This window comes from Streptomyces sp. NPDC036813, assembly GCF_055609245.1.
Genome location: NZ_JBVJPV010000005.1, coordinates 110544 through 166441 on the forward strand (window position 1 = coordinate 110544; position 55898 = coordinate 166441).

At 73.7% G+C, this 55898-nt stretch carries 50 protein-coding genes, 2 pseudogenes and 1 riboswitch (2 of these 53 cut by a window edge); of the genes and pseudogenes, 28 read left to right on the forward strand and 24 right to left on the reverse strand.

Features of this window, described 5'->3' with window-relative positions; translation table 11 throughout:
* On the reverse strand, positions 1-12 hold the 5' portion of the coding sequence (locus tag ACZ67Q_RS12995) for an SAM-dependent methyltransferase (RefSeq protein ID WP_471180380.1). Its footprint begins 807 nt before the window's first position; 12 of the gene's 819 nt are visible here — the first part of the coding sequence; its start codon is at positions 10-12; its stop codon lies beyond the left edge, outside the window.
* Positions 13-302: 290 nt separating this feature from the next.
* On the opposite strand from ACZ67Q_RS12995, the gene ACZ67Q_RS13000 reads away from it, so the two are divergent.
* Positions 303-530, forward strand: coding sequence for a hypothetical protein (locus ACZ67Q_RS13000; RefSeq protein ID WP_471180383.1), 228 nt, complete (start codon positions 303-305; stop codon positions 528-530).
* A gap of 171 nt (positions 531-701) precedes the next feature.
* Positions 702-1601, forward strand: a complete 900-nt coding sequence (locus tag ACZ67Q_RS13005) for a Gfo/Idh/MocA family protein (protein ID WP_471180384.1) — start codon at positions 702-704, stop codon at positions 1599-1601.
* Here the strand turns inward: ACZ67Q_RS13005 and ACZ67Q_RS13010 are convergent.
* Positions 1598-1963: a hypothetical protein gene (locus ACZ67Q_RS13010; protein ID WP_471180387.1), complete on the reverse strand. Its 366-nt coding sequence runs from the start codon at positions 1961-1963 to the stop codon at positions 1598-1600. The two genes, ACZ67Q_RS13005 and ACZ67Q_RS13010, sit on opposite strands and share 4 nt — an antisense overlap.
* A gap of 140 nt (positions 1964-2103) precedes the next feature.
* Between ACZ67Q_RS13010 and ACZ67Q_RS13015 the strand changes: the two genes are divergently transcribed.
* Positions 2104-3204, forward strand: a complete 1101-nt coding sequence (locus ACZ67Q_RS13015) for a PP2C family protein-serine/threonine phosphatase (RefSeq protein WP_471181075.1) — start codon at positions 2104-2106, stop codon at positions 3202-3204.
* Here the strand turns inward: ACZ67Q_RS13015 and ACZ67Q_RS13020 are convergent.
* Complete coding sequence (locus ACZ67Q_RS13020; RefSeq protein WP_471180389.1) at positions 3161-5476, reverse strand: MMPL family transporter; 2316 nt, start codon at positions 5474-5476, stop codon at positions 3161-3163. The genes ACZ67Q_RS13015 and ACZ67Q_RS13020 overlap by 44 nt on opposite strands.
* Before the next feature lie 278 nt (positions 5477-5754).
* Between ACZ67Q_RS13020 and ACZ67Q_RS13025 the strand changes: the two genes are divergently transcribed.
* Complete coding sequence (locus ACZ67Q_RS13025) at positions 5755-5961, forward strand: hypothetical protein (protein WP_363268192.1); 207 nt, start codon at positions 5755-5757, stop codon at positions 5959-5961.
* A 96-nt stretch (positions 5962-6057) separates the two neighbouring features.
* On the opposite strand, the gene ACZ67Q_RS13030 is transcribed toward ACZ67Q_RS13025, so the two are convergent.
* On the reverse strand, positions 6058-6534 hold the full coding sequence (locus ACZ67Q_RS13030; protein ID WP_471180392.1) for a DUF5709 domain-containing protein: 477 nt from the start codon (positions 6532-6534) through the stop codon (positions 6058-6060).
* Between the two features lie 325 nt (positions 6535-6859).
* Between ACZ67Q_RS13030 and ACZ67Q_RS13035 the strand changes: the two genes are divergently transcribed.
* Both ACZ67Q_RS13035 and ACZ67Q_RS13040 read left to right on the forward strand, forming a co-directional pair.
* A complete protein-coding gene (locus ACZ67Q_RS13035) occupies positions 6860-8332 on the forward strand; it encodes an APC family permease (RefSeq protein WP_471180395.1) in 1473 nt (490 codons plus the stop codon).
* 15 nt (positions 8333-8347) lie between these two features.
* A complete protein-coding gene (locus ACZ67Q_RS13040) occupies positions 8348-9319 on the forward strand; it encodes a hypothetical protein (RefSeq protein ID WP_471180398.1) in 972 nt (323 codons plus the stop codon).
* Here ACZ67Q_RS13040 and ACZ67Q_RS13045 read toward each other — a convergent pair.
* From ACZ67Q_RS13045 to ACZ67Q_RS13055, 3 genes and pseudogenes are all read right to left on the reverse strand, one after another.
* Positions 9307-10779, reverse strand: a pseudogene (locus ACZ67Q_RS13045) (hypothetical protein); the annotation flags it as partial. The gene ACZ67Q_RS13040 and the pseudogene ACZ67Q_RS13045 overlap by 13 nt on opposite strands.
* A gap of 245 nt (positions 10780-11024) precedes the next feature.
* On the reverse strand, positions 11025-13367 hold the full coding sequence (locus ACZ67Q_RS13050) for a glycoside hydrolase family 65 protein (RefSeq protein WP_471180400.1): 2343 nt from the start codon (positions 13365-13367) through the stop codon (positions 11025-11027).
* A complete protein-coding gene (locus tag ACZ67Q_RS13055; protein WP_471180402.1) occupies positions 13364-14104 on the reverse strand; it encodes an HAD family hydrolase in 741 nt (246 codons plus the stop codon). The genes ACZ67Q_RS13050 and ACZ67Q_RS13055 overlap by 4 nt, the downstream gene beginning before the upstream one ends.
* An 85-nt stretch (positions 14105-14189) precedes the next feature.
* On the opposite strand from ACZ67Q_RS13055, the gene ACZ67Q_RS13060 reads away from it, so the two are divergent.
* Both ACZ67Q_RS13060 and ACZ67Q_RS13065 read left to right on the forward strand, forming a co-directional pair.
* Positions 14190-14834 carry a nucleoside/nucleotide kinase family protein gene (locus tag ACZ67Q_RS13060; RefSeq protein WP_471180405.1) on the forward strand — a complete coding sequence of 215 codons (645 nt, stop codon included), beginning with the start codon at positions 14190-14192 and terminating at the stop codon, positions 14832-14834.
* Positions 14835-14923: 89 nt separating this feature from the next.
* Positions 14924-16576, forward strand: a complete 1653-nt coding sequence (locus tag ACZ67Q_RS13065) for an ArnT family glycosyltransferase (protein ID WP_471180407.1) — start codon at positions 14924-14926, stop codon at positions 16574-16576.
* Between the two features lie 129 nt (positions 16577-16705).
* On the opposite strand, the gene ACZ67Q_RS13070 is transcribed toward ACZ67Q_RS13065, so the two are convergent.
* The gene (locus tag ACZ67Q_RS13070; RefSeq protein WP_471180410.1) at positions 16706-17104 is read right to left on the reverse strand and encodes a DUF3662 domain-containing protein; all 399 of its coding nucleotides are present in this window, start codon (positions 17102-17104) and stop codon (positions 16706-16708) included.
* A 13-nt stretch (positions 17105-17117) separates the two neighbouring features.
* The gene (locus ACZ67Q_RS13075; RefSeq protein ID WP_471180413.1) at positions 17118-17312 is read right to left on the reverse strand and encodes a hypothetical protein; all 195 of its coding nucleotides are present in this window, start codon (positions 17310-17312) and stop codon (positions 17118-17120) included.
* 138 nt (positions 17313-17450) lie between these two features.
* Here ACZ67Q_RS13075 and ACZ67Q_RS13080 point away from each other — a divergent pair, with 138 nt between their 5' ends.
* The 7 genes from ACZ67Q_RS13080 (at position 17451) to ACZ67Q_RS13110 (ending at position 27618) form a co-directional block, all read left to right on the forward strand.
* The gene (locus tag ACZ67Q_RS13080; protein WP_471180415.1) at positions 17451-18368 is read left to right on the forward strand and encodes a MurR/RpiR family transcriptional regulator; all 918 of its coding nucleotides are present in this window, start codon (positions 17451-17453) and stop codon (positions 18366-18368) included.
* A 293-nt stretch (positions 18369-18661) separates the two neighbouring features.
* Complete coding sequence (locus tag ACZ67Q_RS13085) at positions 18662-19027, forward strand: hypothetical protein (RefSeq protein ID WP_471180418.1); 366 nt, start codon at positions 18662-18664, stop codon at positions 19025-19027.
* A 1082-nt stretch (positions 19028-20109) separates the two neighbouring features.
* The gene (locus tag ACZ67Q_RS13090; protein ID WP_471180420.1) at positions 20110-20679 is read left to right on the forward strand and encodes an antibiotic biosynthesis monooxygenase; all 570 of its coding nucleotides are present in this window, start codon (positions 20110-20112) and stop codon (positions 20677-20679) included.
* A gap of 59 nt (positions 20680-20738) precedes the next feature.
* The gene (locus tag ACZ67Q_RS13095) at positions 20739-23123 is read left to right on the forward strand and encodes a SpoIIE family protein phosphatase (RefSeq protein WP_471180423.1); all 2385 of its coding nucleotides are present in this window, start codon (positions 20739-20741) and stop codon (positions 23121-23123) included.
* An 83-nt stretch (positions 23124-23206) separates the two neighbouring features.
* The gene (locus ACZ67Q_RS13100) at positions 23207-23983 is read left to right on the forward strand and encodes a TetR family transcriptional regulator (protein WP_471180426.1); all 777 of its coding nucleotides are present in this window, start codon (positions 23207-23209) and stop codon (positions 23981-23983) included.
* 159 nt (positions 23984-24142) lie between these two features.
* Positions 24143-24574 carry a Zn-ribbon domain-containing OB-fold protein gene (locus ACZ67Q_RS13105; protein WP_471180429.1) on the forward strand — a complete coding sequence of 144 codons (432 nt, stop codon included), beginning with the start codon at positions 24143-24145 and terminating at the stop codon, positions 24572-24574.
* Between the two features lie 305 nt (positions 24575-24879).
* Positions 24880-27618: a hypothetical protein gene (locus ACZ67Q_RS13110; protein ID WP_471181077.1), complete on the forward strand. Its 2739-nt coding sequence runs from the start codon at positions 24880-24882 to the stop codon at positions 27616-27618.
* A gap of 87 nt (positions 27619-27705) precedes the next feature.
* On the opposite strand, the gene ACZ67Q_RS13115 is transcribed toward ACZ67Q_RS13110, so the two are convergent.
* Both ACZ67Q_RS13115 and ACZ67Q_RS13120 read right to left on the reverse strand, forming a co-directional pair.
* Entirely contained in the window at positions 27706-28095 is a 390-nt protein-coding gene (locus ACZ67Q_RS13115; protein WP_471180432.1) for a PPOX class F420-dependent oxidoreductase, read from the reverse strand.
* Positions 28096-28154: 59 nt separating this feature from the next.
* A complete protein-coding gene (locus ACZ67Q_RS13120) occupies positions 28155-28529 on the reverse strand; it encodes an alpha/beta hydrolase (RefSeq protein ID WP_471180435.1) in 375 nt (124 codons plus the stop codon).
* 430 nt (positions 28530-28959) lie between these two features.
* Between ACZ67Q_RS13120 and ACZ67Q_RS13125 the strand changes: the two genes are divergently transcribed.
* Both ACZ67Q_RS13125 and ACZ67Q_RS13130 read left to right on the forward strand, forming a co-directional pair.
* Complete coding sequence (locus ACZ67Q_RS13125) at positions 28960-29760, forward strand: SAM-dependent methyltransferase (RefSeq protein ID WP_471180437.1); 801 nt, start codon at positions 28960-28962, stop codon at positions 29758-29760.
* Positions 29761-29859: 99 nt separating this feature from the next.
* Positions 29860-31218: a S1 family peptidase gene (locus tag ACZ67Q_RS13130; protein ID WP_471180440.1), complete on the forward strand. Its 1359-nt coding sequence runs from the start codon at positions 29860-29862 to the stop codon at positions 31216-31218.
* A gap of 35 nt (positions 31219-31253) precedes the next feature.
* Here the strand turns inward: ACZ67Q_RS13130 and ACZ67Q_RS13135 are convergent, their stop codons facing one another.
* From ACZ67Q_RS13135 to ACZ67Q_RS13150, 4 genes are all read right to left on the reverse strand, one after another.
* On the reverse strand, positions 31254-32072 hold the full coding sequence (locus tag ACZ67Q_RS13135; protein WP_471180442.1) for an EamA family transporter: 819 nt from the start codon (positions 32070-32072) through the stop codon (positions 31254-31256).
* Between the two features lie 66 nt (positions 32073-32138).
* Positions 32139-32324 carry a hypothetical protein gene (locus tag ACZ67Q_RS13140; protein ID WP_471180445.1) on the reverse strand — a complete coding sequence of 62 codons (186 nt, stop codon included), beginning with the start codon at positions 32322-32324 and terminating at the stop codon, positions 32139-32141.
* 129 nt (positions 32325-32453) lie between these two features.
* Positions 32454-33152, reverse strand: a complete 699-nt coding sequence (locus tag ACZ67Q_RS13145) for a L,D-transpeptidase family protein (protein ID WP_471180447.1) — start codon at positions 33150-33152, stop codon at positions 32454-32456.
* Positions 33153-33229: 77 nt separating this feature from the next.
* On the reverse strand, positions 33230-33850 hold the full coding sequence (locus tag ACZ67Q_RS13150; protein WP_471180450.1) for a maleylpyruvate isomerase family mycothiol-dependent enzyme: 621 nt from the start codon (positions 33848-33850) through the stop codon (positions 33230-33232).
* A gap of 70 nt (positions 33851-33920) precedes the next feature.
* Between ACZ67Q_RS13150 and ACZ67Q_RS13155 the strand changes: the two genes are divergently transcribed.
* Positions 33921-34844 (forward strand): LysR substrate-binding domain-containing protein, encoded by a 924-nt coding sequence (locus tag ACZ67Q_RS13155; protein ID WP_471180453.1) that lies wholly within the window; start codon positions 33921-33923, stop codon positions 34842-34844.
* 72 nt (positions 34845-34916) lie between these two features.
* Complete coding sequence (locus ACZ67Q_RS13160) at positions 34917-35459, forward strand: hypothetical protein (protein WP_471180455.1); 543 nt, start codon at positions 34917-34919, stop codon at positions 35457-35459.
* 96 nt (positions 35460-35555) lie between these two features.
* Here the strand turns inward: ACZ67Q_RS13160 and ACZ67Q_RS13165 are convergent, their stop codons facing one another.
* The 4 genes from ACZ67Q_RS13165 to ACZ67Q_RS13180 all read right to left on the reverse strand — a co-directional run bounded on the left by ACZ67Q_RS13165 (position 35556) and on the right by ACZ67Q_RS13180 (position 38772).
* Positions 35556-36470 (reverse strand): SDR family oxidoreductase, encoded by a 915-nt coding sequence (locus ACZ67Q_RS13165; RefSeq protein WP_471180457.1) that lies wholly within the window; start codon positions 36468-36470, stop codon positions 35556-35558.
* A 108-nt stretch (positions 36471-36578) separates the two neighbouring features.
* The gene (locus tag ACZ67Q_RS13170) at positions 36579-37211 is read right to left on the reverse strand and encodes an MBL fold metallo-hydrolase (RefSeq protein ID WP_471180460.1); all 633 of its coding nucleotides are present in this window, start codon (positions 37209-37211) and stop codon (positions 36579-36581) included.
* Positions 37208-38296 carry an S-(hydroxymethyl)mycothiol dehydrogenase gene (locus ACZ67Q_RS13175; protein WP_471180462.1) on the reverse strand — a complete coding sequence of 363 codons (1089 nt, stop codon included), beginning with the start codon at positions 38294-38296 and terminating at the stop codon, positions 37208-37210. The genes ACZ67Q_RS13170 and ACZ67Q_RS13175 overlap by 4 nt, the downstream gene beginning before the upstream one ends.
* 185 nt (positions 38297-38481) lie before the next feature.
* A complete protein-coding gene (locus ACZ67Q_RS13180) occupies positions 38482-38772 on the reverse strand; it encodes a hypothetical protein (protein WP_471180464.1) in 291 nt (96 codons plus the stop codon).
* Between the two features lie 176 nt (positions 38773-38948).
* On the opposite strand from ACZ67Q_RS13180, the gene ACZ67Q_RS13185 reads away from it, so the two are divergent.
* From ACZ67Q_RS13185 to ACZ67Q_RS13200, 4 genes and pseudogenes are all read left to right on the forward strand, one after another.
* Positions 38949-39314: a nuclear transport factor 2 family protein gene (locus ACZ67Q_RS13185; RefSeq protein WP_471180467.1), complete on the forward strand. Its 366-nt coding sequence runs from the start codon at positions 38949-38951 to the stop codon at positions 39312-39314.
* A gap of 94 nt (positions 39315-39408) precedes the next feature.
* A riboswitch (ZMP/ZTP riboswitch) is annotated at positions 39409-39492 on the forward strand.
* Between the two features lie 21 nt (positions 39493-39513).
* Positions 39514-40368, forward strand: coding sequence for a bifunctional 5,10-methylenetetrahydrofolate dehydrogenase/5,10-methenyltetrahydrofolate cyclohydrolase (locus tag ACZ67Q_RS13190; protein ID WP_471180469.1), 855 nt, complete (start codon positions 39514-39516; stop codon positions 40366-40368).
* A gap of 89 nt (positions 40369-40457) precedes the next feature.
* Positions 40458-41681 (forward strand): annotated as a pseudogene (locus ACZ67Q_RS13195) (glycosyltransferase).
* A gap of 102 nt (positions 41682-41783) precedes the next feature.
* Complete coding sequence (locus ACZ67Q_RS13200) at positions 41784-43025, forward strand: YncE family protein (protein WP_471180471.1); 1242 nt, start codon at positions 41784-41786, stop codon at positions 43023-43025.
* A gap of 495 nt (positions 43026-43520) precedes the next feature.
* On the opposite strand, the gene ACZ67Q_RS13205 is transcribed toward ACZ67Q_RS13200, so the two are convergent.
* Complete coding sequence (locus ACZ67Q_RS13205) at positions 43521-44021, reverse strand: metallophosphoesterase family protein (RefSeq protein ID WP_471180474.1); 501 nt, start codon at positions 44019-44021, stop codon at positions 43521-43523.
* Between the two features lie 141 nt (positions 44022-44162).
* Here ACZ67Q_RS13205 and ACZ67Q_RS13210 point away from each other — a divergent pair, with 141 nt between their 5' ends.
* Both ACZ67Q_RS13210 and ACZ67Q_RS13215 read left to right on the forward strand, forming a co-directional pair.
* Positions 44163-44618 carry a MarR family transcriptional regulator gene (locus ACZ67Q_RS13210; protein ID WP_471180476.1) on the forward strand — a complete coding sequence of 152 codons (456 nt, stop codon included), beginning with the start codon at positions 44163-44165 and terminating at the stop codon, positions 44616-44618.
* Between the two features lie 87 nt (positions 44619-44705).
* Complete coding sequence (locus tag ACZ67Q_RS13215) at positions 44706-45290, forward strand: hydrolase (protein ID WP_471180479.1); 585 nt, start codon at positions 44706-44708, stop codon at positions 45288-45290.
* Positions 45291-45370: 80 nt separating this feature from the next.
* Here ACZ67Q_RS13215 and ACZ67Q_RS13220 read toward each other — a convergent pair whose 3' ends face one another.
* Entirely contained in the window at positions 45371-45553 is a 183-nt protein-coding gene (locus tag ACZ67Q_RS13220) for a hypothetical protein (protein ID WP_471180481.1), read from the reverse strand.
* Positions 45554-45762: 209 nt separating this feature from the next.
* Between ACZ67Q_RS13220 and ctaD the strand changes: the two genes are divergently transcribed.
* Together ctaD and ctaF are read left to right on the forward strand one after the other, a co-directional pair.
* Positions 45763-47436, forward strand: a complete 1674-nt coding sequence (gene ctaD, locus ACZ67Q_RS13225; protein WP_471180484.1) for an aa3-type cytochrome oxidase subunit I — start codon at positions 45763-45765, stop codon at positions 47434-47436.
* Positions 47433-47831: an aa3-type cytochrome oxidase subunit IV gene (gene ctaF, locus ACZ67Q_RS13230; protein ID WP_471180486.1), complete on the forward strand. Its 399-nt coding sequence runs from the start codon at positions 47433-47435 to the stop codon at positions 47829-47831. The genes ctaD and ctaF overlap by 4 nt, the downstream gene beginning before the upstream one ends.
* On the opposite strand, the gene qcrB is transcribed toward ctaF, so the two are convergent.
* The 3 genes from qcrB to ACZ67Q_RS13245 form a co-directional block, all read right to left on the reverse strand.
* Positions 47752-49257 carry a cytochrome bc1 complex cytochrome b subunit gene (gene qcrB / locus ACZ67Q_RS13235; protein ID WP_471181080.1) on the reverse strand — a complete coding sequence of 502 codons (1506 nt, stop codon included), beginning with the start codon at positions 49255-49257 and terminating at the stop codon, positions 47752-47754. The genes ctaF and qcrB overlap by 80 nt on opposite strands.
* Positions 49258-50427: 1170 nt before the next feature.
* Positions 50428-50847 carry a CBS domain-containing protein gene (locus ACZ67Q_RS13240; RefSeq protein WP_471180489.1) on the reverse strand — a complete coding sequence of 140 codons (420 nt, stop codon included), beginning with the start codon at positions 50845-50847 and terminating at the stop codon, positions 50428-50430.
* Between the two features lie 69 nt (positions 50848-50916).
* Positions 50917-53358, reverse strand: coding sequence for a SpoIIE family protein phosphatase (locus tag ACZ67Q_RS13245; RefSeq protein WP_471180492.1), 2442 nt, complete (start codon positions 53356-53358; stop codon positions 50917-50919).
* Positions 53359-53551: 193 nt separating this feature from the next.
* On the opposite strand from ACZ67Q_RS13245, the gene lanKC reads away from it, so the two are divergent.
* A protein-coding gene (gene lanKC / locus ACZ67Q_RS13250) for a class III lanthionine synthetase LanKC (RefSeq protein ID WP_471180494.1) crosses the window boundary here: on the forward strand, positions 53552-55898 show its 5' portion. 221 nt of this gene lie beyond the right edge of the window; 2347 of the gene's 2568 nt are visible here — the first part of the coding sequence; the start codon lies at positions 53552-53554; the stop codon falls past the right edge of the window.

The following is a 55898-nucleotide window of genomic DNA, read 5'->3' on the forward strand; positions in this document are numbered from 1 at the left end:
GTCTTCCTGCACCGTGCCCCCAACTCCGCACCCTGTCGCCGAAACCGGCAGCACAGAGCGTACTGGCCGGACCGATGCGCCTTGGTCCGTTCGTGCACTTGCGCACGGCGACTTTCGGACACATGCACATCGCTCCCGACCCAGCACACCGCCCCATCCTGTTGCGCCTGACACGTTTGTGGCATATCACCGTTTTGTGCACGTCTCCCGTGAATCGTCACGCATTCTTCACCGGCGTCGAACGCATCAGCGGGTCGGTTCGGAGCACCCGTGAAGACATTCACCCTGCTTAGGGGGCTGCCGTGGTCTGGGTCGCCGTTCTGCTGTTGCCGTTGTTGTCCGTTCTGCTGCTGATCATGGATCGCATGGAGGACCGCTTGTTCACCGCACTGCCGGCCAGGCACCGGCACGCGGCGCGCCGACGCCACTTGCGTCTGGTGCGCGGCGGACGGGCGGGTCACCCGCGCGACGCGGCGGCGAGCGCCACGTCGCCCGAGCCGGCGGGTCCCGCCGAACGCCCGGCGGCATGAGCCGCCTCGCCGAGCGCCCGGCGGCGTGAGTCGCCCCGGCCGGTGCGGGTGTCCGGATCGGTGCGGGGTGTCCCGGTCGGTGCGGGGTGTCTCACGGAACCGGCGGTGTGCCAGGCTCGTGCGTGACCTCGCCGAAGGACCGTGAGGACGACGACCCTGTGAAGGAGCGGCATGCGCATCGGACTGCTCGGCACCGGACCCTGGGCGCGCCTGGTGCACGCCCCCACGCTCGCCGCCCACGAGGCCGTGGACCTGGTGGGCGTCTGGGGCCGCCGGCCCGAGGCGGCCAAGGAGCTGGCCGGGACCCATGGCACCCGGGCCTACGACGACGTGGACGCCCTGCTCACCGACGTGGACGCCGTCGCCGTCGCGCTGGCGCCCGACGTGCAGGCCGAACTGGCGGCGCGGGCCGCGCGCGCGGGGCGGCATCTCCTCCTCGACAAGCCGCTGGCCACCTCCGTCACCGGCGGGCGCGCCGTCACCGACGCGGTGCGCGAGGCCCAGGTCGCCTCGGTCGTCTTCTTCACCACCCGGTTCCAGCCGGAGTCCGAGGCGTGGATCACCGAACAGGCGCATACAGGTGGTTGGTTCACCGCGCGGGCGCAGTGGCTGGGCGCGGCGTTCGCCGAGGGCAGCCCTTATGCCGCCTCGCCGTGGCGCCGGGAGCGCGGCGCGCTGTGGGACGTCGGCCCGCACGCGCTGTCCGTCCTGCTGCCGGTGCTCGGGGACGTCGAGCAGGTGGCCGCCGCCGCGCACGGACCCAAGGACACCGTGCACCTGGTGCTGCGCCACGTCGGCGGAGCCTCCAGCGCACTGGACCTGAGTCTGACGGTGCCGCCCGCGGCGGCCGGCGCCGTGGTGGAGCTGCGCGGCGAGTCGGGCGTGACACGGCTCCCGGAGCGCACCCAGGGGGCGCAGCAGTCGTACGCCCGGGCCCTCGACGCCCTGCTGGCCGCCGCCTCGGGCGGCAGCCCCCACCCCTGCGACGCGGCCTTCGGGCTGCGGGTCACGGAGATCCTCGCCGAGGCCGAAGGCCTGCTGCCGGCCTCGGGAGCCGGCGCGCCGGGCTAGGCTCTTGCCTCCCCGGGACCGCTGTCCGCCGGCGCGGCGGTCCGGCCGTTGTCGAAGGGTTCGTCGCTCCAGCGGAACCAGGCGCGGTCGTCCTCGATGTGCAGCAGGAACTCGGCGACGGGGCCGTCCGGGGCGTGCAGGGTCACGGCGCGGGATATCTCGTCCCACACCCGCTCCCACGCGTCCCAGTCCTCGTCGTCGGTCAGCGCCAGCTCCCGCTCGAACAGCTCGCGCACCGAACCGAAGGCCGGGCCGGCGGTGAACCGCCCGCGCAGCCAGGGGAAGTCGGCCTCCTCGACGAGGACCTCCCCGATCGCGCCCGCCGCGCCGGTCAGTCGCCACACCTGGCCCGCGAAACCCATGTCGCCTCTCCCCCGCGCCTGCGATCGTCCGTGGATCACGCCGTGTGCCCCAGCATCGCACCCCGCACTGACAACGCCACGCGGGCCGGACCCGGGGTGCGGGACGCGGAGGGTCGTAGGAGCGTGGGGGTGTGGCGAGGCTGCGTGATGTGGGGGCGGGCCGGGAGCAGGACCGGCGGGGCTGGCTGCGCGGTGCGCCGCCGCCTGTTTGGGTGCGCGTGCTGCCGGTGCTGCTGGTCGCCGGCGTGTGCGTGGCCACGCTCGTCACTCCCGAGGCCCAGGACATCGGCTTCCTGCTGGGCGCGATCCCGCCGCTGGCCGTGCTGTCGTACGGGCCCCTGGCCACGGCCCTGCTGGGCGGCGCCGCCCTCGCCGTGCTCAACGTCCCCGTCTTCCACCTCAACCGCCCCGGCAACACCGACCTGCTCACCCTCGCCTTCGTCTCGGCGCTGAGCATTTTCGTGTCCTTCGTGCGCAGCCGCCGCGACGCGCAGCTGGACCTGGAGCGCACGGTCGCCGAGGCCGCGCAGCGCGCCGTCGTGCCGCCGGTGCCGGAGCGGGTGGGGCGGGTGCGCTGTGCGGGGCTGTACCGGGCGGCGGAGCGCGGCACGCTGGTCGGGGGCGACTTCTTCGACGTCCGCAGCGGTCCGTACGGTGTCCGGGCCGTCCTCGGTGATGTGCAGGGGCACGGGCTGTCGGCCGTCGCGACGGTGGCCTCCGTGCTGGGCGCCTTCCGCGAGGCGGTGCTCGACGAGGCGGACGTGGAGTCGGTCGCCGCCCGCCTGGACCGGCGGCTGGTGGTGGACTCGGCGCGCACGGAGCACGCGGAGTTGTTCGCGACGGCCGTGCTGCTGGAGTTCGTGCCGGACACACGGGCGGTCCGCGTCGTCTCCTGCGGGCATCCGGCGCCCGTGCTGCTGCGCGGCGGCACGGTCAGCGAGGTGCCGGTCAAGCCGTGGACGCCGCTCGGCCTGGGGCTGGCCGACACCCGTCCGGAGGCCGGGGCCGCGGTGCCGCTGCTGCCCGGCGACCGGCTGCTGCTGGCCTCGGACGGGGTGCTGGAGGCGCGGGACGAGGCCGGTGCGTTCTATCCGCTCCAGGAGCGGCTGGCGGGTTTCGCCGACGCCGGTCCGGACACCCTGCCGGGGCTGATCTGGGCCGATCTCGTACGGTTCTGCCCCGAGATCCGCGACGACGTCACGATGCTCGTCCTCGCGCCGATGCCGCCGGACGCCCGCTGACGCCGGCCTGCTGTTCGGCCGGCTCGCCCTCGGCGTCGATGTGCGGCATGGCCCGGTCCAGCCAGCGGGGCGTCCACCAGGCGTGCCGGCCGAGCAGGGTCATCACCGCGGGCACCATCAGCAGTCGCACCACGGTGGCGTCGATGAGCACGCTGACGGCGAGGCCCAGGCCCAGCATCTTCACGACGATGTTGTCGCTGACGATGAAGGCGGCGAACACACTCACCATGATCAGTGCCGCGCAGGTGATCACCCGTGCGGTGATCTCCAGGGCGTGCGCGACCGCCGCTTTCGCGTCCCCGGTGTGCACCCACGCCTCGTGGACGCGGGAGAGCAGGAAGATCTCGTAGTCCATGCTCAGTCCGAAGATGATCGCGAACATCATCATCGGCACATAGCTCTCGATGGGCACCTTGCCCGAGACGCCGAGCGCCGGGCCGCCCCAGCCCCACTGGAAGACGGCGACGACCACGCCGTAGGAGGCGGCGATGGACAGGACGTTGAGCACGGCGGCCTTGACGGCGACGAGCAGTCCGCGGAAGACGGCGAGGATGATCAGGAAGGCCAGGGCGACGACCACGCCGATGATCAGCGCCAGCCTGCTGGCGACGATGTCGCGGAAGTCGACCTGGGTGGCGGTGGTGCCGGTGACGTAGCCCTTCGCCGCGGTGCCGGAGACGGCGTCGGGCAGGGTGTGGTCCACCAGGCGGTTGGTCAGGTCGGTGGTCCGGGCGTTCTGCGGCGAGTACTTGGAGTAGACCGTGGAGATCAGGACGTCCCCGTCCTTGGTGGCCGTCAGCGGTGTGACGGTGGCGGCGCCCGGTACGGCGTTCAGGGTCTTCTGCGCCGTGGAGGCCAGCGCGGAGCGCTGGCTGGAGGGGACCGTGCTCTGGTCGATGACGACTGTCAGGGGGCCGTTGGAGCCCGGCCCGAAGGCGTCGGTCATCAGGTCGTAGGCGCGCCGGTCGGTGAACGAGGTCGGATCGGCGCCGTCGCCGATGTGGCCGAGCTGGATGGAGAAGACCGGGATGGCGAGGACCACGACGGTCACCACGCCCGCGATCAGGTAGCGCCAGGGTCTGCGTTCCACGCGCTGTGCGTACCGGTGCCAGGTGCCGTGCGGTGTCGCGCCCGGCTCCGCGTCGGTCTCGGCGACCGGGCGGCGCACCTTGTAGCGGTCGATGCGTCTGCCGGTCAGCCCGAGTATCGCGGGCACGAGGGTGAGCGCTCCGAGGACGGCGGAGACGACGGTGACGGCGGCGGCCAGGCCCAGCAGTCCGATGAAGTTCACACCCGAGGCGAACAGGCCGGCCAGCGCGATGATGACGGTGGTGCCGGAGACCAGTACGGCCCGTCCGCTCGTCGTCGCGGCCGCGCCGGCGGCGCGCACGGGATCGTCGCCGTCCATGAGGTGCTGCCGGTGCCGGGTGATCAGGAACAGCGCGTAGTCGATGCCGACGCCCAGGCCGATCATCGTGGCCAGGGTCGGGGAGACGGTGGCGAAGGTGAAAGCGGCGGCGAGCAGGCCGAGGCAGGCCAGGCCGCCGATGACGCTGATGAGCGCGGTGACCAGGGGCATGCCTGCGGCGATGACGCTGCCGAAGCCGACCAGCAGCACGACGATGGCCACGGCGAAGCCGATGAGCTCGCTGACCCGGTCGTCGGCGGCGGGCCGGGCGAGTTCACCGAGGGGCCCGCCGTACTCGACCTGCGCGCCGGCCGAGCGCAGCGGCTGCACGGCCTTGTCCACGCCGTTGAGATAGCTGTCGCCGAGGGTCGAGGGCTGCACGTCGAAGCGGACGGTGATGTAGGCGGTGTGTCCGTCGCTGGACAGCGGGCCGACACTGCTCGGCGCGGGCTTGCCCTGGGTGGAGCCGGGAGCGGTGAGCGGGTTCTGGGCGGACAGCACGTGCGGCATCTTCTGCAGGTCCGCGACGGTCGTGGACATCTGCGAACCCAGCGCGGTCAGTGCCTTGCTGCCGTCGTGCATGACGATCTGGCTGCCGTAGCCGCCGGCCGCGGGATCGTGCTGTTTGAGGACGGCCAGGCCCTGCTGCGACTGCACGCCGGGCAGGGAGAAGTTGTCGGAGTACTCCCCGCCGAAGTTCCGGTTGAGGACCTGGAGGGCGGCGAGGGCGACCAGCCACGCCACGATCACGACGACGGAGTGCCTCGCGCACCACTCCCCCAGTCTCCGCAGGCCCCCCGTGGCCCTGGTGCCGTCCCCGGCGGCGCCGTGGTGTCCACCTGTGCGTTCCCGGGTGCGTGGCATGGGCCCGGCCCTTCCTGGCGTGCGCAGGGTGGGGTGCTCAACCTCTCCCGTTCGACCTTTCCCATTAGACGTCGGGGCCCGGGGCCCGGCATCCCGGGCGATCGCCGGCGGGAGGTTACGCGGGGCGGCACCGCGGTACTCCGGCGGCACGACACACGGCTGCGGCGCGCGTGCCCGTGCCGTCCGGATGCAGGGTGCGCCGGATGGATGAATGGTGAGAGTGGACCGGTTGCGCGCACCGGGTCGCCGCAGCCGTCCGGACCGGAGGGAGCACTGCCATGCCGACACCACAGCCCGAGGCGTCCAAGCCGTCCGAGGACCGGGCCACTCCCGACAGCCTGCTGCACGCCCGTACCGGTACCGACGTCTCCGCGGAGGACGTCGTGCTGGCCGCGGGCCGGGACATCACTCCGCGCAACCTGGAGTGGGCCAAGCGCAAGCTGGACCGGGAGGGCCCCGCCGCGCTGGACAAGCTGCTGCCCTGACGGGCCGGGCGCTTCGAGCCGGGACCGTGCCGTGGGGCGGTCTCCTCGCCGTCGAGGAGACCGCCCCATGTGTGTCCCTGAGAGGACGGGCGTCGGCTACGGCTGCGTCAGGTCGTCGTCGACGACGTGCATGGCGGCCTCCTCCGCGCCGGCCGCGCCCGCGTCGATGCCCTTGTCCGCGGCGACGGCGTCCTTCTCCGTGTCGGGCCGCACGCCCTCGTCGGGTGCGACGAGACGTCCGGCGCGTTCCGCTCCGGCCTGCGGGTCGACGGGTTCGCCCTCACCGCCGGGCAGGTCGCCGATGTCGTCGCCGGGGGGCGGCTGCACGTCCGGCTGCTCCTGGGCGAGCCGCTGGTCGAGGGTCTCCCCGTCGTGCTGCTCGGCGGCGGTGGTGCCGTACTTGGTGACGCCGAGCGGTTTCTCCGGGGGCGAGTAGCCCTCGTCCAGGGTGTCGTCATAGGTGCGTTCGCCGACGGCGTCCTGCATGTCCAGGGGCGCGGCGTCCTCCTGCTCCTCGTTGCTTCCGGTGGGCTGGTAGGCGTCGTCGGCCATCGGTTCGGGGCGGGTGCCCATGGCTGCCTCCCTTGGGTGCGCCTGTCGCCTCGTGATGTGCGTGTGCGTGTTTTCCGTCTTCCGCGTTTCCCGTTCGGGCGGGTCCAACCCCCTTGGCCTGGAGACCTCGTACGCCCCTGGGAGCGCGTCGTTCCGCGTCGAGCGGTGGGGCTATCATCACTCGCACACTCCGCGTGACCGTCCGTCCACGCAGCGGCGTACCTTCCCGCCGGCTGCGCGGTCGCCGCGCCCCGGGGCCTCCCCACGGGGCCGTGGCGGCACCCCCCACCCCCCACGTCGCCGGTGCCGGTTCCCCCGCGCGCCGGCACGAACGAAGGCAGCGACCATGAGCAACAGCGGCGGCAGAGGGCTGCAGGCAGGCGCCCTGGGCATGTTGGACACCGTGGTGATGGCGGTCGCGGGCAGCGCGCCGGCGTACTCGCTGGCCGCCACGACCGCGGTCCTGGTCGGCGCGGTGGGGCTGGCGAGCCCGGCCGCTCTGCTGTACTGCGCGATACCGATGCTCGGCATCGCCCTGGCGTTCAGCCGGCTCGGCCGCCTCGACGCCAACGCGGGCGCCGGCTACTCGTGGGTGGGCCGCACGCTGCATCCCTTTCTCGGATTCCTCAGCGGCTGGGCGCTGGTGGTGTCGGCGACGCTGTTCATGGTGGCCGGTTCGCTGCCCGCCGGGTCCCTGACGCTGGCCCTGTTCGACCCGGGCCTCGCGGACGACACCACACTGTCCACGCTGGTCGGCGCGGGCTGGTTCCTGCTGATGCTGGGTGTGGTGCTCGGCGGCGCCCGCCTCACCGCCCGGGCCCAACTGCTCCTGTCGGGCGTGGAGTTGATGGTCCTGGTGTTGTTCGCGGTGCTCGCGCTGGGGCATTCCGGCCACGTGCGGTCCTTCGACTGGTCGTGGTTCGGTCTCGGCCACTTCGACGGCGTGTCCGGGTTCGCCTCGGGCGCGTTGGTGGCCGCGTTCTCCTACTGGGGCTGGGACGTCACCAGCAACCTCAGTGAGGAGACCCGCAACAGCCGCCGTACGGCCGGCCCGGCGGGGCTGATCGGGCTGGGCGTGGTGTTCGTGCTGTTCGAGGTGTTCACCGTCCTGGTGAACACGCTCCTCACCCCGGAGCAGATCGCCGCGCACGGCGCCGACGTGCCGGCCGCGCTGGGCGAGGTGATCTGGCCCGGCTGGGGCGGAAAGCTGCTGACGGTCGCGGTGATGCTGTCCACCATCGCGACGCTGGAGACGACGCTGATCCAGGTCACGCGCTCGCTGTTCGCGATGGGCCGGGACCGCACGATGCCTGCGGCGCTGGGCCTCGTGCACCCCCGCTGGAACACGCCGTGGGTGGCGATCACCGTGGTGGGCGCGGTGGCGCTGGCCCTGTTCGTCGCGTCCACGGCGCTCGGCACGGTGGGTGAGATCCTCGCCGACGCCATCCGCGCCATCGGCCTGCAGATCGCCGTGTACTACGGCCTCGCCGGCGTGGCGGTCGTCGTCGCCTACCGCCGGACGCTGCTGTCGTCGCCGGGCGCCTTCCTGCTGAACGGGCTGTGGCCGCTCCTCGGGGCGGTGTTCATGTTCTGGGTCTTCGCCGAGTCGCTGGCCGAGCTGAGCGGGGCGGCGGTCGCGATCGGGCTGGGCGGGCTCGCGGCCGGTCTGGTGCCGATGCTGCGGTACTGGCGGCGGGGCAGCGAGTACTACCGGCCGGCGAAGCTCGACGCCTCGCGCACGGTGGAGACCGACTACGTCCCGGCCGCCGGCCCGGCCCTGGCGCCGGGCGGTTACGAGGGCCTCCCCACCGATTTCTGAGGGGCAGGCGCGACGATGGCGCGGGAACGTTTCACACCCGACTTCGACCCCGACTGCGGCGACGCCGCCCTGACCTCCGCACGCCAGGACGTCGTCATCGGCCGCTGGCAGGGGCTGCGCGCACTGCTGCGCGCCACCGGCCCCAACTGGGCGGTGCGCGGCCACCGGGTGCGGCTGCTGGCACAGGCCTGCGCGGACCGTTCGACGGTGGAGACCTGGCTGGCCGCCGAGCCGCGCAGCGCCGACGCCCTGGTGCTGCGGGCCGCGACGGAGACGACACGGGCCTTCAACCTGGCCATCGCCGCCGGACGCGGCGTGCCGATCGAGCAGCGGCGCGTCGACGCGGCGGTGTCGGCCTGCCACGCGGCGGCCGAGGCCCGCCCGCAGGACCCGACGCCGTGGGTCTCGCTCGTCTCGGTGGCCCGGCTGTACCCGTCCGGGGTGCGGCGGCGGGAGCTGGCCCGGTGGTGGGACGAGCTGCACCGGCGCGACCCGTACAGCGTGGAGGGGCACCTTCAGGTGCTGCGCTACTACTCGGCACGCTGGCACGGCAGCCACGGTCTGATGTACGACTTCGCCCGCGACGCCGCCGGGGCGGCGCCGCCGGGCTGCGCGCTGCCGGTGCTGGTGCAGTACGCGCGCGTGGAGGAGTACCGCTACGCCCTGGACGCGGCCCCCGGCCGGACGGCCGCCGTCGCCTTCGGTGAGCACTGGAGCCACCCCGGCGCGGTCGCCGACGTGCGGCGCAGCCACCAGCGCTGGATCGCCGAGCGCGGGGAGGGCCCCGTGGCGCCGGCCGAGCTGCGGGACGTGCACCATCTCGCCCATGCGGCGTGCCTCGCCGGGTGCGCGGACATCGCCACCGCGCTGCTCGCGCTGGTGGGCCGCCGCGCGACCCGCACGCCGTGGTCGTGCACCGGGGATCCGGCCCGCCAGATCACCCGGTGGCGGCGCGAACTGGGGGTGGTGGGCCAAGGCGCCACGTAGATCCGCAGCGTGCTGAAGCGGTACGGCTGCCAGGTGCACGCGTAGTCGGCGGGTGCGCCGTCCGGCGCGGTGAGGTGGGCGGTCGGGACGCGGTGCGCGGTGCGGGTGATGCCGGCCGCGGTGGCGTTCGCGTTGGGGCCCGAGGTGGCGGCCGAGGCACAGCCGGCGTAGTAGGCGATCGGCAGGGCCTCGTGGCCGGTGACCAGGCAAGGGGGGCGTACCCCGAGCCGGTGCAGCTCGGCGGCGGTGCGGGCCCAGGCCCGGTGCTGCGCGGTGGTGCGCCGCACGGTGTGGCTCAGGACGCTGTACTGCACCGCCAGATGCCCGGCGAGCACGAGGACCGCGGCGGCCGTGAGCAGCGGGCGCGGGCGCCCTCGCGGGCCGGTCACCGAGGCCAGCAGGGCGTCGGCCACGGGCAGGGACAGCAGGGCGTACGCCGGGAGCAGGAAGCGGGGGGCGGCGTACGCGATGAGGAACAGGTAGGGCACGGCGGCGGTGACCGCGCACGCCAGTGGGAGCAGTGTGGGCAGGGTGCGCCCGGCCCGGACGGCGACGGCCAGGCCGGCCGCGGCCAGCAGCGGCAGGGCGCACCACCACAGGATCACCGCCGGGTGCGGGGCGGGTACGTCGCAGGGGCGGCACAGGGTGCGTCCGTCCAGGCTGCGCAGCTGGTCGTCGACGGCGAAGTGCAGGCCGAGGCCGCCCTGGAGGCGGGAGCCGTCGGCGAGGCGGCGGGCGAGGCCGCCGTAGTCGGCGAATGCCTCGACCACCCATGGCGCGGCACCGGCCGCGAGGCCCGACAGCAGGGCGACGAGCGGTCGCCACCGCCGTTTCGCGGCCGCGAGGACGAGCAGCGGGGCGGTGGTCCAGACGGCGTCGGTGGGCCGCATCAGCGCCATGAGCGCGGCCGCTGCCGCGATGCCGCCCAGGGCCCACCGGTCGGCCGGGTTGCGCCACCCCCGCAGGAAGCAGCCGGTGCAGGCCAGGGCACCGACGGCGACCCAGTAGTTGGGCATGGCCTGCGGGGCGTAGAAGAGCGTGACCCACAAGGTGGCGAACAGGGCCCCGGCGGTGGCGAGCACGCGGACGGGGAACATGCCCCGCCAGGCGCGCAGCGCGAGGTACAGGGCGAGGCCCGACAGCACGGCGAGGTACCCGCGCAGCAGCGGGGTGGACGACGACCAGGACGCGAGGGGCGCCACCAGCAGGCTGACGCCACGCGCGCGTGGCGCGCTGAAGTACGACGCCGGGGCGTGGCCGGAGACCTGGCTGACGTAGACGGTCTCGTCCCAGCCGAGGCCCATCGACGGGTGGACGAGCAGCAGTTGGGCGAGTGTGAACAGACCGGCCACGACGGCGAGCGCACCGCCGGTCCGGGTGGGCGCGGGCCGGGCGGAGGAGGCTACGGGTCGCCGGGCGGGCCGCGGGCCGACGCGGGTGCGGTGCGCGCTGTCGGCCATCGCCGGCCCTTCCCTGCGGTCGCTGGTCCGCGCGCGAACCGGGCAGCCGGCCGCGCCTGCGGTGATCAGCGCCAACGTAACCGGCGGCGCCGCCCGGGGCCCGCGGAGCGCGGCCGGGCGGAGGACGGCGCACTGCGCCGCGGCCCTGGTCTGTGCGCCGCGTCCGAAGCGCTGCCGTCGCCGGTCTGAGCGCCCGCGTCCGAAGCGCTGCCGTCTCGCCGGTCTGCTCCCGCGTCCGCGGCGCTCTAGCGTGCGTTCGGGGCGCGGTGCGGGGGCTGCTCCGGGTCCGGGCGCTGCGGGGCGGGCGGGACGGGGCGTACGGCGGGGCTGTCGGTGGACAGGGTCACCTCCTCGCCGTGGTGCCGGATCGTCAGCGGCGGCCCCGACAGCAGTGTGTAAACGGCCTTCTCCGGGCCGATCTCCACGCGCAGGCAGCTCTCGCGCAGCCGCAGGTGGAAGGCGAGCCGGCTGAAGTGCTCCGGCAGGCGGGGCGCGAAGCGCAGGCTCGAGCCGTCGCGCCGCATACCGCCGAAACCGGCGACCAGGGCCGTCCAGGTGCCGGCCAGGGAGGCGATGTGCAGTCCGTCGCGGGTGTTGTGCTCCAGGTCGGCCAGGTCCATCAGCGCGGCCTCGGCCGTGTAGTCGTAGGCGAGGCGCAGGTGGCCGGCGCGGGCGGCGACGACGGCCTGCACGCACGCCGACAGGGAGGAGTCGCGGACGGTCAGCGGCTCGTAGTAGGCGAAGTTGCGGGCGACGTGCTCCTCGTCGAAGAAGCTGTCGCAGGTGTACATGGCCAGCACCAGGTCGGCCTGCTTGATGACCTGCTTGCGGTACAGGTCGAAGTAGGGGAAGTGCAGCATCAGCGGGTACTGGTCGGGCCGGGTGCCGGCGAAGTCCCAGCGCTGGTAGCGGGTGAAGCCCGCGTGCTGCTCGTGCACGCCCAGCTCGTCGTTGTAGGGGATGTTCATCGCCGCGGCGGCGTCCCGCCAGGTGGCCGTCTCCTCGTCGTCCACGCCGAGGCGGGCGGCCTGCTCACGGTGGCGTTCGGCGGCGTCGGCGGCAGCCAGCAGGTTCTGCCGGGCCATGAGGTTGGTGTAGGTGTTGTCGTCGCACACCGCGCTGTACTCGTCGGGTCCGGTGACACCGTCGATGTGGAAGGCGCCGCTGGCGTCGTGGTGGCCGAGGGAGCGCCACAACCGGGCCGTCTCCACGAGCAGTTCGAGTCCGGTCTCCCGTTCGAAGGCGATGTCGCCGGTGGCCGCCACGTACCGCACGACGGCGTCCGCGATGTCGGCGTTGACGTGGAAGGCGGCCGTGCCGGCCGGCCAGTACGCGGAGCCCTCCTGGCCCTCGATGGTCCGCCACGGGAACGCGGCGCCGCGCAGGCCGAGTTGGGCGGCGCGCTCGCGGGCCGCGTCCAGGGTGTTCTGCCGCCAGCGCAGCGCCTCGGAGACGGCGCCGGGCGCCGTGTAGGTGAGCAGCGGCAGGACGAACATCTCGGTGTCCCAGAAGGCGTGGCCGTCGTAGCCGGACCCGGTCAGGCCCTTGGCGGGGATGGCGCGCTGCTCGGCGCGGGCGCCGGCCTGCAGGACGTGGAAGAGGGCGAAGCGGACGGCCTGCTGGATCTCCTCGTCGCCGTCGACCTCCACGTCGGCGGCCGCCCAGAAGTCGTCCAGATAGGCGCGCTGGTCGTCCAGCAGGCCCTGCCAGCCGCTGTGGTCTGCGGCCGCGAGGGCGGCCTCGACCTGGTCGCTCATCGCGGGCCGGGAGCGGGCGCCGGACCAGCCGTGCGCGACCAGCTTCTCCACCCGCAGCCGCTGCCCCGGCTCCAGCACGGAGGTGACGGTGTACCGGGCCACGTCGACGTTGGACTCGCTGCTGGTGGTGGTGCGTTCGGGGCCCTGGACGCGGTGGTCGGCGGCCACGGCCACGCGCAGGCCGCTGCGCCGGGTGCGGTGCACGAGGCGCAGCCGGGGGCCGGCCGCCATGTCCTCCTCCGGCTCCAGCGGCGACTTCAGGGCGCGGGCGGCGCGCGGGTCGCCGTTCGGGTCGGGCAGGCTCTCGTTGGCGACCAGCTCCGACTGGATCACCACCCGGGCCCGGCTGCCGACCGGCTCCACCTCGTAGGCGACGGCGGCGATCGCCCGCTGGGTGAGGGAGACCAGGCGGGTGGAGCGCACCCGGATGGTCGTGCCGGCCGGGGAGGTCCACTCGCAGACGCGTTCCAGCACGCCCCGGCGCAGGTCGAGCTTGCGCTCGTGGGAGACGAGCCGGCCGTAGCGCAGGTCGAAGGGCTCGTCGTCGACGAGCAGCCGCAGCACCTTGCCGTTGGTGACGTTGATGGCGGTCTGACCGGACTCCGGGTAGCCGTAGCCGGCCTCGGCGTACGGCAGCGGGTGCAGCTCGTACACGCCGTTGAGGTAGGCGCCTGGCAGACCGTGCGGTTCGCCCTCGTCGAGGTTGCCGCGCCAGCCGACATGGCCGTTGGACAGCGCGAAGACGGACTCGCTCTGTGCGAGGAGGTCGAGGTCGAGGGAGGTCTCGCGTACGGCCCACGGCTCGACGGTGTACGACCGCTCGGTGATCACGCCTGCCCTCCCAGCTCCGCGAGGTCCTTGACGACGCGGTCCGCGCCGTGCGCGTACAGCGCGTCGGTCTGCCCCACGCGGTCGACTCCGACGACGTATCCGAACCTGCCCGCACGGCCGGCGTCCATGCCGGCCAGGGCGTCCTCGAAGACGGCGGCGTGACCCGCCTCGACGCCGAGGTCTGCGGCCGCGGCGAGGAAGGTGTCGGGGCGCGGCTTGCCGGGCAGACCGCGCTCGACGGCGACGACCCCGTCGATGCGCACGTCGAAGAGCCGCTCGGCGTCGATGGACTTCAGGACGTCCAGGGTGTTGGCGCTGGACGACACGATGGCGGTGCGCAGGCCCTTGCCCCGGACGGCCTCGATGTAGCGCAGCGTGCCGTCGTAGGGTTCGACGCCCTGGGTGCGGATCTTCTCCAGCAGCAGCTCGTTCTTGCGGTTGCCGAGGCCGTGCACGGTCTCGGCGTCCGGCGGGTCCGTGGGCGAGCCCTCGGGCAGGTGGATGTCGCGGGAGGCGAGGAAGGTGCGCACGCCGTCGGCGCGGGGCCTGCCGTCGACATACTGGTCGTAGTCGTCGTCGCTGAACGGCTCGGCGTCCGCGCCCTGCCGTTGCCGCAGGAACGCGTCGAACGTCTCCTTCCAGGCGGCCGCGTGCACCACGGCCGTCTTGGTGACGACCCCGTCGAGGTCGAAGAGGCAGGCCTGGATGTTGTCGGGCAGACCGAGATCCGTCGTCATACCTGACACCGTTCCCCACACGGCGGCTCCTACGGGGTGTCCCACGCCACAGGGCGCCATTCGAGGGGATGGCACACTTCGCTGCGTGCCGACCTTCGACGATCTGCTGACCCGGGCCCGCTCTCTCGTCGGGCCCTCGGGCACGCGCGCGGTGCTCGGCATCGCGGGCAGCCCCGGCGCGGGCAAGACGACCCTCGCCGAGCGGCTGGTGCGGGCGCTGAACGGGGCGGGCGAGCCGTGGGCGGTGCACGTGCCCATGGACGGCTTCCACCTCGCCGACGTCGAGCTGGACCGCCTGGGCCGGAGGGACCGCAAGGGTGCGCCGGACACGTTCGACGCGGCCGGGTACGCGGCGCTGCTGCGCCGTCTGCGGGACGAGGACGAGGACGTCGTGTACGCGCCGGGTTTCGAGCGGGTCCTGGAACAGCCCCTCGCCGGTGCGATTCCCGTCCCGCCGGCCGCCCGGCTGGTGGTGACGGAGGGCAACTACCTGCTGCTCCGGACCGGTGGGTGGGAGCGGGTACGGGCCGCGCTGGACGAGGTGTGGTTCTGCGAGGTGCCCGAGCCGGAGCGGGTGCGCCGCCTGGTCGCCCGGCACGAGGAGTTCGGCAAGGGCCACGAGGAGGCGGTGGCCTGGGTGCGGGGCACGGACCAGCGCAACGCCGACCTGGTGGCGGCCACCCGGGACCGGGCGGACCTCGTGATCGCGATGACGTGCCTGGAAGGCTGAACCGCGGCGGCCCTCGGGCCGTACCTCTGGGCGCGGCGGAAGGTCCGGCGTACGGCTCCTGAGGGGGTGGCGCCCGCGCGGGGCGGCACATGGCGACGAGCGAGCGGCAGCGGGTGCGTGAGACGCCCGTGCGGGAGGACGGGCGGCGCGGGCGGCGATGGCTGGTGCCGCTGGTCGTGGTCGTGCTGCTCGGGCAGATGGCCGTCGCGATGGTCACCACGGCCGTGCAGCAGACACCGACCGTCGACGAGCCCGTCTACGTCGGCGCGGCGGCCGTCTATCTGCACGAGCACTGCCTGGAGATCAACCCCGAGCATCCGCCGCTCGGCAAGCTGGTGACCGCCGTGGGCGTGGCGGCCGCCGGGCCGCGCTACGACGCCTCGTTCACCGGCACCCAGCAGCGGGTCGGGCAGCACCTGCTGTACGGGTCGGGGAACGATCCCTGGCGGCTGATGTTCTGGGCGCGGCTGCCGGTGATCGTGCTGACGCTGCTCTTCGGCCTGGTGGCCTTCGCGTTCGCCCGGGATCTCGCCGGCCCGGCGGCCGGTCTGGTGGCGCTCGGGATGTACGCCTTCTCGCCCGACGTGATCGCGCACGGCTCGCTCGCCACGCTGGACGCGCCGGCGGCCGGGTTCCTGCTGACGTCGGTGTGGCTGCTGTGGCGCGCCCGGCAGCGGCCCCGGCGCTGTCTGCCGCCGGCCGGTGCGGCCCTGGGCGCGGCGCTGGCGACCAAGGCGTCGTCGCTTCCGGCCGTACCGGTGCTGGTGGTCCTGGCCGCGGTGTCGGCGTGGCACGCGTGCGGGGCGCACGGGCGGCGGGACCGGCTGCTGAGGGCGGCGGGCGGGGCGCTGGTCGTGGCCGTGACCGCCGTGGCGGTCGTGTGGGCGGCGTATCTGGTGGTCGATCCGCGACTGCGGTGGTCGCCGGAGCAGCCGGTGCCGGTGGTCCACGGGCTGCGCGGGCTGCTGGTGCGGCTGCTGCCTCTGCCGCAGGCCTACCGGGACGGGCTGCGCATGCAGTTCGCCTTCGAGAACCAGCCCTGGCAGGGGTTCTTGTTCGGGCGCCTCTACACCGGCTCGCTCTGGTACTACCTGCCGGCCGCGCTGCTGGTGAAGACGCCGCTCGGCATGCTCGTCCTGTGGGTCGCCGGCATGGTCGGGCTGTCGGTGCGGCGCCTGCGGGCTGCGGCGCCGTATCTGCTGCTGCCCACGGCCGTGCTGCTCGCGGCGGCGATGACGGGGTCGCGGGACCTCGGCACGCGGTACGCCCTGTTCGTGCCGGTGTTCCTCGCGGTGGCCGCGGGCTGCGCGACGGTGCTGCGCCGGCGGTGGGCGCCGGCCGTGACCGCCGTGCTGGTGCTGTGCGTCGCGGTCAGCTCGGTGCGGGCCTTCCCGTACTACCTGCCGTACTCCAACGAGGCGTTCGGCGGTCCCGCGCGGACGCATCTGCGGCTGCACGACTCCAACGTCGACTGGGGGCAGGACCTGGGCCGGCTCGCCCACCACCTGCACGAGCGCTACCCCGGGGAGCGGGTGTGGCTCGTCTACAAGGGCAGCGGCGTGCCCTCCGCCTACGGCATCCACGCGGCGAATCCGCTGCGGGTGCCCGCCGGGGACGTGCACGGGCTGCTGGTGGTGTCCGACTCCGCGCTCGCCAAGGCGCGGGGCCGGCTGGCCGCACTCGTCGCCGGCGTGCGGCCGGTCGACGAGGTCGGCCATTCCATCACCTTGTTCCGGCGGTAGGGCGGCCCCACCGGGGCGCGCCCGCCTCGACCGGTGCGCCGGCTGCACAACCGGTGCGCCGCGCCCCGAAAGCCGCGCGCCGCCTCGAAACCCGTGCGCCGCCTGGCAACCGGTTCGCCGCCTCGGGAACTAGTGCGCCGACTCGAACCCCTCGGCGCTGACGTGCCGCATCACCGTGCTGGCGACCCGGTAGCGGCCGTTGGGCACCTCGCGGGAGCGGGTGATGTGCACGGTCAGGGGGCCCGCCCAGGCGTAGCCCTTGCGTTCCGCGTGCCGGACCAGGCTGTCGGTGAGGTCCTGGCCGACCCGGCTGCCGTGGCGGCTCAGCTCGTCGTGGACGGAGGCGTCGAGCTCGACGTCGTAGGCGTTGGGCACCACGACGAGGTTCTCGCTGCACACGACGGCGTGCTCGTCGCACTCGCGGCGCAGGGCCGCGAGCAGTTCGACCGGTTCCCGGCCGACGACGCGTTCCCACAGCGCCTCCCAGCGCTGCTCCAGGGCGCGTTCCAGCCCGCTGAGGGCTCCCATGGAGTCCGCCCCCTCACTTCTCCTCGAAGTCGTCCGGCCGCACCTGGGCCTCCTCCAACGCCTCGCGCAGGGTGCGCCCGCTCGCGCCCTGGTCCCTCGTCGTGCTGCGCTGTTCCCCGGGCCCGTTCGCCTGCTGGGCCGCGCCCCGCGCCTTGAGGGTGTCGTCGGTGGTGTCGGTCTTCGCCCGGTTCTCCTCGGGGACGGTCATCGCGTACTGCTCCTGACGTGTCGTCGCGGATCATGTCCCGCGTCGGGTTCCCGGCGGGCGCCGGCCTATCCATCCGCCCTGTTCACCACGGTGAGTGAGCTATGTTGAAGCACTGTGGGAGACAAAGGAGGCGCACCCGTGCCATCGCCGCAGCAGGCACGCGCACAGGCATCGGCGATCACGTCCGGCAAGACCGCGCCGGAGGTGGAGGCGTCCCCGACTTCGCAGCTCAGGGCGCTCTTCGACCAGCCGCGGCTGTCGCCGGGGCAGCGGCGCATCGCGCAGTACCTGATCGAGCACATCACCGAGGCCGCCTTCTTGTCGATCACCGATCTCGCCGAGCGGGCCGGGGTCAGCCAGCCGTCGGTGACGCGGTTCGCGGCCGCGGTGGGCTTCAGCGGTTACCCCGCGCTACGGGAGCGGCTGCAGACGATCGCGCTCGGCACGCTGGCCGGCGGCCCCGCCGAGGTGAACCGCAGCAACGAGCTGCAGGCCGCGGTCGACGCCGAGATCGAGAACCTGGAGAATCTGCGCCGCGACTTCGCCGACCCCGACCAGGTGATCGAGGTCGGCCGCAGGCTGTCGGAGTCCGCACCGCTCACCGTGCTCGGGCTGCGCATCTCCTCCTCGCTCGCCGAGTACTTCGCCTACGCGGCCCGGCGTATCCATCCGGACGTGCGGCTGGTGACGCTGGGCGGGAGCGTCGCATACGACGCGCTGCTGCAGTCCCGGGAGGCCGGCGGCACCTGGGTGCTGGCGTTCTCCATGCCCCGGCACGCGCAGGAGACGCTCACGGCGGTGCGCGTGGCGCGGCGCGCCGGGCTGAAGGTCGCCCTGATCACCGACCTGGCACTCGGGCCGGTGGTGGACGAGGCCGACGTCACCTTCGCGACCGGGACGGGCTCGCGGCTCGTGTTCGACTCCTACGCGGCGCCCGGGGTGATGGCCGCCGCGCTGCTGCAGGCCATGACCGACGCCGGTCCGGAGCGGACGCAGGGCCGCCTGGAGGAGTACGAGCAGGTCGCCGAGGAGCATCACTTCTTCCTGCGGGACTGAACCGCGGCGGTCCCGTGGCCCGGGTGGGCCGGACTCATACCGGCGCACAGCAGGAGGACTCGTCGTAAAGCACGCATGAATGTTTTCATACGTCTTGCAAAGAGGACGGCATATATAAATACTGCTCGGGGCCGTACACCGCCCCCTCCGCCGCCGTCCCCTACCCGCGACGGCGAGGGGCAGTCCGGTCGGGCGTCTCACCTGTGCGAGCGCCCGTGGTGGCCCCGGTCATCCCCTAGGCCGGGGCCGCCCCACCCCTCGAACCACCGCACCCGACGCCGGAAGCGACGATCATGGCCCTGACGACGACGCGCATCAGCCCGGACTGGCCGTGCCAGGTGAAGACCCCCGGCTCCTACGACTGGGAGCGCTCGGCCGTGCGGTGGCTGCGGGAACTGGTGCCGGCGCGTTACGCCGGCTACCCGGCGCTGATCCGGCACCCGGTGCTGCTCGCCCGGCACGCGCAGCTCCAGGTCCAGCAGGAGATCCGCGTCGCGCGCACCGCGCTGCAGACCGCCCGCGCCGACCTGCCCCGGCTCGGCCTGCCGGAGTCGGTCATCGAGCACACGATCAAGCTGTACGCGGCGGAGGTCCTGCAACTGCAGCACATCGCCCGCAGCGTCCGCGCGGTCACGGAGGCCCTGACGGGCCCGCGCTGACACATAGGCTCCACCCCCGGTGCGCGGCCCCGGCCGACCCGGCCTCGCGGCCCGACCGACCACTGCCTCGCGACCCGACCGGCCCCCGCCTTGCGGTTCGACCGGTATCCGCCTCGGGGTCCCGGCGACCTCGGCCCGCGACCGCGGCGCGCGGTCTATACGCCCGCCGACGTGAACGGGCCGGGTGGCGCGGCGTACGGCCTGAGCGCTCGCCGACGCAGTGGCCCGCGTGACCCCGGCGCGCGGTTCGGGCGCCCGCCGATGGAACAACCCACGCGGCCCGGGCGTACAGCCTGAGCGGCCGCCGACGGAACGGCCCGGGGGGCGCGGCGTGCGGGCCGAGCGCTCGCCGACGCAGCGGCCCACATGACCCCGACGCGCGGATCTGGCCGCCCGCCGAGGAACAACCCGCACGGCCCCGGCATACAGCCTCCCCGCCCGCCGACGTGACGGCCCCGGTGGCGCGGCGTGCGGCCGGGCCAGGGTCCGGCCGGGCGGCCTCGCCCTACGACCCGCTCCGCCGGCAAGTGCGCCGGGTGGCCCCACGGTGCCCCGGCCTGGTGCCCCGCCGGCGGATCAGCCCAGGCGGCCTGGCGGACGGCCGCCACCCCGGGTCCGGCCGACCGCCCTCGCCGTACGCCCCGCCCGCCCCGGGCAAGGGTCCCTGGCGGCCCCGCGCGCGGCCCGCCCCGGGCGAATTCGCCACGCACCCCGGCCGTGCGGCCCGCCCGGGCGAGGCCGCCGCGCACCCCGTTGTGCGGCCCGCACGCCCCCGGGTGCGCCGCGCGCCCGGGGTACAGGCGGCTCCGCCGCTGCGCGCTCTCCCCCGGGCGACACGGTGCCCGCGCGCGGCACCGCCTTCCGAGGCGGGCACCGACGCCGTACGGCAGCCTCGCGTGGCGCACCGAGCGCGGCATCCGCTCGAGCCGCGCTGGACGGCCGCACCGGGGCCTTCGGGGTGCCGCCCGTCACCGGGCGCGGCGCCGTACGGGCATGCGCGGGGCGACCCGTGGCGCGCATGGGTGGGGCCAGGCGTGGGACACGGGGGGACCATGAGGTACCCACCGCGAGCGGCGACGACCATGAGTGCCCCCCACGGGCGGCGTCCGGAACCCGTCACCACCGTGTTGACCTGGCAGGTGCGGCCCGGGCACGAGCAGGAGTTCGAGGAGTGGACGCGGGGGGTCTCCCACTGCGCCCGGCAGTTCCCCGGCAACGAGGGCGTCGCCTGGCTGCGGCCCGCGGACGGCGGGCACCGCTTCCACGCCGTGCTGCGCTTCAGCGACACCGACCGGCTCGGCGCCTGGCTGCGTTCCGACGAGCGCGCCGGCTGGCACGAGCGGATCGAGAGCATCGCCACCGAGGTCAGCAGCGAACGGCAGTCCACCACCGGCCTGGAGACGTGGTTCCGCCTGCCCGGCACCAGCGTGCAGTCCCCGCCCCGCTGGAAGATGGTGCTCACCACGTTCCTCGGCGCCTACCCCTTCACGCTGCTGATCCAGTGGCTGGTGTCCCCGCGCACCGCGGCCTGGCCCCTGCCGCTGCGCGCCGCCGTCTTCCCCTTGGTGCTGCTCCCGGTGCTGACGTACCTGGTGATGCCCCTGCTCAGCCGGGTGCTGCGACTGTGGCTGTACCCCCCGCCGGACCGGTGACGGCGATCAGGTCGCCCCAGACCGCGAGCGAAGCACCCCTCCTGTGCAATGCTCGAGGCGTGACGAGCGAACCGGCCCTCCCCGCGGAGTCCGGAAACGTGCCCGACCTGGCGGCGCTGAGCCGGGTCGTGGCCCGTCAGCGTGCCGAAATGGACCGGCTGCACGACATGGCCGCGACCTCGGCGGTGCTGGAGCGGGCCAAGGGTGCTGTCATGGCGCTGACCGGCTGTTCCCCGGAGACGGCCTACGAGGAACTGCTGTACCGGGCCAAGGCCGCCGAGCGCACCCTGCTGGAGGAGTGCTGGATCACGCTCGGCACCCTCGCGGCACCGCCGCCGCCCCCCTCGCAGATCAGGCGGTCCGGCGCCGGGACCCACCTCGCCGAGACCTCGGAGGAGCCGCCGGCGCTGCACGACGACGCCGCCGCGCTGGCCCGGCTCGGCCGCGCCCTGCTGCGCGTGCACAGCCCGCAGGGGCTCGCCGCGGTGCTGCTCCGGCAGTTGCGGCGTCGCGTGGACGCCACCGCGATCATGATCTACCAGCGGCTGCACGCCGGCGGTCTGGAGCTGATCGGGCAGGCCGGCCTGGACGAGCTCACCGCCACCCAGTGGCATCATGTGCCACCGCTGCGCGGAGTGGCCGCAGGGGACAGCCTGGAGGCGCAGCAGGAACAGTGGCTGGAGGACATCGAGACGGCCGGCCACACCCATCTGCTCATCGGTGACCCTCCCGAGCGGTGGCCGACGCGCGCCTGGCTGCCGGTGCCGGTCGGCGGCCGGGCGGACGTGGTGATCGGCGTCCTGTGCGGACGCGCCGGCCCGTTCAGCGACGCCGACCGGGCCCATATGCGGGCGGTCGCCCGGCTGTGCGCCGGCCGGCTGCGGTCGCTGGACGCCCCCCGCGAACCCTCCGTCGACGCGGCCGCCGACGTGGTCCAGGGCGTGTTCGAGACGCTGCCGGGCGCGGCGCTGCTGCTGACCCCGCTGCGCTCGGCGTCGGGCGAGGTCGAGGACTTCCGTATCGACGCCGCCACGCCGCACGCGGTCGACGCCGTCGGGCGCACCGGACGCGAGCTGGTCGGTCTGCGGCTGCTGGAGTACCGGCCGAGCGTGGCCGGTGAGCAGCTGTGGCAGGGCTGTCTGCGGGTGCTGGCCACCGGCGAGCCGTACGAGGGCGAACCGCTCGCCCACCGCGTGGTGGCGGGCGGCGTCGCCGAACTGGTCACGTCCGCCCCGCGGGTGGCCCGCCTGGGCGCGGGGCTGGTCGTGAATTGGGTCCGGCACGACCCCTCCGACCGGCAGGAGCAGCGGCTCGCGGACGTGCAGCGGCTGGGCAACCTGGGATGGGCCAACTGGAACCTGGTCACGCACGAGGCGACCTGGTCCGCGCAGACCTTCACCGTGCTCGGCCGGGACCCCGCGCGCGGGCCGGTGCGGCTGGCCGAGCTGCCCTCGCTGGCCGTGCCCGAGGACATGCCCGCGCTGGCCGGAGCGGTCGGGCAGCTGCTGCGGGACGGGCAGCGCTTCGACGTGCCGTTCCGGGTGCGCACGCCAGACGGGATACGGCATCTGCGGGTGGTCGCCGAGGCGGTGGCCGACAGCAGCGGCGTCCCCGTGGAGGTGCACGGCTTCGTGCAGGACCTCTCCGCGCGGCGCAACGCCGAGCTCGCTCTGGTGGAGAGCGAGCGGGCGATGCTGACACAGCACGGTGTGCTGCAGGCCGAGCGGGCCCTCGCCACCCGGCTGCAGCACGCCCTGCTGCCCCTGCCGCGCACCCCGGTCGATCTCGCCGGGCTGCGTGTCGAGATCGCGTACCTGCCCGCGCAGTCGGGGCTCAGCGTCGGCGGCGACTGGTTCAGCGCCATCGAACTGCCCGACGGTGACGCGCTGTTCGTCGTCGGCGACGTCGCCGGGCACGGCATCGACGCCGTGGCCACCATGGCGCAACTGCGCTTCACCGCCAAGGGCATGATCAGTACGGGGTCGTCGCTGACGGGGGCGCTCGCCCGGCTCAACCGGCTGCTGCTGCACTCCCGCGATCCGCACGGCACCGCCACCCTTATCCTCGCCCGGTACCGGGCCGAGGGCCATCGTCTGGTGTGGGCGCAGGCCGGACATCCGCCGCCGATGCTGCTGCGCGACGGCCGGGCGCACCCCCTGGAGCGGCCCGCGGGCATGCTGCTCGGGGCCACCGACACGCCGTACTACGAGGAGGCCGAGTGCCGGCTGCGGCCGGGTGACCGGCTGGTGCTGTACACCGACGGGCTGGTCGAGCGGCCGGGCGAGTGCATCGACCTGGGAATCGGCCGGTTCGCGGCGGCGCTCGAGACGGCGGCGCCGACTCCCGCCGGCACGCTCGCGCCGCTGCTGGCCGCCCTGCTGGAAGGCGAACGGCGGGACGACGTGTGCGTGGTCGACATCCGGGTGCCGGAAGACTCCGACTGAGCTCGGGGAGGCGCACGGCACTCAGTACCCTGCATTGAGGGTACTGAGTGCCAAGATGGCCGCCCAGGTGTTACGTTCCGTGCATGAGTTCCAGTAGTGCCGCCTCCGGACGTGAGGAAAGGGCGGAGGCCGGCGCGCGGCCGCCGATGCGGGAGGCGCTCGTCGCGGCCGCCTTCCGGCTGTTCCTCGAACGCGGTTATGAACAGACCACCGTGGACGACATCGTGACGCTGGCCGGTGTCGGACGGCGGTCGTTCTTCCGCTACTTCCCGTCCAAGGAGGACGTGGTCTTCCCCGACCACGAGCGCTGCCTGGCGGACATGACGGCGTTCCTCGCGGCGAGCGAGGAGGGCGACGAGCCGGTGCGGCGGGTGTGCGACGCGGCCCGGCTGGTGCTGGGGCTGTACGCCGAGAATCCGGCCTTCTCCGTGCAGCGCTACCGGCTCACCAAGCAGGTGCCGGGCCTGCGCGCCTACGAACTGTCCGTGGTGTGGCGCTACGAGCGGGCCCTCGCGGAGTATCTGCGCGGGCGCTTCGCCGGCCGGCCGGACGGCATCCTGCGGGCGGACGTGATCGCGGCCGCCGTGGTGGCGGCGCACAACAACGCGCTGCGCTCGTGGCTGCGCTCGGACGGCAAGGGTGACGCGAGCGCCACCTTGGACCATGCCCTGCGCTATGTGCAGGAGGCCTTCGGCGGGCAGGCCGGGCCCACGGCCGGCGCACCGGACCGGCCCCGCGCCACCGGCCTGATCCGGCCCGCCGCCGCGCAGGCCGACGACGTGGTGGTCGTGGTCTCCCGGCGGGACGCCCCGCTGTGGCGGGTGGTGCAGGAGATCGAGTCGGCACTCGGGCGGAGCTAGCCGGGCCTTCGTTCCCTTTTCGTGGTACGCAGTACCTTTACGTGTGGCACTCAGTGCCATACGCTGAGCGTGTGCACGGTCCCCCGTGAACCGGGCACACGCGTGTGCGGGCTGCCCCGCGCACGCCGGATTCCGGCCGAGTGCAGGGAGTTGAGCCGCGTGTACCACCACTCAGGAACCGCCGTGTCCCCGGTAGCCCCCTCCGCGACGGGCGTCCTCGACCACCCGGCCGGCAGTCTCGGGGCCGCCGAGGCGAGGGACGCCCTGTTCTTCCAGCGCTGCACCTGGTGCGGCACCGCCATGTACCACCGGGTGCTGTGTCCCGTCTGCCGCGGCAGCGAGCTGCGTACGGAGCGCAGCGAGGGTGTCGGTACGGTCCGCCACTCCACGGTGGTGCACCGCAACTCCCCCGCCGCGCGCAACGTCTCCCTGGTCGAGATGGCGGAGGGCTTCGTCGTGCGGGGCCGTGTGATGGGCCCGCCCATCGGCATCCACAGCGGTGACCGCGTACGGCTGTCGACCGCCAAGGACCCGGTGCGCGGCGAGCCCGTCTTCCAACTGGTCGACGAGCCCTACCGGGCTTGGACCTGACAGAACGCCACCGCTCCGTAAGGCGAGCCACCACTTCGGCCTGGTCGACCGGCGGCTCACGAACCGGCCGGGTGAGGCCTCCATCTGCGGAAGGCTCGCCTTCCACGGCTCAGGCGCCCGTGCGTGTGCGCCGATGCCGCGCATCCGTGCGAAGTTGACCTGATCCCGTCCCTCTCACAGACAACCCACAGACAACGCTCTCCGTCCTCCGAGGCGCGAGGGGCCCCCGGGACCGACGGGGTGCCCGCGCACGGGGTTGTAAGGAGAGACCATTGTCACCTGCCCGGTTGCCACTGGCCCGGCGCATGGGCATCGCCGCCATGGCGGTGCTCGCGATGACGGCGGCATCGCCACTGGCGGCACACGCCGCCGCACCCACACGAGAGGCGCACGAGAACGCCCTTCCGCCCGGCTGGCGGATCACCGACGAGGGCACCGCACGCCACCTCGTCTGGCGTTCGGCGCCCGAGATACCCATGGGCGACGCCCGCGTGGAGTTCCACGCCGGCGGCAGACTGCTCGGCGCGCCCGCTGCGGCGCGCGACGGCCACACCTTCCGGCTGAGGCTGGACGCGGGCGACGCCGCGCGCCTGACGGACCTTCAGGTGTGGGCCGGCGGACGCCGTCTGGACGCCCCCGCCGACCACACCCGCCAGGGCCGCCGTGGCTCGCTCGCCGCCCCGCGACCGCCGGCCCCGTTGCCCGCGGGCGCCGTCGATCCCGGCACGCCGGGCTCCTACCGCACGGCCACGGGCGAGTACGACCTGCCGTCCGTGCGGCTGCCCGGTTTCAAGGCGCCGGTCGAGATGCGCGCCGTCGTCGTCGCGCCGACGGCCGCCCGCGGCCCCCGACCGCTGGCCCTGTTCCTGCACGGCCGCCACGCCACCTGCTACAGGGGCGCGGACGCGACCGGCGACTGGCCCTGCCCGGCCGGCACCAAGCCCATCCCGAGCTACCGCGGCTATCTGCGCGACCAGCAACTGCTGGCCTCGCAGGGATATGTGACGGTGTCGATCTCCGCGAACGGCATCAACGGCCAGGACTGGGAGGCCGAGGACGGCGGCGCACAGGCCCGCTCCTCGCTGGTGCGGCAGCACCTCGCCCGCTGGGCCGACTGGGCCGCCCACCCGGCCGCGGCCCCGGCGGCGGTCCGCAAGGCGCCGAAGGCCGACCTGTCGAAGGTCCTGCTCGTCGGGCACTCCCGCGGCGGCGAGGGCGTCAACCGCGCCGCGATGGACAGCCTCTACCCGCCGCCCGCCGCCCAGGACGGCTACCGCGGCCCGGTCCGCTGGCACGTGCGGGGCACGGTCCTGATCGGTCCGACGATCTTCGGCCAGAACCCGGTGCCCGACGTGCCCTCGGCCACGCTCCTGCCGGGCTGCGACGGTGACGTCTCCGACCTGCAGGGCGAGGTGTACGTCGACGGCACACGCGGGGTCAGCCGCGGCCGCGCGCTGCACAGCGCCGTCTATGTGGCCGGCGCCAGCCACAACTTCTTCAACACCGAGTGGACGCCGGGGAAGGCCCAGGCGCCCGCCGAGGACGACTTCTTCGACGACCCGGACCAGAAGGACCCGGTGTGCTCGCCGGGCAGCCGCACCCGGCTGACGGCCGACCAGCAGCACCGGGCCGGTTCGACGTACATCTCGGCGGCGGCCCGGCTGTTCGTCGCCGGGGACGACCGGGTGCGCGAGCTGCTCGACGGCACCGGGCGGCGGGCGCCGTCCGCCGACCCCGCGCGGGTGCTGACCCACGCGGTGGGCGCGCAGCGCGGCGCCGGATTCCTGCCCGACGGCACGGTGGGCGTGACCGGCGCCCGGCTGTGCTCGGCGGTGGACCCGAGGCCCGCGGTCGCCTGCCTGGGCGAGGACGCCCGCGGTGCCTCGCCGCACTTCGCCCGGTGGGAGACCGGCCGGGAGAGCGGACGCCGCGCGGTGGCGCTGCGCTGGTCGGCGCCGGGGATCCCGGCCCGTGTGCAGCCTGCCGCGCCGCTGTCCCTCACCGGTGCGCCGTCGCTGGCCCTGCGTGTCATGGTGCCGCCGAACAGCAGGGGCACGCAGCTCGACGTCGCCGTCACCGACACCCGCGGCCGGCGGGCCGTCCTTAGCCGGGTCACCGTCGACGGACTGCCCGGCAGCGACCGCACCGCCTCGTACTGGGCGCGCGAGCTGCGCGTCCCGCTCACGGCCGCGAGCCGTGCCGGAGTGGACCTGCGGCAGGTCAAGTCCCTGGAGCTCACCCCGCGTTCGCGCGCCGGTCAGGCCTGGCTGATGGACGCCTGGGCCTGGCGCCCGGGCACGCCCGCGGTGCGGGAGGCCCCGCTCGCCCGGGTCGACCTCGGCCGGCTGTCGGTCAAGGAGGGCGACTCGGGCGTACGCACCTACCGGGTGCCGGTACGGGTGTCCGGGCACGGTGGCGGCCAGGTGCGCGTGTACGTCATGGACCCGGTCACCGGTGAGGCCAAGGACCGGCTGGTGACGGTCCGTCCGGGCCGCGACGGCATCGCCGTTGCGGTCCAGGTGAAGGGCAACAAGCGCTTCGCGTACGACGTGACGCACGACGTCGTCGTCAAGGCGGTCCACGGCACCGTCGTCGGATCGCACCGCGGCGGGGTCACCGCGGTGAACGACGACCCGATGCCGAAAATCTCGGTGACCCCGGTCGCGGACCGGGTGACCGAGGGTCAGACGCTGCGCTGGAAGGTGACGCTGTCCGAGCCAGCGGACGCCGAGATCGGCGCGTCGTTCTCCGTGGTGCCGGTGACGGGCGGACCGGAGCTGTCCACCAAGGACGTCGACCCGGCGTGGCTGCGGGACGCCTCCGGCGCCGAGCCCGACCCGGAACGGCCGCTGTCCCAGGTCGAGTACCTCGGCGTGTGGGCGTCGGTGCCGGCGGGCACAACGAGCACGGAGGTGTCCGTGCCCACCGTCAAGGACACGGTGTCCGAGCCCGCCGAGTCCGTGCGCCTGGCGGTCACGGACGACTCGGGTACGCCGCTGCCGGGCGGTCCGGTGCTGACCGGGACGGTCCTGGACGCGTCGTAGCCGACGACAGGCGCCCTGGCCGGCCGCGCGCGGTGCGGCCGGCCAGGGCTCACGGGCGACGGGTCCGCCCGCCGGGACCTCACCGGCTCACGGGTTCAGCGTCACCCGGATGCCCACCGTGCCGTCGTGGCCGCGCCGGATGCGGCTGCCGAGGAGGGTGAGGCGGCCGATGACGCCGTACTTGCGGGCGATCAGCTGCCGGTAGCGGCCGGCGGTCGCCGCGTCCGTGATCTCGGCCGTGCCCGGCACCTGCTCCCCCGTCGGATTGCCGCGCGCGTCGCACGGTCCGACCAGGACGTCGGCGCGGGCCCTGATCCGCTTGACCTTGTAGGAGCCGGCGACGGTCCACACGCCCAGGGCGTCGCCGTCGCGCACCACCCACACGGGGGTCGGGACGGGCGTGCCGTTGCGGCGGAAACTGGTCAGCAGCAGATAGCTGCCCGCGCCGAGCCGGTCCAGAGGCGTGTCGTCGTCCATGCCGGGCAGTGTAGGGCCCTTCCTCGCCGTGGCGGCGGGGCTGCCGTGCGGCACGCCCGTCAGGACGTGACGGCGGGGCACGTGGTGCCCCGTGGGGGGACTGCCAGGTCGGTGAGGATCCGTCCACGGCGTCCTCCACTGCACGCGCCGCTGGTGACGCTGCCGTGCCCCTGGCCCTCGTAGGTGAGGAGCAAGCCGCCGCGGCCGAGCTGCCGGGCCACCGAGACAGCCCACGGGTAACCGGTTGCGGGGTCGTGCAGTGCGTTGGACACCAGGACCGGCGGGGCACCGGGGACGTCCAGGCTGTGCTGCGGGTTGGCGGTCGGCGCGCCCGGACAAGCCGCGGTCATGTGGATCGGCAGCAGGTACGGCAGTTCGGGCGCGGCCTTGTTCGTCGAGGCGACGAGGGTGGCGTACTCCCGGTAGTCGCGCACCGGTAGGTGCCAGTCCGAGCAGAAGACCGGGGTGGCCGGATGCGGTTCAGCGAGTGGTGGTGTCAGGTGTGCGGACCCGGCCGGGGCACCGTCGTCACGCCAGGCGCACGGTCGCCGATGTGGTGGATGTGTCAGGGGCTTCCCCGGGGCGGGTCGGGGTCCGCTCAGGGGCGGTCGGGGCGCAGGGCGCAAGAGGTCCGGGGGTTCAGGGGTGAGAGGCCCGTCGCAGGTCCCGGCCGGCCGGCTGGGAGTGCCGTGTCTGCCGGCGGGCGCCGGGTCGAGGCGACCGACGGGGCCTGGGCGGTGTCTCGTCGACCAGGCCGGATGAGGGCGCGGGCACCGAAATCCGCGGAGTGGCAGCGCGGCTGGATTCCGCCGTCTAGATTGCGTGCTGTCCCCGTATCGTCCCCGTTTCTCCAGGAGCCGGCCCGTGACCGACAGCCCACGCGCGCGTATCGACACCTCCCAGCCGCACACGGCCCGCATCTGGAACTACTGGCTCGGTGGCGGTGACAACTACGACGTCGACCGCGCTGCCGGCGACCAGATCCGCCAACTGCACCCGGGCATCGGTGAGTACGCCCGCGAGGACCGCCTGTTCCTGGGCCGGGCCGTGCGGCACCTGGTCACCGAGGCCGGCATCCGGCAGTTCCTCGACATCGGCACCGGGCTGCCCACCGCGGACAACACCCACCAGGTGGCCCAGCGGCACGCCCCGGACGCCCGGATCGTCTACGTCGACAACGACCCGCTGGTGCTCGCCCACGCCCGCGCCCTGCTCTCCAGCACGCCCGAGGGCGTCACCGACTATCTCGACGAGGACCTGCGCAACGTCGACGCGATCCTCGAACACGCGGCGAAGACCCTGGACTTCACGCAGCCGATCGGGCTGATGCTGCTCGGCGTGGTCATCTTCGTCGGCGACGAGGAGGACCCGTACGCGCTGGTGCGCCGCCTCCTCGACGCGCTGCCGTCGGGCAGCCACCTGGTGCTGTCGCACACCGTCACCCATCCGGCGATGCCGGACGTGGACGAGGCGGTGAAGTTCTGGAACGAGCACGGCACTCCGAAGCTCACCCAGCGCAGCCCGGAGGCCGTGGCCCGCTTCTTCGACGGGCTGGAACTGCTGGAGCCGGGTGTGGTGTCGTGCTCGCGCTGGCGTCCCGACGTGACCGACGGCACCGAGCCGGCGGAGGTGGCCATGTTCGGCGGAGTGGGCCGCAAGCGCTGAACAAGCCCGAGCCCGGCGCCGTATGGACAAGGGGCGCGCGCCGACCGGCGCGCCCCGCGGCCCGCCGGTCGCGCGTTCGGGGTTCGGGAGCCAGGCATCATGAGGCACGCACGACGACGGATCGTGAGGCGAGCGGCACGGCTGGCGGCCGCCGGTGGGCTTCTGCTGGGCGGGGCCATGGTCACGCAGGCCGTCGCCAGTGAGCCGCCGGGCCCGCCCGCGACGGCGCGCACGCTCGCTCAGCCGGCCGGGGACAGCGCGGCAGGGCTGGTGCGCCGGCTGGGCACGGGGCGTACGGCGGGCAGCTGGATCGGCGCCGACGGGCGGCCGGTCGTCGCCGTCACCGACCGGGGCGCGGCGGCCGAGGTGCGGCGCGCCGGAGCCGAGGCGAAGCTGGTCGGGCACAGCCTGGAGGAGCTGAAGTCGGCCACAGGGATGCTGCGTTCGGCGCCACGGGTGCCCGGCACCGCGTGGGCCGTGGACTACCGCACCAACGAGGTCGTGGTGCGAGCCGACCGCACCGTCTCGGCCACCGACTGGTCCCGGCTGACCCAAGTGGCCCACAGCATCGGCGGTTTCGTCCGTATGGAGCGCACGAGCGGGACGTTCACGACCCGGCTGAACGGGGCGCAGCCGATCCTCTCGACGGGCGGGCGCTGCTCCGCGGGGTTCAACGTGACCGACGGACGGGCCGACTTCATCCTCACGGCCGGGCACTGCGGGCCGAAGGGTTCGGTGTGGTTCGCGGACGCCCGGGCCACACGGCAGGTCGGGCAGAGCGTCGCCTCCGACTTCCCCGGTTCCGACTTCTCCCTGGTGCGCTACGCGAGCGGCCGGGCGGGCGAGGCGGCCGACGTCGTCGCGATCGGCGGCGGCACGGGGGTGCGGATCACGGGTGCGGCGGATCCGGCGGTGGGGCAGCGGGTGTTCCGCAGCGGCAGCACCAGCGGGCTGCACGACGGGCGGGTGACCGGCCTGGACGCCACCGTGAACTACCCCGAGGGCACGGTGACGGGGCTGATCCAGACCGACGTGTGCGCCGAACCGGGCGACAGCGGCGGCCCGTTGTTCTCCGAGGGCGTCGCGCTCGGGGTGACCTCCGGCGGCAGCGGGGACTGCGCCTCGGGCGGCACGACGTTCTTCCAGCCGGTGACGAAGGCGCTGCGGGCGCTGGGGGTGCGGCTGATCGTGTCGGCGCAGACCGCGCCGGGCAACGGGCCCTCCTCCACGGCGGCGCCTTCGCCGGCGCCCGCGGCCGCGTCGCCGGGATCACCGTCCCCGCTGGGAGGGGGCGCGGACGGCACGACGCTGTTGTCCCGGCTTGCGGACACTCGCACCGTCGGGCCGGGGCTCCTGGTGGTGGCGGGCAGCCTGGTGGCGCTGGTGGCGACCCGCTGGCTGCGGGAGGAACAGGACCGCAGGGCCTTTCGCCGGCACTACTCGACGATGTGGGGCTGACCCCGGCAGTCGGCCAGGACTGAACGGCAGCACGGTCAGCCCAGGCTCAGCAGCACCGTGGCCAGCGCCGCGCCCAGCAGTCCGACTGCCTGCCTCGGGGTGACCCGTTCACGCAGGACCGCGAGGCCCAGGATGACGGGCACGGCCGGGTAGAGAGAGGCGAGCACGACGGCGATGGCCAGCAACTGCCGTTGGGCGGCGAGGAGATAGAGGATCAGGGCCAGGGCCGCGCCCGCGCCGACGAGGAGCGACGCGAGGGCCGGCCCGGGTCGCAGGCGCGGCGGACGGCGTACCGCGCCCGGCAGCAGCATCAGGACGGCGGCCAGGCGTCCGGCGGCCACCGGCCACAGTCCGCTGTCCGCACCGGCCTGCCCGAGTGCGAGGTACTGCACGGCGACGCCGGCGCTTGCGAGCAGCCCGTCCCGCACTCCCGAGCCGGGCGCGGCCGCACCGCCGGCGACGAGCCACAGGGCGGGCACGGCCGCGGCGATACCGGTCCAGGCGACGAGTCCGGGCCGGTCCCCGAGCAGCAGCACCCCGCACAGCACGGACAGCGCGACGGAGGTGACGGCGCTCACGGGCACCACGACACTCATGGCCCCGTGACTCAGGCCACGGTTGAGGAAGAGCATGGCGAGGCCGCTGCCGACACCGGACAGCGCGCCCCAGACGAGATCGGCGGGGGCGGCGGAGGTGGCGGACGTCACCCACGCGGCCAGTAGGGCGAGCAGCAACCCGCCGGCCTGGCCGAGGAACGTCACAGCTCGGAAGGAGGCTCGCCGGGACAGCAGGCCGCCGGTGAAGTCGACGATGCCGTAGGAGAGGGCGGAGGTCAGAGCGAGAAGGGCACCCACTGGTCAGAGGGTGCCCTGAGATGATGCCGGGATGCGTGGCGGGAGGCAGGAGAGGGTCGGGCGGCGCTAGGCCGCGTGCACCGGCCGGTGGGCCGCTGCGGCCCACTCCAGGACGAGGCGCTGGTACTCCTCGCGCTGCTCGCCGGTCAGTGTCCCGCCCGACCGGAGCCACAGGGCCCGGATCTCCTCGTTGACCTCCGCGGCCGATCGCTCGGAGGCGGGTTCAACAGTGGTGGACATGCTGTGAAGCATACGGCGCCGAAGGTGAAGGCGCTGTGAGTAAGCTCGCACATACGTGACATTCCGGACGTGTCAATGATCACGTCCAAACGGGGCAACGACAGGGGGCGGCCAACCGGGCACCGCCCCCGGCGGCTGCCGTCAGGTGCCGGGCTTGCGGCCGTAGACGAAGACGTCGTCGCCGTTGCGCAGCAGTGACCAGTAGTTCTTCGCGTCGGTCTTGGTCATGTTGACGCAGCCGTGCGAGCCGGGCGGGTTCCACATGCTCACGCCGACCGAGTGGAAGGCCTGCCCGCCGTCGAAGAACTGGCTGTAGGGCATGGCCACGTGGTAGACGCTGGAGACGTGGTCGATGTCACGCCAGTAGATCTTCTTCAGGCCGGTGCGGGTCTCGTAGCCGTCCCGGCCGGTGCGCACCGGGACCGGGCCGTAGACGAGCTTCTTGCCGTCCTGGATCCAGCTGAGCTGGAGGGTGAGGTCGACACAGGCGATACGGCCCTTGTTCACCGGGCACTTGCCTGACTTGTTCGGGTTCTTCCCGACGGCCTTCTGCTTGTTCATGAGGTCCATCACGCCCCAGGTGACGGACCCGGCGTAGCCGATGTTCGGCGTGATGCCGTGTCTGGTCTGGAATGCCTGGATGGCCTTGCAGTCGGCGGACGACTGCCGGCCGTCCACCGGGCGGCCGAGGAACTTCTCGACCTGCTTCTGGTACGGGCCGGTGCTGGTGGTGCAACTCGACGCGGCCTGCGCCGGTGCGGCGCCGAGCGCCAGTGTGAGCGGCGCCACCAGTCCGGTGACGCCGAGGGCGACGGCGCCCCGACGGCCTATGTTCCTCATGTCCGGTTTCTCCCTTGCCCGTCCTGCGGTCTCTGCCAGGTAGACAGGCAGTCGGGGGTGTTGGTTGCAGGGGCCGGTCAGGCTGTGACGAATCGGTGAACTTCCGGCCCGTCGAGCCGGACGGCGGGCAGCCGCCGTCCGAAGGCGACGAGCAGCAGATCCTGCGCGGCGCCGTGCAGCGGGCTGCCGCTGCCGTACGACCAGTCGAGGTCGTCGGCGACAAGCCGGACGCCGGTGAGGTCGGCGCCGAAGAAACGGGCGCCGCGCGGGGAGAGGGTGCCGAGAACGATGCGCAGCCGGTCCTCGGGGACGCGGCGGTCGAGCCCGAGGGCGACGGTGACGTCCAAGCCGTGCACCACGTCGTGCCCGAGGGCCGCGGCGCGCCCGCCCACCGGCGGACCCCACGGATGGCGGGCGTGCGTGCGCAGGAAGCCGGCGAGTTCCGCGTCGGTGTGAGCGGCGGCGTCGCGCCGCGCGAGCCGGTCGGTCATGCGGTGCAGGCTGCCGCGCGCGGCGAGCAGCTCCCGCAGGACGCGGGGGCGGGAGTACCGGAAGCCCATCGACATGTGGGCCACCACCTCCCGCACCCGCCAGCCCGCGCACAGGCTGGGCTGCTCCCACTGGTCCGCGGTGAGCGCGCCGAACAGGTCGGACAGGTCCCGGCGTTCGGCGGCGATGGCGTGGTCTGTGGTCCCCATGCGTCCAGGATCTTGTCCGCCCGGCCATAAGTCCAAGACACGTTTGCTCTGGCATCTAGCATCGTCCGTTATGGAGTTGAGGCAGCTGCACTACTTCGTGACCGTCGTGGAGGAGGGCGGCTTCACCCGGGCCGCCGAGCGGCTGCATCTGGCGCAGCCGGGGCTGAGCGCGCAGATCCGGCGGCTGGAGCGGGAGCTGGGCCATCCGCTGCTGGACCGCTCGGCGCGCGCGGTGCGGCCGACGGAGGTCGGCGAGGCAGTGCTGCCGTACGCGCGGGCCGCGCTGGCGGCGGTGGACGGGGTGCGGCAGGCGGTGGAGGAGTTCACGGGGCTGCTGCGCGGCCGGGTCGCGATCGGGATGGTCCCGGGCACACTCGGGCACACGATGGATCTGATCGGGCTGCTGGCCGCCTTCCACGAGGAGCATCCCCGGGTGGAGATCACGCTCACCGAGGACACCTCCGACCGGATGCTGGAGGCGGTGCGCCGCGGCGAGCTGGACCTCGCGGTCGCGGGGCTCGCCGAGGAGGAACCGCCGCCGGGCGTAGGCCACCAGGTGGTCATCGACGAACCGCTCAGCGCTGCCGTCGCCGCAGGACACGAGCTGGCAACCGCCCATGGGGGCCGCGGCGCCCTGCCGGTCGCCGCGCTGGGCGGGCATCCGCTGATCACCCTGCCGCGCGGCACCGGGGTGCGCGGCGTCCTGGAGCGGTTGTGCGCCCAGGCCGGGTTCCGGCCGCGGGTCGCCTTCGAGGCGGCGACCCCACGGGCACTGGTCGACCTGGCCGCGCGCGGGCTCGGAGTGGCCGTCGTACCGGGGCGGCCCACGGGCGAGGGGCTGCGGGTGTGGCGTGTCGACGATCCGCGGGCGCGCGGCCGGGTGGCGCTTGCCTGGCGGTCGGACGGCCCCGTCTCACCCGCGGCTCGCGCACTGCTCGGGCGGCTGCGCAGGGCCGTGGCGCAGGTGAACGGAGGGCGGTCCAGGGCAGACTGACGGCCCGTCGGGGCATGTCGGCTTCCGTCGTGTGCCGCCGTGGGGATCCCTGCGGACGGATACCGTGCCGGCATGTGGACGTTCATACAGCAACTGCCGGCCCTGCTCGGTGTGGTGATCGGTGCGGTCGGTTCCTATCTGGCGGTCGTGCGGGCGGACCGGGCGCGGTTCCGGCGGGAGCGGGCGACGCGGTGGGAGGAGCGGCGGCTCGCCGTCTACTCGGACTGGGCGCGCGCGGTGAAGCAGTCGGTGACGCTGACCTACCGGGTCGCCGCCCACTTCGGCAACGACCCGCACCCGCACCCTCTGACGCCCGAGGAGGCGGAGCCGCTGCTGGCCGAGGCGGCGCTCGCGCGGGACCCCTCCGGGGAGGCTCTCCTCATGCTGGGCAGCACCGGGGTGGTGGAGAAGGCACGCGCGTGGGTCGTCGTCGCGCTCGACATGGAGAACTTCGTGCGCGCCGGCACCCGTGACCCGGGGGCGTGGCAGATCCTGCTCGACCGGCAGCGCACCGGCCGCGAGGAGTTCTACGCGGCCGTGCGCGAGGACCTGGCCCTGCCGCCGGGACACTCGGCACGCTGGGCGCTGCCGGACACGTCCGCGGGCCGGCGGTAGCAGGGCCGGTGGGCCGCCGAGCAGGGCCGGTGGGGCCGCCAAGCGGAGCCGGTGGTGGCGGGGCCGGTGGTGGCCGGCGGTGGCAGGGCCGGCGGGTCAGCGGTAGCCCGTGGTGTCCGCCGGCTTGCCCGCGTCCTGGACCTCGGTCAGGTAGCGCCAGGCGTCGGGACGGCTGCCGTCGAGGTCAGTGAAGCCGTACACCCGGGCCAGGCCGCCGCTGGACAGGGACCGGCCGTTGAAGCGGGCCACGTCCGGGTCGGCGGCCAGGGCGGCGACCGCGCGGCCGGCATAGCGCGGGGTCTCGGAGATCGCGAAGTGCGGCTCACGGTCGAGGGCGTCGCGCCAGTTGTCCTCGCGCACCTCGAACCGGTCGAGCATGATCTCCGAGCGCAGCCAGCCGGGGGTGAGGGCCACGGCGGTGGCGCCGCGCGGGCCGAGTTCATGGCCGAGGGAGAAGCCCATGCGCAGCACGGACGCCTTGGCGAGGTCGTAGAAGAGGTTGTTGCGGTAGGTGTCACGGTTGTATTCCGCGGTTCCGTCGGTCATCTCGACGACCAGTCCGCCTGGCCTGCGCAGCAGCAGTGGCAGGGCGTGGTGGCTGGTGACCAGGTGGGTCTCCACCGCGAGCCGCAGCAGCCTCAGCCCGTTGTCGAGGTCGTGCTCCCAGACGGGAGTGTCCCACTCGAAGAGCGTTTCGCCGCCCCAGATGTCGTTGACGAGGACGTCGAGACGGCCCTGCTCGTCGTCGACGCGGTCGACCACGGCACGCACCTGCGCGGGGTCAAGGTGGTCGGCGGGTACGGCGATGCCCTTGCCGCCCGCCTCGGTGACCAGGTCGGCGGTGTCCTCGATGGTCTCGGGGCGGTCGTACTCGGACCGCCGGGCGCGGGTGGTGCGACCGGTGACGTACACGGTGGCGCCGGCCGCGCCGAGCTCGACCGCGATCCCGCGGCCCGCGCCGCGTGTCGCCCCGGCGACGAGCGCCACCTTGCCGTCCAGCGGACGTGCCATGTCCGGCCTCCTCTTTCCCTGGGTGAGGTTCTGGTCCCGAGGGTGCCGTGGAAGCCGGACATCTCCTGTCAGGTTTTACGGCTCGTCACTCGCCCGGTCCGCCGCCGTTCAGTGCCCCCGGTCGATCCACTCCTGCAGATGGGGTGCCTCGGCGCCGATGGTGGTGGCGTCACCGTGCCCGGTGAGCACCTTCGTCTCCGGCGGCAGCTTCAGCAGACGGTCCCGCAGCGAGGTGATGATCGTCGGGAAGTGGGAGTAGGAGCGGCCGGTCGCGCCGGGGCCGCCCTGGAAGAGCGTGTCGCCGGTGAAGACGGCGCCGAGGCCCGGGTCGTAGAGGCAGACGGCGCCGGGCGCGTGCCCCGGGGTGTGCAGCACGGTCAGATCGGTGCCGGCTGCCTCGATGACCTGCCCGGCGACCAGGTGGGCGTCGGGGTCGCGGTCGGGATGGGTGAGCTTCCACAGCGGCAGGTCGTCGGGGTGCAGCCAGATCACGGCACCGGTGCGGTCGGCGAGTTCCGGCGCGGCGTTCACATGATCGTTGTGGGCGTGGGTGCACACGATCGCGGTGAGGCGCCGGTCGCCGACGGCCGCGGCGATGGCGTCGGCGTCGTGCGCGGCGTCGATGACGATCACCTCGTGGTCGTCGCCGACGATCCACACGTTGTTCTCGACGTCCCAGGTGCCGCCGTCGAGCGTGAACTGCCCTGAGGTGACGAGGCGTTCGATGCGGGCGGTCGTCACAGCGTCACCACCGAGCGCAGCACGTCGCCGTGGTGCATCCGCTCGAACGCCTTCTCCACCTCGTCCAGTTGGATCGTCTCGGTGACGAACTCGTCCAGCGGCAGCCGCCCTTGCAGATGCAGATCGATCAGCATCGGGAAGTCGCGGGAGGGCAGGCAGTCGCCGTACCAGCTCGACTTCAGCGCGCCGCCCCGGCCGAAGACGTCCAGCAGCGGCAGTTCGAGCTTCATCTCGGGCGTGGGCACCCCGACGAGCACGACGGTACCGGCGAGGTCACGAGCGTAGAACGCCTGGGTGTACGTCTCCGGGCGGCCTACGGCCTCGATGACGACGTCGGCGCCGAAACCGGCGGTCAGTTCGCGCACCGCCTCGACCGGGTCGGTGTCCTTGGAGTTGACGGTGTGGGTGGCGCCCAGGCTGCGGGCGGTGGACAGCTTGCGGTCGTCGATGTCGACGGCGATGATCCGGCCCGCGCCGGCCAGACGCGCTCCCGCGATCGCCGCACCGCCGACGCCGCCGCAGCCGATCACGGCGACCGAGTCGCCGCGGGTGACCCCGCCGGTGTTGATCGCCGCGCCGATGCCGGCCATCACCCCGCAGCCGAGCAGCCCGGCTACGGCCGGGGAGACGGCCGGGTCGACCTTGGTGCACTGGCCGGCCGCGACGAGCGTCTTCTCGGCGAACGCGCCGATGCCGAGCGCCGGGGAGAGCTCCCGGCCGGTCTCGGCGAGGGTCATCTTCTGCGTGGCGTTGTGCGTGTCGAAGCAGTACCAGGGCCGCCCCCGCAGACAGGCCCGGCACTGTCCGCACACCGCGCGCCAGTTGAGGATCACGAAGTCGCCGGGCGCGACGTCGGTGACGCCCTCCCCGACGGACTCGACCACACCGGCCGCCTCGTGCCCGAGCAGGAAGGGGAAGTCGTCGCTGATCCCGCCCTGCTTGTAGTGCAGGTCGGTGTGGCAGACACCGCATGCCTGGACGCGGACCACGGCCTCCCCGGGCCCGGGATCGGGCACGACGATCGTCTCGATGCGCACCGGCTCGTCCCTGCCCGGCGCGATCACGCCGCGTACTTCCTGCGCCATGCTGCTCCATCCTTCCCTCGACGGGGCATCCGTCCCGTTTCCGACCCTACGCGCGATCAAGCGCCGGGGGGCCGAGGACGGGAACATGCCGCGGGGTGAGGACGGCGGGCGTCATACGGCGGGCGAGGGGCCGCACATGCCGAGGGGCCGCCTCGGCGGGCGGCCCCTCGAAGATGTGCGTGGTCTCAGCCGACGGGGAGCAGGCCGGTGACCGGGGCGACCAGGTCGGTGATCTGGTGGAGCTCGTTCAGCTTGTTGAGGTCGTTCGCCTGGTTCAGCGAGGACAGCTGCTGGGAGACGCTGGGAACCTCGTCCTTGTGCTCGGCGGGGATGTCGCTGGTGGTGAGCGAGTCGAGCACGGCGATCGGGTTCAGCTGGTCGGAGCCCAGGACGCCGGCGTTGGCCGCGGGGGCGGTGATACCGGCGATCCCGGCGGCGAGTGCGGCGGCGGCGACGATACGACGAGTGGAGATCATGCCTTCAGCAACGGCGGCAGGGCCCCGATGGACACGGCCACGCGGGCCGGCTCACCCGTCAGGCGCAGTGAGCGGGCTGCGCTTGCCGAGCCCGGCGGGGCGGAGGAGCCTTTGGGGTAGGCCATGTGCGGCCCGTTCCCCTCGCTGTCGGGCCGCGGCCGGGCAAGGAGGTCACCATGGGCACCACGGCACACACCGGCTTCGACACGGAGACCCTGCGCAGAGGCATCGAGGACCGCACCGCCGAGGCGCTGCTGTCCCTGTACGCCGACGACGCGGAGATCCGTCTCGTGAACCGCAACGCTCAGCCCAGCAACCCGGCGGTGCTGCACGGCCGGGACGAGATCCGCGAGATGCTCGACGACGTCTACAGCCGTGACATGACGCACAAGCTGGAGCAGTGCGTGGTCCAGGGCGACCGCGCGGCGTACTGCGAGTCCTGCGAGTACCCGGACGGCACCCGGGTGCTGTCCGAGTCCATGATCACGCTGACCGACGGCAAGATCTCGGAACAGATCATCGTCGAGGCGTGGGACGAGTGACGGGACGAGGAAGGTCCAGGTCGGCCCACGGCTGACCTGGACCTTCCTCGTGCGGTACCGGGGGCCGGGACGGCGCGGGGGCTCGGTTACCCTGGTCGCGGGCCGTGACTGGCGCTGAGGTGGAGCACCACCGGGGAGCGGCCCCGTGGAGTCGATGCCGTGCGCCTGGGCGATGTCGTACCCGCTCAGGAGTTGCATCATGACCCAGGCCCGCCTCATGGACGGCACCGCGCTCGCCCGCCGCACCGTCGAGGAGACCGCCAAGCGCGCCGCCGACCTCACCGGGCGCACCGGGACGGCGCCCTGCCTCGCCACGGTGCTCGTCGGCGAGGACCCCGCCTCCGTCACCTATGTGCGGATGAAGCAGAACCGCTGCCGCAAGGCCGGCATCGACTCACGGCATGTGGCGCTGCCCGCGTCCGTCACGACCGAGGAACTGGTGGCGACGGTCCGGGCGCTGTCCGCCGACCCGTCCGTGCACGGCATCCTGCTCCAGCACCCGGTGGGGGACCACATCGACGAGCGCGCCGCCTTCGAGGCGATCGCGCCGGAGAAGGACGTCGACGGCGTCACCTTCGCGTCCTTCGCGACGATGAGCTTCGGCCTTCCCGGCTTCGTCTCGTGCACGCCGGGCGGGATCATGCGGCTGCTCGACGAGTACGGCGTCGACCCGTCGGGCAAGCGGGCGGTCGTCGTCGGCCGCAGCGCGATCCTCGGCAAGCCGGTCGGGATGCTGCTGCTCGCCCGCGACGCGACCGTCACCTACTGCCACTCGCGCACCGCGGACCTGTCGGCGGCCGTGCGGGAGGCGGACATCGTCGTCGCCGCCGTGGGCCGCCCCCGGCTGATCCGCGGGCAGGACCTCAAGCCGGGCGCGGTGGTGATCGACGCGGGCTACAACGAGGGCAACGTCGGTGACGTCGACTTCGACTCGGCGGTGGAGCGCGCCTCGCTGATCACCCCGGTGCCGGGCGGGGTCGGCCCGATGACCATCGCCACGCTGCTGGAGCAGACGGTGGACGCGGCGGCCCGGCAGCTCGGGGTGTCGGTGTGATCCCGTAGCGCCGAAGTGGCCGTTTCCCGCGGGTCGTTCTGTGGACCCGCGGGATCCTCGCCATACTGCGCTGGGTGCGTGTGGCGATCATGACGGCGGGGTCCCGGGGCGACGCGGCCCCTTCGCCGGTCTCGGGCACGCCCTGGCGTGGGCGGGGCACGAGGTCACCCCGGTCACCCACGAGCGGTTCGCGCCACTGCTGACGGGCTCGGGGGTGGCCGTTCACGCGCTGCCGGTGGATCCGCGCGCCGAGCTGGAGTCGGCCCGCGGGCGGGGCCTGCACCGCAGCGCGACCGGGCCGGGCAAGCTGGTGCGGGTGGTGGGGATGGCCCGGGCGCTGGCCGGCCGTACGACCGACGCGCTGCCGGCGGCCGCCGCGGACGCCGATGTACTCCTCCTCGGCGCCGCGCTCGCCCCGCTGGGGCACGCGCTCGCCGAGGGGCTGGGCCGGCCGAGCCTGGGCCTGCATCTGCAACCGCTCTCCACCACAAGGGAGTTCGCCCCGCCCCTGCTCACCACCGGCTCCTGGGGTGGCGCCGCGAACCGGGTCGCGGGTCTCGGGCTGAACCTCGCCGTGGAGCACGTCTTCGCGTCGGCCGTGCCGGCCGTCCGGGCCCGGCTCGGGCTGCCCGCGGTCCGACCGGCGGCGACGCTGCGCGCCCGGGAGCGGCAGCGCCGGCCGGTGCTGCACGGATTCAGTCCGCTGGTGGTGCCCCGGCAGCGGGACTGGCGGCCGGGCCTGGAGGTGACGGTCTACTGGTGGCCGTACGACCGGGAGAGCGAACTCCCCTGGAAGTACGGGAGTTCCTGGACGCCGGGCCTTTGCCGGTGTTCGTCGGGCTGGGCAGCGCCACCGTGCCCGATGCGGGCGGCTTCAGCGCGGCCGTCGCGGGTGCGCTGCGCCGGCCGGGGCTTCGCGGGGTGATCCAGCGTGGCTGGGGCGGGCTGAGCGCCGACGGAGACGACCTGCTGCTCGCCGAGGAGGTGCCGCACCCGCTGCTGTTCCCGCGGATGGCGGCGGTGGTCCATCACTGCGGCGCCGGGACCACCGCGGCGAGGCTGCGCCGGCGTGTCGGCGGTGCCGGTGCCGATCCAGTTCGACGAACGCTTCTGGGCCGGCCGGCTTCGCCCTGGGTGTGGCCCCGGGCACGCTGCCGCTGCGCCGCCTCACCGCCGGCGCGCCGGCCTCAGCACGGGTGGAGGCGGTCACGGACCCGGCGTACGGGCAGCGGGCCCGGGCCCTGGGGAGGCGGATCCGCGCCGAGGACGGCGAGGGGCCGGTCCTGCGGGCGCTGGAGCGGATCACGGCCTAGTGCGTCCGCGCTCTTGCCGGGGCGGGCAACCCTTCCTTACTTTGCAGTAAGTCTCTTGTGCACCACGCGTGTTCGGGTTCCACCCCACCCCGAGGAGCCGTCATGCCCGCCTTTCGACCCCGACTTCTGTGCACGGTCGCCGCCGCGCTCGCGCTCACCACCGCCTCCCCCGCCACCGCCGCCCACGCCGATGCCGCAGGGCTGCGGGAGGTGCTGTTCGTCGGCAACAACTGGGACGGCACGGCCGACGTCATCGCCTCCACCGGCGACTTCGCGCGGATCGGCCGCATAAACGTCGTACCGGACAAGGAACAGCGGCTGGCGGAGATCAACGCCGATCCGGTCAAGTGGGTGTACTTCATGGCGATCCGCAACAGCGTCGGCGAGGGCCACGACCAGTTCGCCGACGACATGTACTCCACGCCCGACGGCCGCTCGGTCGTCGTCTCACGGCCCAGCTTCGCCGACGTCGTCTCGATCGACCTGGCCACCGGCAGGCTCAACTGGCGTTTCCCGGTGTCCGGGTACCGCGCCGACCACATGGCCGTCTCCCCCGACGGGACCCGGGTCGCGGTGTCCGCGTCCACCGCGAACACCGTGCACGTCCTGGACATCGTCACCGGCCGGCAGCTCGGCTCCTTCGCCACCGGGGACAAGCCGCACGAGAACATCTTCACCAAGGACGGCAAGTACTTGTGGAACATGGCCATCGGCGACGTGAACACCGCGCTGGACGCGCCGTGGCTGGACTGGACGAAGGGTGACAGGCACATCACGGTCGTCGACGCGACGACGTACAAGCCGGTCAAGGTGATCGACATGCGCGAGCGGCTCGACGCGATCGGGCTGAAGGACTACTCCGACGCGGTGCGGCCGGCCGTCTTCTCCCCCGACGAGTCGACGCTGTACTTCCAGGTGTCGTTCTTCAACGGCTTCTTCGAGTACGACCTCGCCACGGACAGGATCACCCGGACCAAGACCCTGCCGAAGAACCCCGCCACCAGTGACGACCGCACCACCTTCGTCAACGACTCGCGCCACCACGGCCTGTCGATGAACCCGGACGGCAGCAAGCTGTGCGTGGCGGGCACGATGGACGACTACGCGACCGTCGTCGACCGCGCCACCCTCCAGGAGGGCCCGCTGGTCCCCGCGTCCAAGCCGTACTGGGCGACGGTCAGCGGCGACGGCCGGGACTGCGTGATCTCCGAGAGCGGCGCCGACCAGGTCACGGCCATCGACTTCGCCACGGGACGCAAGCGTGTGTCGGTCCCGGTCGGCGACCACCCGCAGCGGGTGCGGCTGGGCCATGTCTCCGCAGGCTGGAGCGGTCCGAGCAGCTGAGCGCGGACCAGTCCGGCGGGGAGAAAAATCCGTCGGCGCCTGTGTGTGGCAGGGGCGATATGGGGTAGTCACGCCATATATGGACGAGGCATGCACGGCATGCGTCGCCGTTAGGGAACCGTCCCGTCGAAGGAGGTCCGTGACAGCGCAATCCACTCGCAGCGCCCGGGCCGCTTCCACCGAGGTGAGGCGGCCCGGCCCATGTCCGAAACCCGCAGGCCAGCCGCCGCTCGCAGACGCGGGCAGCAGCGCCCCGGGCAGGACGGCGAGTACGAGGAGCGCGGCGGCCGCACAGACACGGGCGGAGGCTCCCCGGCCGCTCGGGGGAGGAGGCGATGCGTCGACCACAGCCGGGGTGAGCAGGCCGGGACCGGTCCCCCGGAACAGGAACGCGACGACGGGCGTCCACGTCGGGTGCCCGGACGCCGGGGCGGTGAATCGGCTCCGGCGGGGCGGCCCGCCGGGGCCGTGACGCGGGCCGGCGGGCGGTGGTCGTCAGCGCGGCGGCAACCGGTGCAGGACGACGTCCGTGAGCCGGCCGTCGGCCACGGCGGCCGTGAGATAGGTGCAGTGGGGCTGGCGACGGCGGTCGGTCGGGGAGCCGGGGTTGAGCAGCCGCAGGCCGCCGGGCGCGGTGGTGTCCCAGGGGATGTGGCTGTGCCCGAAGACCAGGACGTCCAGGTCGGGGAAGCGGGCGGCGCAGCGTGCCTCGCGGCCCTGGGCGGGGCCGGTCTCGTGGACCACGCCGAAGCGCAGGCCGCCCAGTTCGGCGCGGGCCACTTCGGGCAGGCGGGCGCGCAGCTCGGGGCCGTCGTTGTTGCCGTACACCGCGATCAGCCGGCGGCTGCGGCTCTCCAGCAGGTCGAGGGTGGCGGTGTCGACCCAGTCGCCGGCGTGGAGGACGACGTCGGCGTCGGGCAGTTCGGCGAGCAGCGGCGCCGGCAGTTCCTTGGCGCGCTTGGGGAGATGGGTGTCGGACATCAGCAGCAGGCGCACGGCTTCAGCGTACGGCGCGGGTCCGCGGCGGCGGGGCGTCGGCTCGCGGCAGGGGCGCCCGCTTGTCTTCAGGAGAAACTGTTCAGGAAGGCTGTTCAGGTGAAACTGGACAGTTTTACCTGAAGAAACTACCGTCGGGGCATGGCCCACGAGGAGAACGCCCCGCAGATCTCCGGCAGCGCCGTCCGCGCCGCCCAGGAGCTGCGCGTCCTGATCGGGCGGCTGCGTCGCCGCGTCCGTGCGGTCGCCGGGGACGACGCGCTCACCCCGTCGCAGGTCTCCGCGCTGACCCTGGTCGGCAAGCACGGCGCGGCCACGGCGAGCGCGCTCGCGTCCGCCGAGGGGGTGCGTCCGCAGTCGATGGCGGCCACCCTGGCTGCGCTGGAGCAGCACGGGCTGATCCGGCGCAGCCCCGATCCCGCCGACGGCCGGCGCCAGCTGGTCACCCTGACCGAGTCCGGCCAGGACCGTGTCGCCGGTGACCGGCAGGCCCGCGAGGAGTGGCTGGCCCGCGCCCTGCAGGACCGGTTCACGGAGGCCGAGCGGCACACGGTGCTCGAGGCGCTGGCCTTGCTGGAGCGGCTCTCGCAGCCGTGAGGCCCCTCGCAGCCGTGACGCCCCCTCGCTCCTGAAAGCCCGGACCGCTCACCCGAAGTCCGCAGAACACCACCGAAAGGCCCGACCATGGCAGTCACCGCTCTCGATCCGCGCACCGCTCTCGTGGTGATCGACCTCCAGGCGGGGATCGCCGCCGCGCCCGTGCAGCCGCACTCGGGCGCCGATGTCGTCGCCCGTGCCGCCCGGCTGGCCGACGCGTTCCGGGAGCGCGGTCTGCCGGTCGTGCTGGTGCGTGTGTCGTTCGCCGCCGACGGCGCCGACGCCGTCCCCGGACGCACCGAAGCCCCCCGGGCGGGAGGGGCCCGCCCCGAGGGCTGGGACGTCATCGTGCCGGAACTGGCCGGGCACACGGAGGACATCGCCGTCACCAAGCACAACTGGGGTGCCTTCCACGGCACCGACCTGGACGTGCAGCTGCGTCGCCGCGGAGTGACGCAGATCGTGCTGACCGGCATCGCCACCAGCATCGGCGTCGAGTCGACCGCTCGTGCCGCGCACGAGCACGGCTACCACGTCACCCTCGTCACGGACGCCATGAGCGACATGGACGCCGAGGCGCACGCGAACAGTGTGCGGCGGATCTTCCCGCGACTGGGCGAGACGGGCACGACCGAGGAGATCCTCGAACTCCTCGCCAAGACGCACGCCTGACGCGCGCCCGAACACTCGGTCTGACCGTTGGCCTCCGTGCCGGCCGGGGCCCGGCCTGCGTGCCTGCCGGGGGCCTCGCCTCAGTCCTCGCCCCGGACGATGTTCCCATCGGCACCGGTGCGCGACGCGGGCTCTGCGCCGGGGTCCTCCACGGCGGGAAGGCAGGTGCGCAGCGCGCGTTGGCGCCGCAGCCTGCGGGCCCTCGCCCAGCCGGTCTCGGCTCGGCGTATGACGGTCTTGTCCTGGGACTGAGCGGTCGTCACGGCGTCTCATCTTCCTTCTGCTGCCCGCGCGTTCCTTCGTTCGCACTACGTCGCCGAGTCCCCGGACGTCCCGGATTCAAACAGACGTCCACAAGGCGGGCGACGGTCGCGGATACGCCGTAGGGCGCACCTCCGGCCCGGGCCCTGCGTGGCGCGGACACCGCCGTGGACCACGGCGGTAGCGTCGCCGCGGTCCCGGGAGGAGGACGATGACAGACCTGCGGGCACAGCACAGACCGGACGGACAGCCGGCCTCGACCGGGCGGACGCTCGGCCGTGCGCTGTTGCGCTGGACGTCCACGACCGACCACAAGGTCATCGCGCACCTGTATCTGGTGACCGCGTTCTGCTTCTTCCTCCTCGCCGGTCTGCTGGCCATGGCCATGCGCGCGGAGCTGGCGCGGCCCGGGCTGCAGTTGCTGAGCAAGGACGGCTACAACCAGTTCGTCACGATCCACGGCACGATCATGATGCTGCTGTTCGCGACGCCGATGTTCGCCGGGTTCGCCAACGCCGTGATGCCGTTGCAGATCGGCGCGCCGGACGTGGCGTTCCCGCGGCTGAACGCGCTGTCGTACTGGATGTACCTGTTCGGCGGCCTGATGGTGGTATCCGGGTTCCTGGTGCCCACGGGGGCCGCGTCCTTCGGCTGGTTCGCCTACGCGCCGCTGAACGACGCCGTGCACACGCCCGGCGCGGGCGGTGACCTGTGGGCGATGGGGCTGGTGGTGGCCGGTGTGTCGACGACGCTGGGCGCGGTGAACTTCATCGCCACCATCATGTGCCTGCGCGCGCCCGGCATGACCATGTTCCGGATGCCGCTGTTCACCTGGAACGTGCTGTTCACCTCGATCCTGGTCCTGCCGGCGTTCCCCGTGCTGACCGCGGCGCTGCTCACGCTGGAGGCGGACCGCAAGTTCGGCGCGCACGTCTTCGACTCCGCGAACGGCGGCGCGCTGCTGTGGCAGCACCTGTTCTGGTTCTTCGGGCATCCGGAGGTCTACATCGTCGCGCTGCCGTTCTTCGGGATCATCTCGGAGATCATCCCGGTGTTCAGCCGCAAGCCGCTGTGGGGTTATCTGCCGCTGATCGGCGCGACCGTGACCATCACCATGCTCTCGGCGGTGGTGTGGGCGCACCACATGTTCGCTACCGGGGCGGTGCTGCTGCCGTTCTTCTCGCTGATGTCGTTCCTGATCGCCGTGCCGACGGGCATCAAGTTCTTCGCGTGGATCGGCACGATGGTGCGCGGCTCGATCTCCTTCGAGACGCCGATGCTGTGGTCGCTGGGCTTCCTGGTGACGTTCCTGCTCGGCGGGTTGAGCGGCGTGCTGATCGCCTCGCCGCCGCTGGACTTCCACCTCACCGACTCGTACTTCATCGTCGCGCACCTGCACTACGTGCTGTTCGGCACGGTGGTGTTCGCCATGTTCGCCGGCTTCTACTTCTGGTGGCCGAAGCTGACCGGCCGGATGCTCGACGAGCGGCTGGGCAAGCTGCACTTCTGGCTGCTCTTCCCCGGCTTCCAGCTGACGTTCCTGGTGCAGCACTGGCTGGGCGAGGCGGGCATGCCGCGCCGGTACGCCGACTACCTGCCCTCCGACGGCTTCACCCTGCTGAACACCCTGTCCACGGCGGGGGCGTTCCTGCTCGGGGTGTCCACGCTGCCGTTCCTGTACAACGTGTGGTACTCCGCCCGGCACGGCCGGGTGGTCACCGAGGACGACCCGTGGGGGTACGGGCGCTCCCTGGAGTGGGCGACCTCCTGCCCGCCGCCGCGGCACAACTTCCACGCCCTGCCCCGGATCCGCTCCGAGTCCCCCGCCTTCGAGCTGCACCATCCCTACGTGGCGAGCCGGGCGAAGGAGGTGGGGCAGCGGTGAAGACGGAGTCGATGCTGTTCGGGGGCGTGGCGCTGTTCTTCGCTGGCATCGCCGCGCTCTACGGCGGCTGGTCACGCGAGCCGGCCGGCTCGGCGGTGCTCGTGATCGCCTTCCTGATGGCGTCCTTGGTGTCCTTCTTCAGCGCCGTGCAGTACCGGCGCCGGGGCCTGCGACCGCAGGACCGGAAGGACGCCGAGGTCGCCGACGCGGCCGGGCCGGTGGAGTTCTTCCCCGCGGCGAGCCACTGGCCGGTGGTCACGGCGGCCGGGTTCGCGCTGGCGGCGACCGGTGTGGTGTACGGGCTGTGGCTGTTCCTCATCGGGATGGCGGTGCTGGCTCGGGGGGTTCTGGGGATGGCGTTCCAGTACGTGCACCGGGGTGAGGACCAGGAGTGAGCTGCGGCAGCGGGGCGCCGGGCCGCACGGTCGTGACGGGGCGCCGGCTCTCCTCGTAGCCGCCCTCGACGGTCTGCCGTACGTCGCCCGTCTCCACGCCCTCCTGAAGGTGCTCGCGTTCCTCGTCGGTGAGGGCGTGGCACAGCCAGCGGGTGAGGAAGAACGCGGCGATCGGCGCGAGCACGAGCAGGGCGCGCAGGGTCCACGTCATCACGTTCACGGAGACATGGAAGGTGGCGGCGGCCACGTCGTTGCCGCCGGCGATCAGCAGGACGGCGTAGAAGACGACTCCGGCGACGCCCAGGCCCGTGCGGACGGGCCGGTCGCGGGGCCGGTCGCACAGGTGCTGCTCCTGGCGCCACTCCCCCGTCAGCCGCTGCTCGACGAACGGGTACACGTACAGCACCAGGAAGAGCAGGCCGGGCAGGACCACGGCGGGCAGGAGCACGTTCCACATGAGGGTGTGGCCGGCGAGGTTCGTCTCCCACGGCGGCACGAGGCGCAGCGCGCCCTCCAGGAAGCCGACGTAGAAGTCGGGCTGGGAGCCGGTGGAGGCCTGGTCGGGGCGGTAAGGGCCGTACACCCACACCGGGTTGATCTGGGCGACGGCGCCGACCACGGCGAGCAGGCCGAAGACCATGAGGGACAGCCCGGCCGAGCTCGCGGAGAACTGCGGCACCATCGGTTTGCCGACGGCGTTGCGTTCGGTGCGGCCGGGGCCGCTCCACTGGGTGTGCTTGAGGTGGAACACCAGGATCAGATGCACGGTCACCAGGCCGATCAGCGCGCCGGGCAGCAGCAGGATGTGCATCGGGTAGAGCCGGGAGATGAAGTCGTGCCCGGGGAACTGGCTGCCGAAGACGAAGAAGCTCACATACGTGCCGACGACCGGCAGCGACAGCATGATGCCCTGAGCGATCCGCAGGCCCGTGCCGGAGAGCAGGTCGTCGGGCAGGGAGTAGCCGGCGAAGCCCTCCGCCAGGGCCAGCATGAACAGGGTGACGCCGATGACCCAGTTCAGTTCGCGGGGGCGGCGGAAGGCGCCGGTGAAGAAGATCCGCAGCAGGTGCACGCCGATCGCGGCGGCGAAGACGAGCGCGGCCCAGTGGTGGATCTGGCGCAGCAGCAGCCCGCCGCGTACGTCGAAGCTGATGCGCAGGGTGGAGTCGTAGGCGGCGGACATGAGTACGCCGCGCAGTGGTCCGTAGGAGCCGGTGTAGACGACCTCGCGCATCTCGGGGTCGAAGAAGAAGGTCAGCCAGACGCCGGTGAGGACCAGCACCAGCAGGCTGTACAGGGCGATCTCACCGAGCAGGAACGACCAGTGGTCGGGGAACGCCTTGCGCAGCATCGCGCCGCCCTCGCTGACCGGCAGCCGCGCGTCGAGGGCACCGGCCAGCCGCTCGCCCCTGCTCTCCCCCGCCACCGGCTCCGGCCGACCGTCCCGCTCCACGTCCCTGTGCCTCCCGTGTCCGCCGATGCACCGGAGATGTCCCTCCCCCGCCGACGTACCCGCGGCACGCGGCACCGTTGGAACCACCCGTGTCTCCACCGCACTGCACCCGTTCGGGCGCGCATGCCGGATTCGCCGGGGGCGGGGGCACGCGGGGTGCGGGGCGGGCCAGCCCACGCCGGGTGGGGGCGCGGGGGTGGGCGGGCCCACACCGGAGGCGGTGAGGGGTGGGCGGGCCCACGCCGGGTGAGGGCGGGCGGGCCCACGCGGGTGGGGGTGGGCGGGCTCACGCCGGACACGCCGGAGGCGGTGGGGGTTGGTCAGGCCCCACGCGCGGTGCCGGGGGGCCGGGGTGGCGGGCCGTGGCGGCCGGGTGGCGCGGAGGGTGGACCGGCAGGCCGGCAGCCCGCCAGGCCGTCGGGAGCCGGGGTGCGGCAGGCCGCCCGGCGGGCTTCGCAGGCGCCCCGGGCGGCGTCCGCACCCCCCGGGGGGGCTGCGGCGGCAGGCCGCCGGACGGGCCCTTCACAAGGCCGCCGGGACGACAGGCCGCCCGGCGGGCTTCGCAAGGCGGCCGGGACGGCAGGCTGCTCGGCGGGCTTCGCAAGGCGGACGGGGCGGCCAGGCCGCTCGGCGGAACTTCGTCGGCGCGCTCCCGGACAGACCGGCGGTCGCCAGGCGCGCCTGCACAAGGCGCCGCAAGCGGCGTCCGCACCCCCCGGGGGGGCGGGGCGGCGCCGGCAGGCCGCCGGACCGACCCTCCACAACGCCACCGGGGCGGAAGGCTGCTCGGCGGAGCTTCGCCAGTGCGGCCCCGAGCGGACCGGCAGGTCGCCAGGCGCGCCTGCGCCAGGCACCCAGGCGGCGGGCCGCCGGGCGGCGGCACCCGCGGCCACCCTGGGGTGGCGTCGGCGGGCCGTCGGGCCGCCCGTCTCGCGGCGGCCCGGGCGCCTTCGCGCGACGGGCACGACACCCGGCGGCCCCAGTCGCGAGACCGGTGGGGTGGCGGGGCCGGGCGCCGGGACCGGTGGGGGGCCGGGTGCCGGGCCGGCGGCCCGGGGCATCTTCGCGCGGCCGGCATGCCACCCCGCGGCCCCGGTCGCGAGACCGGTGGGGTGTCGGGGCCGGGCGCCGGGGGGCGTGGTGTCAGATGTTGGGGCGGGCCGCGCTGATGTCGCCGAGGGCCGAGTCCGGGTCGCGTTCCATGGCGGTGTCGCCGAGGGAGACGATGCCGACCGGGTGGCCGTGGTCGACGACGGGGATACGGCGTACCGAGTGCTCGCGCATCAGGCGGATCGCGAGGCTCAGGTCGTCGTCGGGGCCGACGGTGACCACGTCGTCGCTGCAGATGCCGGCGACGGTGGTCTGCTCCGGGTCGCCGCCGTCGGCGATGCCGCTCACCACCAGGTCACGGTCGGTGACCAGGCCGCGCAGGTCGTCGCCGTCGGTCACCAGGACCGCGCCGAGGTCCTCGTCCCGCATCAGCCGGGCCACGGCCGTGACGGAGGCCTGCGGCTCCACGGTGACCGGGTCGGCGGTCATGATGTCGCGGACGTGCTGGGTCATGACGTACTCCTTGCCACAAGGGGGTGTACGGGAGCCGGGTTACCCGCAGACGCCCGGTGACACGGGGATTCAGCGGGCGAGGTCGATCTCGCTCCAGACCTGTTTGCCGCCGCTGACGGGGACCGCGCCCCAGGAGTCCGACACGGCCTCCACGAGGAGGATGCCGCGGCCGCCCGTGGCCTCCCAGCCGATGCTGGTCGGCTTGACGGGGGTGCGCGGGGAGGCGTCGGTGACCGCGATGCGCAGCCGGTGGTTGACCAGGGTGAGGGCTAGGCGGACCTGCCCGCCGGTGTGCACGAGCGCGTTGGTGACGAGTTCGGAGACGACGAGCAGCGCGGCGTCGACGTCGGACGCGGGGACGCCCCAGGCGCGCAGGGTGCGCCGGGTGAAGCGGCGGGCGTGTCCGACGGCCTGCGGCACCCGCCACACCGTCCAGCTCTCCCGCAGCGGGCGCGACGCCATCCCGTCGTAGCGCAGCAGGAGCAGGGCGACGTCGTCGCTGCGGTGGGCGTTGCCGAGGAGGGCGTCGGCGACCGTGCCGAGGTCGGCGACGCCGCAGCCGGCGAGGTCGCGGGCGAGCCGGGCCAGGCCGGTGTCGATGTCGGAGTCCGCCGACTCGACCAGGCCGTCCGTGGTGAGCGCGAGCACCGTGCCGGGCCGCAGGGACAGCGGGCCGAGCGGGAAGTCCGCCTGCGGGAGCACACCGAGCGGCGGGCCGCCGTCGGACTCGACGATCTCGGTGCTGCCGTCGGGGTGGCGCAGCACCGGCGGCAGATGCCCGGCCCGTACGCACCACGCGGAGCCGGACTCCAGGTCGAGGTCGACGTAGGCGCAGGTGGCGAACAGGTCGGTCTCCAGGTCGGCCAGCAACCGGTTGGCGTGCGAGACCACCACGTCCGGCGGATGGCCCTCGACGGCGTAGGCGCGCAGGGCGGTGCGCATCTGCCCCATGAGGGTGGCGGCGGCGGTGCTGTGGCCCTGTACGTCGCCGATGACCAGGGCGACATGGTGGTCGGGCAGCGGGATCACGTCGTACCAGTCCCCGCCGACCTCCAGGCCGGCCGTGGCGGGCAGGTAGCGGGCGACCGCGACGGCGCCGGGCAGCGTGGGCAGGCGGCGCGGCAGCAGCTGGCGCTGGAGCATGCTGACCAGTTCGTGCTCGGCGTCGAAGGCGTGGGCGCGCATCAGGGCCTGCCCGGCGAGGCCCGCGGAGGCGGTGAGCAGGGCGCGTTCGTCGGGGCCGAAGTCGTGCGGGGTGTCCCAGCCGATCAGACAGGCGCCGGCCATGCGGTGGCCGGCGGGCAGCGGCAGCACGGCGAGGCCGCCGGGCCCGACCTCGGCGAGGGCGGGTTCCAGGGCGGTGCCGGCGGGCCAGATCTGGGCGCGGCCCTCGCGCAGCGCGGCGGCGAGGGTGGGCATGGCACGCACGGGCGCGTCGGGCCACTCGGCGCGCCACTCCAGTCGCCACAGCTCCGGCCAGGCCTCGGGCTGCGGCGGGTCGAGGACGGTGACGACGAGGCGGTCGCCCTCCAGCTCGGCGAGTGCGATCCGGTCGGCCCGCAGCGGCTTGCGGAGCGCGGACACGACGGCCTGGCTGACGTCCCGCACGGTGCCCGCGGTGGCCAGGGTGGCGGCCAGGTGCTGGACCCGGGCGACGTCGGTGACGTCGGAGCGCAGCGCGGAGGTGTCCTCGACGGTGCCGACGAGCCGGGCGGGCCGCCCCTCCCCGCCGGGCAGCAGCCGGCCACGCAGCCTGAGCCACCGGGGCGCTCCCGTGGGCTGCTGGATCCGGAACTCCAGCTCACGGTCGCCTATCGACATGTGGTCGGCCTCGACGACGGACATCAGCGCTGGCAGGTCCTCGGGGACGGTGAGCCGGAGCAGGGTCTCGACCTTGCCGTCGAAGTCCTCGCGGGCCACCCCGAAGAGCCGCAGGATGCCGTCGCCGACCGCGACCCGCCCGCTGTCCATGGCGAGGCTGAAGGAGTCCGCGGGCAGCTCACCGGCCTCGGCGGCCGCGACCGGCACGCGCGTGGTGACGGCCGCGGCGACCAGCTCCAGACAGGTGCGCGCCTCGGTGTCGAAGCCGCCGCTCTCCTCGCTGACGGCGAGGAGGCAGCCGCCGGTGCCGGGCAGGGGCACCGCGGCCAGGTGGAAGTCGAGCGCGGGGACGCGCCGGGACGGCGCCCGCGCCGCCAGCTCCAAGGGCCCGAGCCACACGGCGTGCCCGGTGCGGTGCACGTCGGCGGCCGGCGAGCGCCCGGCGATCGGATAGCTCTCGCGCAGGCCGTACACGGATCTCGGCACCCCGGCGGACTCCACCAGACACAGCAGGTCGCCGTCCTCACCCGGGGTGTAGACGGCGGCCAGCTGGGCGTCGGCGAACACCAGCGCCTGTTCGAGGACCTGCCGGGCCCGTTCGGGTGAGTCGCGGCCGGAGGCGAGCGCTTTGAGGGCACGTTCCGCACGCAGCGTCCGCGGCTTGCCTCCCGCAGCTCCCTCACTGACCACGTCGGTATTACAGCGCGCATCGCCCGCCCGCGCAGCCCCTGCGACCGTGACCGCGCTCCGGCGGCTGAGCTGCTCGAAACGATCCGAACATCTGTTGACGCATGCGTTCTGCACGGCGATGTGGTGACACACGTGACTGTCGGTGGTCGGTCACTCACTGGAAATCTCGTGGGCGGACCACGGAGGGGGAGGCATGGACAAGCGGTACGAGGTGTACGCCCTCGCCGACCGTCACTTCTACGACACGCCGGACCGGCTGTCGGACGGCGGCGAGCAGGCCGCACCGCTGTTCGCGGCGGCGCGCCGCGAGGTGCCGGCGGGCTGGAGCGCGGCACGCGTCGGCGACTGGCTGACGCTGACCCCGCTCACCGCCGACGGCGGGCCGCACTCCGGGCCGGCCCAGGGCTGGAAGATCCACGCTTCCGCCACCCGGGCGAACGCCGAGAGGATCGCGGCGATCGTGTGGGACTACTGCGTGCCCCGGCGCATCCCGTTCAAGTTCGTGCCCGGCCCGCACCTGCTGCACCTGCGCAACGCCAAGTACGCCGGGCGCGACACCAGCGGCAAGTTCGTCACCGTCTACCCGGACGGCGAGGAGCAACTGCACACCGTGCTGCGGGAGCTGGGCGAGCTGCTGGAGGGCTTCGAGGGCCCGTACATCCTCACCGACCTGCGCTGGGGCGAGGGCCCGCTCTACGTCCGCTACGGCGCCTTCGCGCGTTCCTACGTCGTCGACGAGCGCGGCGCGCTGGTGCCGGCGGTGCGTGACGGGGAGGGCCGGCTGGTCCCGGACCGGCGCTCGCCCTCCTTCCAGGTGCCGGAGTGGGTGACGCTGCCCGAGTTCCTCGAGCCGCATCTGGCGGCGCGCAACACCACGACGGTGGGTGAGCTGCCGTACCGCATCGACAAGGCCCTGCACTTCTCCAACGGCGGCGGGGTGTACACGGGCACCGACACCCGCGACGGCCGCAAGGTGGTGCTGAAGGAAGGGCGCCCGCACGCGGGGCTGGCCTCCGACGGGGCCGACGCGATCGCCCGGCTGGAGCGGGAGAAGGACGCGCTCGAGCGGCTGGCGGGCACCGGTGTGGTGCCGGAGGTGCGGGACTGGTTCACGCTCGGCGACCACCGGTTCCTGGTGACGGACTTCGTCGAGGGGCGGCCGCTGAACGCGTTCTTCGCCGAACGGCATCCGCTGCTCACGCCGGACCCGGACCCCGGCGAGGTCGCCGCGTACACGGCGTGGGCGGTGCGCATCCACCGGGCCGTGGAGCAGGCGGTGGAGAAGGTGCACGCGCGCGGTGTCGTCTTCAACGACCTGCACGTCTTCAACATCATGGTCGCCCCCGACGAGGAGTCGGTGTACCTGATCGACTTCGAGGCGGCCGCACCGGTCGAGGAGCACGGCCGCCAGGTCGTCGCCCACCCGGGCTTCTTCGCGCCGCCCGACCGGCGGGGCGTCGACGTGGACCGCTATGCCCTCGCCTGCCTGCGGCTCGCGCTGTTCCTGCCGGTGACCACGCTGTTCGTGGTGGACCGCGGCAAGGCGGCCCATCTCGCGGAGGTCATCGCGCGTGAGTTCCCCCAGGTGCCCGGCGGCTTCCTGGCGGAGGCGGTCGCCGAGATCACCCGGGGCACGGCCGGCCGGTCGGCGGGATCCGTCCCGCTCGTGGATCCCGCCGACTGGCCGCACAGCCGGGACTCGATGACCAAGGCGATCCTCGCCTCGGCGACCCCGGAGCGCGACGACCGGCTCTTCCCCGGCGACATCGCCCAGTTCTCCGACGGGGGCGGTCTCGGCCTCGCCCACGGGGCGGCGGGCGTGCTGTACGCGCTCGCGGCGACCGGCGCCGAACGCTACGACGAGGGTGAGCGCTGGCTGCTGGAGCACACCGACCCGGCACCGGCGGGCACCCCGCTCGGCCTGTACGACGGTCTCGCGGGCGTCGTCCACGTCCTGGACCTGCTGGGCCACCGGCAGCGGGCCCTGGATCTGGTCGAGGGCATCCTGAAGGAGCGCTGGCAGAACCTGTCGTCCGACCTGCACGGCGGTCTCGCCGGGCTCGGCCTGGTCCTCGGCGCGCTCGCGGACGCCACCGGCGAGCGGGAGCTGGGTGAGCGGGCCGCCGAGGCCGCCCGGATCCTGGTCGGGCGCCTCGCGGAACCGCCCGCGCCGAAACGGCGGGCCGGGCTGCTGCGCGGCGCGAGCGGGCCGGCGCTGTTCCTGCTGCGGCAGTACGAGCGCACCGGCGAGGCGGAGTTGCTGCGGGCGGCCGGTGTGGCGCTCCAGCGCGATCTGGAGCGCTGCGTGGTGCGGCCGGGCGGCTCGCTCGAGGTCGACGAGGGCTGGCGCACCCTGCCGTATCTCGGTGACGGCAGCGCCGGGATCGGCATGGTCCTGGACGACTTCCTCACCCACGCACCGCAGGCCGCCGACGAGTTCGCCGCCGTACGGGCGGGTGTACTGACCGCCTCGACCTCCCGCTTCTACGCGCAGCCCGGGCTGTTCCAGGGCCGCGCCGGACTGATCCTGCACCTGAGCC

Bases quoted from the DNA above. Each gene is read 5' to 3' on its own strand.
- ACZ67Q_RS13070 (WP_471180410.1), bottom strand. From the start codon at position 17,104: ATGGGAGCCCTCAGCGGGCTGGAACGCGCCCTGGAGCAGCGCTGGGAG.
- ACZ67Q_RS13040 (WP_471180398.1), top strand. From the start codon at position 8,348: ATGGCGCGGGAACGTTTCACACCCGACTTCGACCCCGACTGCGGCGAC.
- ACZ67Q_RS13020 (WP_471180389.1), bottom strand. From the start codon at position 5,476: ATGCCACGCACCCGGGAACGCACAGGTGGACACCACGGCGCCGCCGGG.
- ACZ67Q_RS13155 (WP_471180453.1), top strand. From the start codon at position 33,921: ATGGAGTTGAGGCAGCTGCACTACTTCGTGACCGTCGTGGAGGAGGGC.
- ACZ67Q_RS13075 (WP_471180413.1), bottom strand. From the start codon at position 17,312: ATGACCGTCCCCGAGGAGAACCGGGCGAAGACCGACACCACCGACGAC.
- ACZ67Q_RS13130 (WP_471180440.1), top strand. From the start codon at position 29,860: ATGAGGCACGCACGACGACGGATCGTGAGGCGAGCGGCACGGCTGGCG.
- ACZ67Q_RS13005 (WP_471180384.1), top strand. From the start codon at position 702: ATGCGCATCGGACTGCTCGGCACCGGACCCTGGGCGCGCCTGGTGCAC.
- ACZ67Q_RS13180 (WP_471180464.1), bottom strand. From the start codon at position 38,772: ATGATCTCCACTCGTCGTATCGTCGCCGCCGCCGCACTCGCCGCCGGG.
- ACZ67Q_RS13140 (WP_471180445.1), bottom strand. From the start codon at position 32,324: ATGCTTCACAGCATGTCCACCACTGTTGAACCCGCCTCCGAGCGATCG.
- ACZ67Q_RS13240 (WP_471180489.1), bottom strand. From the start codon at position 50,847: ATGACCCAGCACGTCCGCGACATCATGACCGCCGACCCGGTCACCGTG.
- ACZ67Q_RS13010 (WP_471180387.1), bottom strand. From the start codon at position 1,963: ATGGGTTTCGCGGGCCAGGTGTGGCGACTGACCGGCGCGGCGGGCGCG.
- ctaD (WP_471180484.1), top strand. From the start codon at position 45,763: ATGACAGACCTGCGGGCACAGCACAGACCGGACGGACAGCCGGCCTCG.
- ACZ67Q_RS13190 (WP_471180469.1), top strand. From the start codon at position 39,514: ATGACCCAGGCCCGCCTCATGGACGGCACCGCGCTCGCCCGCCGCACC.
- ACZ67Q_RS13035 (WP_471180395.1), top strand. From the start codon at position 6,860: ATGAGCAACAGCGGCGGCAGAGGGCTGCAGGCAGGCGCCCTGGGCATG.
- ACZ67Q_RS13115 (WP_471180432.1), bottom strand. From the start codon at position 28,095: ATGGACGACGACACGCCTCTGGACCGGCTCGGCGCGGGCAGCTATCTG.
- ACZ67Q_RS13085 (WP_471180418.1), top strand. From the start codon at position 18,662: ATGGCCCTGACGACGACGCGCATCAGCCCGGACTGGCCGTGCCAGGTG.
- ACZ67Q_RS13215 (WP_471180479.1), top strand. From the start codon at position 44,706: ATGGCAGTCACCGCTCTCGATCCGCGCACCGCTCTCGTGGTGATCGAC.
- ACZ67Q_RS13150 (WP_471180450.1), bottom strand. From the start codon at position 33,850: ATGGGGACCACAGACCACGCCATCGCCGCCGAACGCCGGGACCTGTCC.
- ACZ67Q_RS13200 (WP_471180471.1), top strand. From the start codon at position 41,784: ATGCCCGCCTTTCGACCCCGACTTCTGTGCACGGTCGCCGCCGCGCTC.
- ACZ67Q_RS13210 (WP_471180476.1), top strand. From the start codon at position 44,163: ATGGCCCACGAGGAGAACGCCCCGCAGATCTCCGGCAGCGCCGTCCGC.
- ACZ67Q_RS13025 (WP_363268192.1), top strand. From the start codon at position 5,755: ATGCCGACACCACAGCCCGAGGCGTCCAAGCCGTCCGAGGACCGGGCC.
- ACZ67Q_RS13055 (WP_471180402.1), bottom strand. From the start codon at position 14,104: ATGACGACGGATCTCGGTCTGCCCGACAACATCCAGGCCTGCCTCTTC.
- ACZ67Q_RS13065 (WP_471180407.1), top strand. From the start codon at position 14,924: ATGGCGACGAGCGAGCGGCAGCGGGTGCGTGAGACGCCCGTGCGGGAG.
- ACZ67Q_RS13090 (WP_471180420.1), top strand. From the start codon at position 20,110: ATGAGTGCCCCCCACGGGCGGCGTCCGGAACCCGTCACCACCGTGTTG.
- ACZ67Q_RS13100 (WP_471180426.1), top strand. From the start codon at position 23,207: ATGAGTTCCAGTAGTGCCGCCTCCGGACGTGAGGAAAGGGCGGAGGCC.
- ACZ67Q_RS13145 (WP_471180447.1), bottom strand. From the start codon at position 33,152: ATGAGGAACATAGGCCGTCGGGGCGCCGTCGCCCTCGGCGTCACCGGA.
- ACZ67Q_RS13160 (WP_471180455.1), top strand. From the start codon at position 34,917: ATGTGGACGTTCATACAGCAACTGCCGGCCCTGCTCGGTGTGGTGATC.
- ACZ67Q_RS13175 (WP_471180462.1), bottom strand. From the start codon at position 38,296: ATGGCGCAGGAAGTACGCGGCGTGATCGCGCCGGGCAGGGACGAGCCG.
- ACZ67Q_RS13165 (WP_471180457.1), bottom strand. From the start codon at position 36,470: ATGGCACGTCCGCTGGACGGCAAGGTGGCGCTCGTCGCCGGGGCGACA.
- ACZ67Q_RS13185 (WP_471180467.1), top strand. From the start codon at position 38,949: ATGGGCACCACGGCACACACCGGCTTCGACACGGAGACCCTGCGCAGA.
- ACZ67Q_RS13110 (WP_471181077.1), top strand. From the start codon at position 24,880: ATGGGCATCGCCGCCATGGCGGTGCTCGCGATGACGGCGGCATCGCCA.
- ACZ67Q_RS13030 (WP_471180392.1), bottom strand. From the start codon at position 6,534: ATGGGCACCCGCCCCGAACCGATGGCCGACGACGCCTACCAGCCCACC.